This window comes from Corynebacterium stercoris (assembly GCF_024160105.1).
GTDB classification, from domain to species: domain Bacteria; phylum Actinomycetota; class Actinomycetes; order Mycobacteriales; family Mycobacteriaceae; genus Corynebacterium; species Corynebacterium stercoris.
Window position 1 is genome coordinate 1 of sequence record NZ_JAMFTQ010000007.1, and the last position, 57,671, is coordinate 57,671.

50 protein-coding genes, 1 tRNA gene, 1 rRNA gene, 1 other RNA gene and 1 pseudogene (1 of these 54 running past the window's edge) are annotated in these 57,671 nt (G+C 65.7%); 23 read left to right on the forward strand and 31 right to left on the reverse strand.

From position 1 onward, the window contains the following. The 14 genes from M5J20_RS06785 to M5J20_RS06850 all read right to left on the reverse strand — a co-directional run. A 16S ribosomal RNA gene (locus M5J20_RS06785) occupies positions 1-570 on the reverse strand; the annotation flags it as partial. Between the two features lie 577 nt (positions 571-1,147). Continuing rightward, complete coding sequence (locus M5J20_RS06790) at positions 1,148-1,903, reverse strand: iron ABC transporter ATP-binding protein (RefSeq protein WP_253577848.1); 756 nt, start codon at positions 1,901-1,903, stop codon at positions 1,148-1,150. Then, on the reverse strand, positions 1,900-2,904 hold the full coding sequence (locus M5J20_RS06795; protein WP_253577850.1) for an iron chelate uptake ABC transporter family permease subunit: 1,005 nt from the start codon (positions 2,902-2,904) through the stop codon (positions 1,900-1,902). The genes M5J20_RS06790 and M5J20_RS06795 overlap by 4 nt, the downstream gene beginning before the upstream one ends. Next, on the reverse strand, positions 2,897-3,871 hold the full coding sequence (locus M5J20_RS06800) for an ABC transporter permease (RefSeq protein WP_253577852.1): 975 nt from the start codon (positions 3,869-3,871) through the stop codon (positions 2,897-2,899). Before M5J20_RS06800 ends, M5J20_RS06795 begins: the two co-directional genes overlap by 8 nt. A gap of 10 nt (positions 3,872-3,881) precedes the next feature. Beyond that, the gene (locus M5J20_RS06805) at positions 3,882-4,925 is read right to left on the reverse strand and encodes a siderophore ABC transporter substrate-binding protein (RefSeq protein WP_253577854.1); all 1,044 of its coding nucleotides are present in this window, start codon (positions 4,923-4,925) and stop codon (positions 3,882-3,884) included. Positions 4,926-5,020: 95 nt separating this feature from the next. Continuing rightward, complete coding sequence (locus tag M5J20_RS06810) at positions 5,021-5,698, reverse strand: hypothetical protein (RefSeq protein WP_253577856.1); 678 nt, start codon at positions 5,696-5,698, stop codon at positions 5,021-5,023. Positions 5,699-5,783: 85 nt separating this feature from the next. After that, positions 5,784-6,173: a transfer-messenger RNA gene (gene ssrA / locus M5J20_RS06815) on the reverse strand. Between the two features lie 69 nt (positions 6,174-6,242). Beyond that, positions 6,243-6,908, reverse strand: coding sequence for an SDR family oxidoreductase (locus tag M5J20_RS06820; RefSeq protein WP_253577857.1), 666 nt, complete (start codon positions 6,906-6,908; stop codon positions 6,243-6,245). A gap of 15 nt (positions 6,909-6,923) precedes the next feature. Further along, on the reverse strand, positions 6,924-7,418 hold the full coding sequence (smpB, locus tag M5J20_RS06825; RefSeq protein ID WP_253577859.1) for an SsrA-binding protein SmpB: 495 nt from the start codon (positions 7,416-7,418) through the stop codon (positions 6,924-6,926). A gap of 16 nt (positions 7,419-7,434) precedes the next feature. Further along, positions 7,435-8,337, reverse strand: a complete 903-nt coding sequence (gene ftsX, locus M5J20_RS06830; RefSeq protein ID WP_253577862.1) for a permease-like cell division protein FtsX — start codon at positions 8,335-8,337, stop codon at positions 7,435-7,437. A gap of 4 nt (positions 8,338-8,341) precedes the next feature. Then, positions 8,342-9,034: a cell division ATP-binding protein FtsE gene (ftsE, locus tag M5J20_RS06835; protein WP_253577863.1), complete on the reverse strand. Its 693-nt coding sequence runs from the start codon at positions 9,032-9,034 to the stop codon at positions 8,342-8,344. 109 nt (positions 9,035-9,143) lie between these two features. Then, positions 9,144-10,517, reverse strand: coding sequence for an NAD-dependent succinate-semialdehyde dehydrogenase (locus M5J20_RS06840; RefSeq protein WP_253577865.1), 1,374 nt, complete (start codon positions 10,515-10,517; stop codon positions 9,144-9,146). Between the two features lie 71 nt (positions 10,518-10,588). Then, a complete protein-coding gene (locus M5J20_RS06845; protein ID WP_253577867.1) occupies positions 10,589-11,815 on the reverse strand; it encodes an oxygenase MpaB family protein in 1,227 nt (408 codons plus the stop codon). Positions 11,816-11,863: 48 nt separating this feature from the next. Then, positions 11,864-13,243, reverse strand: coding sequence for an oxygenase MpaB family protein (locus tag M5J20_RS06850; RefSeq protein ID WP_253577868.1), 1,380 nt, complete (start codon positions 13,241-13,243; stop codon positions 11,864-11,866). A gap of 261 nt (positions 13,244-13,504) precedes the next feature. Here M5J20_RS06850 and M5J20_RS06855 point away from each other — a divergent pair, with 261 nt between their 5' ends. Continuing rightward, a complete protein-coding gene (locus tag M5J20_RS06855; protein WP_253577870.1) occupies positions 13,505-14,656 on the forward strand; it encodes a PDR/VanB family oxidoreductase in 1,152 nt (383 codons plus the stop codon). Here M5J20_RS06855 and M5J20_RS06860 read toward each other — a convergent pair whose 3' ends face one another. Genes M5J20_RS06860 through M5J20_RS06875 form a run of 4 tightly spaced genes read right to left on the reverse strand, consistent with a single transcriptional unit; the run spans position 14,657 to position 19,081 of the window. Beyond that, a complete protein-coding gene (locus M5J20_RS06860) occupies positions 14,657-15,577 on the reverse strand; it encodes a DMT family transporter (protein ID WP_256478166.1) in 921 nt (306 codons plus the stop codon). It abuts the gene before it with no gap. Beyond that, positions 15,578-16,963, reverse strand: a complete 1,386-nt coding sequence (accC, locus tag M5J20_RS06865; RefSeq protein ID WP_253577874.1) for an acetyl-CoA carboxylase biotin carboxylase subunit — start codon at positions 16,961-16,963, stop codon at positions 15,578-15,580. Between the two features lie 25 nt (positions 16,964-16,988). Then, complete coding sequence (accB, locus tag M5J20_RS06870) at positions 16,989-17,525, reverse strand: acetyl-CoA carboxylase biotin carboxyl carrier protein (protein WP_253577875.1); 537 nt, start codon at positions 17,523-17,525, stop codon at positions 16,989-16,991. After that, positions 17,525-19,081 carry a hydroxymethylglutaryl-CoA lyase-like TIM-barrel protein gene (locus M5J20_RS06875; RefSeq protein ID WP_253577877.1) on the reverse strand — a complete coding sequence of 519 codons (1,557 nt, stop codon included), beginning with the start codon at positions 19,079-19,081 and terminating at the stop codon, positions 17,525-17,527. The genes accB and M5J20_RS06875 overlap by 1 nt, the downstream gene beginning before the upstream one ends. Before the next feature lie 393 nt (positions 19,082-19,474). Here M5J20_RS06875 and M5J20_RS06880 point away from each other — a divergent pair, with 393 nt between their 5' ends. Continuing rightward, positions 19,475-20,779 (forward strand): MFS transporter, encoded by a 1,305-nt coding sequence (locus tag M5J20_RS06880; protein ID WP_253578031.1) that lies wholly within the window; start codon positions 19,475-19,477, stop codon positions 20,777-20,779. A 107-nt stretch (positions 20,780-20,886) separates the two neighbouring features. Here the strand turns inward: M5J20_RS06880 and prfB are convergent, their stop codons facing one another. Next, a complete protein-coding gene (gene prfB, locus M5J20_RS06885) occupies positions 20,887-21,993 on the reverse strand; it encodes a peptide chain release factor 2 (protein WP_253577879.1) in 1,107 nt (368 codons plus the stop codon). Positions 21,994-22,133: 140 nt separating this feature from the next. On the opposite strand from prfB, the gene thiC reads away from it, so the two are divergent. From thiC to hisN, 3 genes are read left to right on the forward strand one after another with little or no spacing between them, the layout of a single operon-like run. Further along, positions 22,134-23,921 (forward strand): phosphomethylpyrimidine synthase ThiC, encoded by a 1,788-nt coding sequence (gene thiC / locus M5J20_RS06890; RefSeq protein WP_253577881.1) that lies wholly within the window; start codon positions 22,134-22,136, stop codon positions 23,919-23,921. Positions 23,922-23,930: 9 nt separating this feature from the next. Then, entirely contained in the window at positions 23,931-24,746 is an 816-nt protein-coding gene (locus M5J20_RS06895) for an inositol monophosphatase family protein (protein ID WP_253577883.1), read from the forward strand. Positions 24,747-24,757: 11 nt separating this feature from the next. Continuing rightward, a complete protein-coding gene (gene hisN, locus M5J20_RS06900; RefSeq protein ID WP_253577885.1) occupies positions 24,758-25,546 on the forward strand; it encodes a histidinol-phosphatase in 789 nt (262 codons plus the stop codon). Between the two features lie 4 nt (positions 25,547-25,550). Here hisN and M5J20_RS06905 read toward each other — a convergent pair whose 3' ends face one another. Further along, a complete protein-coding gene (locus M5J20_RS06905; RefSeq protein ID WP_253577887.1) occupies positions 25,551-26,390 on the reverse strand; it encodes a S1 family peptidase in 840 nt (279 codons plus the stop codon). Between the two features lie 102 nt (positions 26,391-26,492). Between M5J20_RS06905 and M5J20_RS06910 the strand changes: the two genes are divergently transcribed. Beyond that, positions 26,493-26,933: a GNAT family N-acetyltransferase gene (locus M5J20_RS06910; protein ID WP_253577889.1), complete on the forward strand. Its 441-nt coding sequence runs from the start codon at positions 26,493-26,495 to the stop codon at positions 26,931-26,933. 10 nt (positions 26,934-26,943) lie between these two features. On the opposite strand, the gene M5J20_RS06915 is transcribed toward M5J20_RS06910, so the two are convergent. Next, positions 26,944-27,108 (reverse strand): glycerol dehydrogenase, encoded by a 165-nt coding sequence (locus tag M5J20_RS06915; protein ID WP_253577891.1) that lies wholly within the window; start codon positions 27,106-27,108, stop codon positions 26,944-26,946. A 231-nt stretch (positions 27,109-27,339) separates the two neighbouring features. Between M5J20_RS06915 and M5J20_RS06920 the strand changes: the two genes are divergently transcribed. Genes M5J20_RS06920 through M5J20_RS06935 form a run of 4 tightly spaced genes read left to right on the forward strand, consistent with a single transcriptional unit; the run spans position 27,340 to position 30,478 of the window. Then, positions 27,340-28,209 (forward strand): cation diffusion facilitator family transporter, encoded by an 870-nt coding sequence (locus M5J20_RS06920; RefSeq protein ID WP_253578033.1) that lies wholly within the window; start codon positions 27,340-27,342, stop codon positions 28,207-28,209. Positions 28,210-28,246: 37 nt separating this feature from the next. Continuing rightward, entirely contained in the window at positions 28,247-29,536 is a 1,290-nt protein-coding gene (locus tag M5J20_RS06925; RefSeq protein ID WP_253577893.1) for a DUF418 domain-containing protein, read from the forward strand. 11 nt (positions 29,537-29,547) lie between these two features. Next, entirely contained in the window at positions 29,548-29,832 is a 285-nt protein-coding gene (locus M5J20_RS06930) for a DUF7218 family protein (RefSeq protein WP_253577895.1), read from the forward strand. Continuing rightward, complete coding sequence (locus M5J20_RS06935; RefSeq protein ID WP_253577897.1) at positions 29,825-30,478, forward strand: thiamine phosphate synthase; 654 nt, start codon at positions 29,825-29,827, stop codon at positions 30,476-30,478. The genes M5J20_RS06930 and M5J20_RS06935 overlap by 8 nt, the downstream gene beginning before the upstream one ends. Here M5J20_RS06935 and M5J20_RS06940 read toward each other — a convergent pair. Further along, complete coding sequence (locus M5J20_RS06940) at positions 30,433-31,764, reverse strand: HNH endonuclease signature motif containing protein (RefSeq protein WP_253577899.1); 1,332 nt, start codon at positions 31,762-31,764, stop codon at positions 30,433-30,435. The genes M5J20_RS06935 and M5J20_RS06940 overlap by 46 nt on opposite strands. 207 nt (positions 31,765-31,971) lie before the next feature. On the opposite strand from M5J20_RS06940, the gene thiO reads away from it, so the two are divergent. Genes thiO through M5J20_RS06955 form a run of 3 tightly spaced genes read left to right on the forward strand, consistent with a single transcriptional unit; the run spans position 31,972 to position 34,044 of the window. Next, positions 31,972-33,051 carry a glycine oxidase ThiO gene (gene thiO, locus M5J20_RS06945; RefSeq protein ID WP_253577901.1) on the forward strand — a complete coding sequence of 360 codons (1,080 nt, stop codon included), beginning with the start codon at positions 31,972-31,974 and terminating at the stop codon, positions 33,049-33,051. Positions 33,052-33,054: 3 nt separating this feature from the next. Then, positions 33,055-33,258, forward strand: a complete 204-nt coding sequence (gene thiS / locus M5J20_RS06950) for a sulfur carrier protein ThiS (RefSeq protein ID WP_253577903.1) — start codon at positions 33,055-33,057, stop codon at positions 33,256-33,258. A gap of 3 nt (positions 33,259-33,261) precedes the next feature. Beyond that, positions 33,262-34,044, forward strand: a complete 783-nt coding sequence (locus M5J20_RS06955; protein ID WP_253577904.1) for a thiazole synthase — start codon at positions 33,262-33,264, stop codon at positions 34,042-34,044. Between the two features lie 3 nt (positions 34,045-34,047). Here M5J20_RS06955 and M5J20_RS06960 read toward each other — a convergent pair whose 3' ends face one another. Continuing rightward, positions 34,048-35,484, reverse strand: coding sequence for a purine-cytosine permease family protein (locus M5J20_RS06960; protein ID WP_253577906.1), 1,437 nt, complete (start codon positions 35,482-35,484; stop codon positions 34,048-34,050). A gap of 57 nt (positions 35,485-35,541) precedes the next feature. Next, positions 35,542-35,622 (reverse strand): annotated as a pseudogene (locus M5J20_RS11510) (BCCT family transporter); the annotation flags it as partial. A 46-nt stretch (positions 35,623-35,668) separates the two neighbouring features. Here M5J20_RS11510 and M5J20_RS06965 point away from each other — a divergent pair. From M5J20_RS06965 to M5J20_RS06985, 5 genes are all read left to right on the forward strand, one after another. Further along, on the forward strand, positions 35,669-36,802 hold the full coding sequence (locus M5J20_RS06965) for a ThiF family adenylyltransferase (RefSeq protein WP_253577908.1): 1,134 nt from the start codon (positions 35,669-35,671) through the stop codon (positions 36,800-36,802). Between the two features lie 111 nt (positions 36,803-36,913). Beyond that, a complete protein-coding gene (locus M5J20_RS06970; RefSeq protein WP_253577909.1) occupies positions 36,914-38,374 on the forward strand; it encodes an SLC13 family permease in 1,461 nt (486 codons plus the stop codon). Between the two features lie 27 nt (positions 38,375-38,401). Continuing rightward, positions 38,402-40,288 carry a sensor histidine kinase gene (locus M5J20_RS06975; protein WP_253577911.1) on the forward strand — a complete coding sequence of 629 codons (1,887 nt, stop codon included), beginning with the start codon at positions 38,402-38,404 and terminating at the stop codon, positions 40,286-40,288. Then, the gene (locus M5J20_RS06980) at positions 40,285-40,761 is read left to right on the forward strand and encodes a response regulator (protein ID WP_253577913.1); all 477 of its coding nucleotides are present in this window, start codon (positions 40,285-40,287) and stop codon (positions 40,759-40,761) included. The genes M5J20_RS06975 and M5J20_RS06980 overlap by 4 nt, the downstream gene beginning before the upstream one ends. A gap of 74 nt (positions 40,762-40,835) precedes the next feature. Beyond that, positions 40,836-41,114, forward strand: a complete 279-nt coding sequence (locus M5J20_RS06985; RefSeq protein WP_253577915.1) for an alpha/beta hydrolase family protein — start codon at positions 40,836-40,838, stop codon at positions 41,112-41,114. Positions 41,115-41,179: 65 nt separating this feature from the next. Here M5J20_RS06985 and M5J20_RS06990 read toward each other — a convergent pair. Beyond that, positions 41,180-41,256, reverse strand: a tRNA-Met gene (locus M5J20_RS06990). 341 nt (positions 41,257-41,597) lie between these two features. On the opposite strand from M5J20_RS06990, the gene M5J20_RS06995 reads away from it, so the two are divergent. Continuing rightward, complete coding sequence (locus M5J20_RS06995; protein ID WP_253577917.1) at positions 41,598-42,860, forward strand: MFS transporter; 1,263 nt, start codon at positions 41,598-41,600, stop codon at positions 42,858-42,860. A 14-nt stretch (positions 42,861-42,874) separates the two neighbouring features. Here M5J20_RS06995 and M5J20_RS07000 read toward each other — a convergent pair whose 3' ends face one another. Further along, on the reverse strand, positions 42,875-45,796 hold the full coding sequence (locus M5J20_RS07000; RefSeq protein ID WP_437177633.1) for a UPF0182 family protein: 2,922 nt from the start codon (positions 45,794-45,796) through the stop codon (positions 42,875-42,877). A 178-nt stretch (positions 45,797-45,974) separates the two neighbouring features. Here M5J20_RS07000 and M5J20_RS07005 point away from each other — a divergent pair, with 178 nt between their 5' ends. Next, a complete protein-coding gene (locus tag M5J20_RS07005; protein WP_253578037.1) occupies positions 45,975-46,478 on the forward strand; it encodes a PPA1309 family protein in 504 nt (167 codons plus the stop codon). A 42-nt stretch (positions 46,479-46,520) separates the two neighbouring features. Continuing rightward, the gene (locus M5J20_RS07010; protein ID WP_253577919.1) at positions 46,521-47,228 is read left to right on the forward strand and encodes a hypothetical protein; all 708 of its coding nucleotides are present in this window, start codon (positions 46,521-46,523) and stop codon (positions 47,226-47,228) included. A gap of 3 nt (positions 47,229-47,231) precedes the next feature. On the opposite strand, the gene M5J20_RS07015 is transcribed toward M5J20_RS07010, so the two are convergent. Beyond that, positions 47,232-48,311 carry a YlbL family protein gene (locus tag M5J20_RS07015; protein WP_253577920.1) on the reverse strand — a complete coding sequence of 360 codons (1,080 nt, stop codon included), beginning with the start codon at positions 48,309-48,311 and terminating at the stop codon, positions 47,232-47,234. A gap of 32 nt (positions 48,312-48,343) precedes the next feature. Here M5J20_RS07015 and M5J20_RS07020 point away from each other — a divergent pair, with 32 nt between their 5' ends. Both M5J20_RS07020 and M5J20_RS07025 read left to right on the forward strand, forming a co-directional pair. After that, the gene (locus M5J20_RS07020) at positions 48,344-49,759 is read left to right on the forward strand and encodes a zinc-dependent metalloprotease (RefSeq protein ID WP_253577922.1); all 1,416 of its coding nucleotides are present in this window, start codon (positions 48,344-48,346) and stop codon (positions 49,757-49,759) included. Positions 49,760-49,802: 43 nt separating this feature from the next. Next, entirely contained in the window at positions 49,803-50,648 is an 846-nt protein-coding gene (locus M5J20_RS07025; protein ID WP_253577924.1) for a hypothetical protein, read from the forward strand. On the opposite strand, the gene M5J20_RS07030 is transcribed toward M5J20_RS07025, so the two are convergent. The 4 genes in view from M5J20_RS07030 to M5J20_RS07045 are tightly spaced (at most 2 nt apart) and all read right to left on the reverse strand, a layout consistent with a single transcriptional unit that may run on beyond the window. Beyond that, on the reverse strand, positions 50,645-52,699 hold the full coding sequence (locus M5J20_RS07030; RefSeq protein ID WP_253577926.1) for an ATP-dependent DNA helicase UvrD2: 2,055 nt from the start codon (positions 52,697-52,699) through the stop codon (positions 50,645-50,647). The genes M5J20_RS07025 and M5J20_RS07030 overlap by 4 nt on opposite strands. Beyond that, positions 52,699-53,439 carry an NAD(+) diphosphatase gene (locus tag M5J20_RS07035; protein ID WP_253577928.1) on the reverse strand — a complete coding sequence of 247 codons (741 nt, stop codon included), beginning with the start codon at positions 53,437-53,439 and terminating at the stop codon, positions 52,699-52,701. Before M5J20_RS07035 ends, M5J20_RS07030 begins: the two co-directional genes overlap by 1 nt. A 1-nt stretch (position 53,440) precedes the next feature. After that, positions 53,441-54,535, reverse strand: a complete 1,095-nt coding sequence (locus M5J20_RS07040; RefSeq protein ID WP_253578039.1) for a potassium channel family protein — start codon at positions 54,533-54,535, stop codon at positions 53,441-53,443. A 2-nt stretch (positions 54,536-54,537) separates the two neighbouring features. Further along, positions 54,538-57,671, reverse strand: the 3' portion of a protein-coding gene (locus M5J20_RS07045) for an ATP-dependent helicase (RefSeq protein WP_253578041.1). Its footprint extends 184 nt past the window's final position; the window shows 3,134 of its 3,318 coding nt (coding positions 185-3,318); its start codon lies beyond the right edge, outside the window — the gene reads right to left on this strand; its stop codon occupies positions 54,538-54,540.

The window sequence follows — 57,671 nt, forward strand, 5'->3', positions numbered from 1 at the left end:
GACGCGACAAACCACCTACGAGCTCTTTACGCCCAGTAATTCCGGACAACGCTCGCACCCTACGTATTACCGCGGCTGCTGGCACGTAGTTAGCCGGTGCTTCTTCTCCAAGTACCGTCAAAAATTCGTCCTCGGCGAAAGGAGTTTACAACCCGAAGGCCGTCATCCCCCACGCGGCGTCGCTGCATCAGGCTTGCGCCCATTGTGCAATATTCCCCACTGCTGCCTCCCGTAGGAGTCTGGGCCGTATCTCAGTCCCAATGTGGCCGTACACCCTCTCAGGCCGGCTACCCGTCGACGCCTTGGTAGGCCATTACCCCACCAACAAGCTGATAGGCCGCGAGCTCATCCCACACCAAAAAATCTTTCCACCACCGACACTAAACGATGGTCCTATCCGGTATTAGACCCAGTTTCCCAGGCTTATCCCAAAGTGCAGGGCAGATCACCCACGTGTTACTCACCCGTTCGCCACTCGAGTACCCCGCGAGCGGGGCCTTTCCGTTCGACTTGCATGTGTTAAGCACGCCGCCAGCGTTCATCCTGAGCCAGGATCAAACTCTCCACAAAAACGTTTCGTCAAGAAACAGGCCGTGAAAAGCCCAATACCCAACCAAAACAACCAACCACACACCCAACAAGGTGCGTGTACTGGCAAAAAATGTTTTCCAAAAATTACTGCAAACAACCAACCCCACCATCCGACGAGGAAAAACATGGGGCTGGCCAAAAAACTTGCAAAAAATGATGCGAATCAATCATGAACCACACCAACAATGGCATCCCCATCAATGGATTCAGAACACCACCACCGGCACACACCAACCACACCGCAATCAAACACAGCGCAGCCAATGCCACAGGCACACAACCAACCACAAACAAAAAATGCATTGGCACACTATCGAGTTCTCAAACAACACACGCACACCCCGTCGGCCAGTCATTTCGACCCGCCTCCGTAAGTGGCTTGCTTTACGTTACTGTGTCGGTTTTCCGTTGTCAACTTCCGGTTCATATCCCGTCAGCGACCCGTTCACCGGACCGTAACCTCTGCAATTATCTCGTTCCCTCGAGCTGGTCTTACCTTGCTCTCGGCAACGGGTGACTATGTAACCATGCGTCGCCAGAACGTGCAAACTCCCAGCTAGTGATAGGTGGCGATGGGCCCGTGGGGTCCTTCTATCACCTGCACCGGGGTATTGAAGATCTCGGTGAGCAGGTCGTCGCGCATGATCTCCTCCGCGCGGCCGAAGGCCGCGATCTGCCCGTCCTTCGCGGCACAGATGTAGTCTGCGTAGCGAGCTGCGAAGTTGATGTCGTGCAGCACGATGACGATTGTCCTGCCGAATTCGCGGGATGCGTCATGGAGGTGCTGCATCATCTCGACGCTGTGCGCGATGTCGAGGTTGTTCAAAGGTTCGTCGAGAAGCACGTACTCCGTCTCCTGGCAGAGCACCATCGCCACGTACGCGCGCTGGCGCTGCCCGCCGGAAAGCTGATCGAGGAAGCGGCCCTCGAGGGGGCGGAGACCGAGGAAGTCGATGTACTTGGAGATGATCTCCTCGTCTTGCGTCGTCAAGCGGCCGCCCGAATACGGGAACCGGCCGAAGCCCACCAGCTGGCGCACGGTGAGGCGGGTGACAAAGTGGTTCTCCTGGCGCAGGATCGAGATGATCTTGGCCAGGTCCTTGGATTTCGCGCTGGCGATGTCCATGTTGCCGACGGTGACGGTGCCGGAGTCGACCTCGAGGAGGCGGCCGATCATGGTGAGCATAGTCGATTTGCCGGCGCCGTTCGGGCCGACCAGTGCGGTGATGCCGCCGGTCGGGATCTCCAGGTTGACGGGGCCGATCGCGACTTCGCTGGAGTACTCCTTGCGCACGTTGTCGAGTGTGATCACAGCCGGCCCTTTCTCAAGACAACCACCAGGAACGTCAAACCGCCCACCAGCTCGATGATGATGGAGACCACGCCCTGGGCATAGAAGATATGGTTCAGAACAAAGTACGCGCTGGTGAGCACGCAGAAACCGAGCAGCGCCGCCATCGGGAAGATGTAGCGGTGGTCGTAGGTGTCGGTGAACTGGTACGCCAGGGTGGCCACCAGGAAGCCGAGGAACGTCATCGGGCCCACTAGCGCGGTTGACACTGCCATAAGCACCGCCACCAGCACAAGGGTATAAACCGCGTGAAAGCGGAAGTGCACGCCCACGTTCACCGCGGCGTCACGCCCCAGGTTCATGACGTTCAGCCGCATCGAGTTCGCCAGCATCAGCACCACGGCCAGGATCACCAGCGGAATCGCCACCGGGTAGTACGTCGGGTCCGCGTTGTTCACGGAGCCGAAGAGGCGCGCAGTGAGCACGTCGAACTCGCTGGGGGTGAGCATGCGCTGCATGAACGTGGACACGCTGGCCAGCCCGCCGCCGAGCACGATGCCCACCAGCAGCATCGCGTGCAGGTTCGCGGTGTTGTCCGTGAGCAGCCAGGAATACAGCACCAGGCTCAAGCCCACCATCACCGCGATCTGGAACAGAAACATCTCTAAGGTGCGGGCATTGAGCAGGCTGGACGCACCAAAGAAGTACACCGTGGCGGTATGGATGGTCACGTACAGCGCCTCGAAGCCCATGATGGAGGGCGTGAGGATCCGGTTGCTGGTCACGGTTTGGAACGCAACCGTCGCCACTGCCTGGCACACGGCGACGATCGCCATTGCAATGACGGCGTTTTGTCGCCGTTGAACGATGAGCCAGAAACCGCGGCTGCCGAACTCCACCGGGATGTTGTATGCCAGAAGGCCCACCGTGGACAGCGCCGCAATCACCGCGAGCACCCCGATGGTCACCCAATAGCGCTTCTTGCTTTTCGACGATTGAAAAGCACCGACTCCCCTACCCACGCTTCGTCTGCCTCACAATCATCGCGATGAAGACAGCGGCGCCGACCACGCCGAGGATCACCGACACGGGCATCTCGAACGGGGCGATGACGGTCCGGCCGAGAATGTCGCACACCGTCACAATGCCGATGCCGAGCAGGCAGACCCACGGGAGGTTCGAGCGGAGATCGTCGCCGCGCAGCATGCTCACAATGTTCGGCACGATGAGCCCGAGGAACGGGAGGTTGCCGACGACGACGGTGACAACGCCGGCCGCGACCGCAACGAGCGACGTGCCGACCAGCACGATGCGGTTGTAGTTCAGACCGATGCTGGTGGCGATGTCCTCCCCCAGCCCCGCGGCCGTAATGCGGTCCGCGTACAGGAACACGAGCACAACGACGACGAGCACCACCCACAGCACCTCGTACTGGCCCTTGATCACGGACGTGAACGAGCCGGCGAACCAGACACCGAGCGATTGGAGCAGGTCGAACTGCAAGGCGAAAAACATTGACACGGAGCTCACCACGGCGCCCATCATGATGCCGACGATCGGCACGATCAGGCTGGAGCGCAGCGTGACCCGGCGCAAAAACGCGAAGAACACCATCGTGCCCACGAATGCGAAGGTGATGGCCAAAAGCATGCGGGTCATCACCGTGCCGTCGGGAAACAGCACGAATGAGGTGAGCAGGCCGAGCCCCGCCCACTCGGTAGTGCCAGTGGTGGTCGGCTCGACGAATCGGTTCTGGGTGAGCATCTGCATGATCAACCCGCACATCGCCATGGCCGCGCCGGCCAGCACGAGCGCAATCGTGCGCGGGACGCGGGTGGTTTGGAACATGGCCCACCCGTCCTCCGACCCGCGGATGTCGTACTGGCCCGTCGCCAATGATGCGGCGAGCAAGGCTAAAACGAGGACCACCGCCAACCCGAACTTCCAGGTAAGAAGTTTCGGGCGCGTGGCGGTGGTCTGGGGATTCATCAACGACAGGTTACTTGGCCGCCTCGAAGGCATCAGCAAGCTGGTTGAGAATCTCGGTGTAGGTGAGGATGGACTCGTTGGTGTAGGTGTCCTTCGGCGCGACGTAGACGTGGCCGTCCTTGATTGCCGCGACGTTCTGCAGTGCCGCGGAATCGTTGATCACGGACAGGGCCTCCGGGGAACCCTCGGCAGTCTTGGTGCCTGCGTCGCGGTCGAGGACGAGCAGCCAGTTCGGGTTCGAGTCGGCGATGGCCTCAACGGAGATGTCGTCGCCCTTGTGATTTTCGGTCGCACCCTCGACCTCGAGGGCCGGGGTGAGGCCGATGAGGTCGAACAGCGGGCCCCAGGTACGGCCGACGGACGGCGCGACGTAGCCGATCTCGCCGCCGGACACGTTCAGCGCCATGACGGTCCACGCCGGGTCGTATGCGTCGCGGGCGCGCTGGACGGCCTTGGTGAAGTCCTCGACGACCTGCTCAGCTTCCTGCTCCTTGCCGAAGACCTCGCCCAGGGCGAGGGTCTGGCGGATGAGCTCCTTGTCGAAGTCCTCGCCGTCACGCGGCTCGAAGTCGAGCAGCACGGCATCCGGCGCGAGGTTCTGAATCTCCTCGTCGTGGCTCATGAAGCGCTGGCCGGACACGATGACGTCCGGGTCAGCTGCCACGATCGCCTCAAGGTTCGGCTCGCGGTGGTTGCCGATGTCCACGATGGAATCGTCGTCGGAAATGCCCGGAATGGTGTTGGGCACCAGCGCGCGGGCGGCCGCGACCGGTTTGATGCCCCAGTTATCCAGCAGCTCGAAGGAGCGGTTGTCCAAGGCGACGACGCGCTGCGGCGGGACCGGCACGACCTTCTCGCCGTAGTTGTCGGTCACGGTGACCGTGCCGGCAGCGGCTTCCACGGCGGCGGTCTCGGAGGAAGCCTCGGCCACGGCGGTCGTCTCGCTCGTCGGGGTGTTGGAATCCCTTGCCGGCTCCGTGTTGGAGCAGGCGCCGAGCACCAGAGAACCGGCGGCGGCGAGGGCGATGAACGCGGTGCGCGTGAAACGTGCCATGGACGTCACTTCCTTTCGATAAGGACAGGGTTACCTGACGCACTTTAGGCTGCCCAAACGTCGGCAGGCAAACCCCTCCGTCTGCACGCACCCCCCTAGAAAAAGACGATGCTCTCCCGCTCCAGCCAGGCGCCCCTGCCGCTGACCGAGTCCCAACAGGTCACGCCGGTTTCCTCTACCGCGCAGACGAACGGGCCGTGATGGACCACTTCGCCGTACTGGACAATCTCGGCGGGCTGGGCCCCCTGGGGCCACACCTCGTCGTAGTACAGCGGCGGGTCGGTCTGCTCGCGGACGTAGCCGTGCAGCACCTCCGCCACCCACCGCGGGGTCCCCAGCTCACCGATGCCGTACGCCTCGCTGGCGGTCAGCGACCGCACGCCGCAATCAAACATCGGCTCCCCCTCGAGCTGCATCATGCAGCCGATGTTCTCGGAGGGTGCTCGGAATACCGCGTACTGCAGGCCGCCGTCCGTGGTGCTCTTGACGCTGCGGATCGGGCGCGCGTTCGGCGGAATCGGCCCGCCGGCACCTGGGTACGCCAGCGGCGCGCCCGGCACGCCTCGCTCGGGCTCCGCCGCGGCAGACGACGGCTTCGCGGCAGAAGTCTGCACGGTGGTCTCCTCCGCACTGGTGGTTTCCGGCGCGGAGGAGCTCATGGAGGCGGCGGCCTCAGTTGTGGTGAAGGTGGCGGTGTCCGGCAGGGGCTTTTCGCTGCACCCGGCGAGGAGGCCCACGGCGGCGACCACGGCTGCGACGGCTTTGCGTTTCATGGGCAGAACTGTATGGGGCTTACCTGTGCGCACCATCGGAAGAAACGTAAAACCCGCTGGCCAGTACGGCCAGCGGGTTTCACTTCAGTGGAGCTGCCGGGAATTGAACCCGGGTCCTTCACCACCGCGCCAGGGCTTCTCCGTGCGCAGTTCGCGCCTTGCCTCTCATCGGCCCTCCGGATCAGGCAAACATGTCCGGATGACGGGCCCAGTCAGTGAAAAATGTCCCCTCCGAAGCCCCACTGACAGGGCCGGAAGGCAAGTCCCTTAAGTCGACGCCAGGTACCGGGTCAGGGACATCCCCGGCCTGACGGACACGCAGGTCGCTTACTCTATTGCTTAGGCAGCGAGGGCGTAGTCACGCTGAGAGTTCTTCTCTGCGTTTATTGGTTACAGCGACGCTCACGGTGGTCTCCTGCCTGCACCGGCACGCTTCCCCTGGCTGAGTAGATGAAGTCGAAACCAAATCAACCCCATGCACTACGAAGAAACGTAGGTCTGTGAACATTAGCTCACACCCGCCACAACCGCAAGACCCGCGGGCTTATTCCGCGGTGCGCGGGGGCCGCACGCGCAGGAACTCAATGACCGCATCCGGGCCAGCGTCGACGGCGAGGCGCGCCGCGCGAGCCACGTTGGCGGCATCCATCTTCGGGCGGTCATCATCGCCCGCCAGCATGTCGGTGTTGGTTCGGCCCGGGTGCAGCGAGGTCACGCGGACCTTGCCGGCCTCCTCTTCCTGCAGGGAGTCGGTGAAACCCTTCAGGGCGAACTTCGACGCGCAGTAGGCGGTGTTCTCCGCCACGCCGTGGAGCCCGGCACCGGAATTGATCGTGATGATGAGCCCGTTCGAACGTCGTAAAGCAGGGAGCAGTGCCCGGGTGAGGGTGACGGGAGCGAGGACGTTGATGTCCATGGTCTCGCGCCACTGCTCGTCCGTCAGCTCCTCGAAGGGGCCCTTGTACAGCACGCCTGCGGCGAGGACGAGCACGTCGAGCTGTTCGATCTCGGCGGCTGCGCGCTCGAGGGCAGCGGTGTCTCGCAGGTCCACCTCGAAGGGCTCGGCGCTGGGCAGGGCTTGGACGATTTCCGACGCATCCTTCGAGGCGCCGGCGTAAATGTGGTGGTCCTTGCCCAGTTCCTCGGCGATGGCGCGACCGATGCCGCGCGATGCCCCGGTGATCAAAGCGGTTTTCGTGTGGGTAGTCATGCCGCCTAAGCGTACTTAGGCTTTGATGCCCTTGAACTTGCGTCCCAGGTCGCGGGCGATTTCGCGGTCCTCGGTGCGGCGCTTGATGTCCTGGCGGCGGTCGTAATCCTGCTTACCTTGTGCAAGCCCGAGCTCGATCTTCGCGCGCCCGTCTTTCAGGTAGAGCGAGAGCGGCACGAGGGTGCGGTTGCCGTCGCGCAGCTTGCCCTCCAGCGAGTCGATTTCGCGGCGGTGCATGAGCAGCTTGCGGGTGCGGCGCGGGGTGTGGTTGGTCCAATGCCCCATGGAGTACTCGGGGATGTGCAGGTTGCGCAGCCACACCTCACCGTTATCGATGGTGGCGAATGCCTCCGTGAGCGACGCCTTGCCCTCGCGCAAGGACTTGATTTCGGTGCCCACGAGCACGATGCCGGTCTCCCACGTATCCAGGATCGTGTAATCGTGCCGCGCCTTGCGGTTGGTTGCCAAGACGCCGGAGTTGCCGGTTTTCTGTTTCTTCTTCTTGGCCATAAGGCCTGTCAGTGTACTACTTGCGCACGTAGGAACGAAGCGCCACCTGCGCAGCAATGCCGCCGATGACCATCGCACCCAGCCCAACGAGCGGCATTACCGTCCACACCGCGGAATCCGGAATGCGGGCAATGAGCTGGGAGGCGTACAGCTGCGAGAGCATCGGGTCGACCACCCAGCGCTGGGAGCCCCACACCAGCAGCGTGGCCAGCACCGCGCCCATAAGCACGGACACCACCGCTTCAAGCACGAACGGCGCTTGGGTGAACCAGCGCGACGCGCCCACCATGCGCATGATGCCGATCTGCTCGCGGCGGTTGAACGCCGCGAGCTGCACCATGTTCACGATGAGGAACAGCGCGGCCAGCCCCTGCGCCGCGGCGACCAGCCACGTGACGTTGCGGAACGTATCCATCGTGCTCGCTGCGCCACGCACGGTATCCGCCTGGTCAGTGACCACGGCGACTTGCGGGAGGTCCGCGATCGCGTCGATCGGGGTGGTATCCGACGGATCCTTCAACCGCACGTGCAACGCCGCCGGCAACGCGTCCGGGCTGGTCTCGCGCACGAGGTCCGGCTCCGTGTCCTGGAACAACTCGACGAAGCGCTCGTAGGACTGCTCGCGGGAGCGGAAGGTCACCTGTTCCACGCGGTCATCTTTCTGCAGGGTGTCGCGCACCTCGCGGCAGGCATCACTGGAGCAGTCGGTGTCGGTGGCCGAGATTTCCTCGTCCAGCTCCACCATGACCTCGACGCGGTCCAGATAGAGGTCCTTCGTCGCCGCCGTTGTCTGCGTGATCAGGATGCCGGCACCGACCAGCGCAAGCGACAGTGCCGTCGTGATCACCAGCGCGATGGTCATGGTGACGTTGCGCCCGAGGCCCCGCAGGCCTTCCTTGACGATGAATCCCCAGTTCACTGCCCTACCCCCTCACGTTTCCGTACACGCCGTTGCGGTCGTCGCGCACCAGCTTGCCCAGGTCCAGCTCCATCACGCGTTGGCGCATGTCGTTCACCGCGCGCGCATTGTGCGTGGACATCACCACCGTCGTGCCGAGGCGGTTGATGCGCGCCAACAGCGCCGTAATCTCATCCGCCGTGCCCGGGTCGAGGTTGCCGGTCGGCTCATCCGCGAGCATCAGCGGCGGCCTGTTCACGAAAGCACGCGCAATGGCCACGCGCTGCTGCTCGCCGCCGGAGAGCTCGTGGGGCATTCTTTTGCTTTTCGACGCCAGTCCCACCAGCTCGAGCGCATCCGGCACCAATTTGTCGATGCGGGCCTGCTTTTTGCCGATCACCTGCAACGCGAACGCCACGTTGTCGTACACGCTGAGTTTCGGCAGCAGGCGGAAATCCTGGAACACGTAGCCGATGGATTGGCGCAGTGCGTTGATCTGCTTGCCCTTGAGCGCGTTGACGTGGAAGTCGTTGAACCAGATGTCGCCGGAGGTGAGGTTCTCCTCGCGAATCATCAGCTGCAGAAACGTCGACTTGCCCGATCCGGAGGGGCCGATGAGGAAGACGAACTCGCCGTCGGCGATGGTGAAGGAGACATCGTCCAACGCCGGGCGCGTCGAGGTGGGATACACCTTGGTGACGTGGTCGAAGGAAATCACGGGCCACACATTACCTGTTACTGGAGTGGCGCAAGTAAAACCCCGCCGGGCCTCGAATGCCTGGCGGGGTCACTATCCGAACGTCGGCACGCATGCGCCGACGTTCGGATTAGTCGTTGATGTAGCGGTACTGCTTGTTCACGAACTCATCGAGCGCGAACACGGAGAGCTCGCGGCCGAAGCCGGAGCGCTTCACGCCGCCGAACGGCAGCACTGCGGAGAAGTACTGGCCGAGGTTGACGTGGATCATGCCGGTGTCGATCTGGTCCGCGACCTCGGTCGCCTTCTCAACATCCTGGGAGAACACGGCGCCGCCGAGACCCTGGTAGGAGTTGTTCGCCAGATCCACAGCCTCCTCGACGGAGGAAACCTTGTAGATCTCAGCCACCGGGCCGAAGAACTCCTCGTAGTACGGCTCGGAGCCGACCGGCAGGTCAGTGAGCACTGCCGGGGAGAAGTACGCGGTGGTGTCGTCGATCTCGGCGCCGGTGCGCAGGGTTGCGCCAGCGGCGACGGAGCGGTCGATCTGGTCCTTCAGGATCTCCGCCGCGCGGCGGGAGGACATCGGGAAGTACTCGTTCTCGCCCGGGGTGCGCGGGTCACCCTTGGTGTAGCCCTCGGCGATTTCCACCATGGCGTCAACGAACTCGTCGTAAATGTCATCCATGACGATGATGCGCTTGTTGGAGGTGCAGGCCTGGCCGGCGTTGTGGACGCGCTTGTCCCACGCCTCCTGGGCGGAAGCCTTGATGTCGGCGGAGTCCAGGATGATGTACGGGTCGGTGCCGCCGAGCTCGAGCACGCACTTCTTCAGGTTGCGGCCGGCGATCTCCGCCACCTTCGCGCCTGCGCGCTCGGAACCGGTGAGGGAGACACCCTGCACGCGCGGGTCACCGATGATGGTCTCGATCTGGTCGTGGGTGGCGTAGATGTTGATGAACACGCCCTCCGGCAGGCCAGCGTCCTTGAGGATCTGCTCGAAGGCGGCGCCGGACTTCGGGGTGATCTCGGCGTGCTTGAGCAGGATGCAGTTGCCGTTCATGAGGTTCGGACCGGCGAAGCGGGCGATCTGGTAGATCGGGTAGTTCCACGGCATGATGCCGAGGATGGTGCCCAGCGGCAGACGGCGGACAACAGCCTTGCCGCCCGGGACGTCGACGTTCTTCGGCGCGTTGTGCTCCGGAGCGTTGTCTGCGTAGAACTGCATGATGTCGCCGGAGTAGTTCATCTCCCACTCGCCCTCGGGGATCGGCTTGCCCATCTCCTCGGCAGCGATCTGCGCCAGCTCGGTTGCGCGCTCCTTGAGCAGCTGAGCAGCCTTGCCCACGATCTCAGCGCGCTCCTCGATGGACGTGGTGCGCCAGGTCTTGAACGCCTCGGCGGACTTGGCCAGGGTCTCCTCGACCTGCTCGTCGGTGAGGAAGTCGAAGGTCTCGACAACCTCGTTGGTCCACGGGTTCTGCACGCGGTACTGGTTGGACATGTGGTCTGGTTCCTTTCCAGATTTGATTGTGATCTAGGTCTTACTTACGGTACCGGAAGTTGAGCGCCTTGTTAGGCACCCGGGCGGTAGGCGCCGTCGTTCATCTTGATGCCCTCGTCCTGGCCCATGTAGGAGGTCTCCTGAGTCAGGGCATCGAGCAGCATCTGGTGGTTCTGGGCAACTTCCTTCTCCAGCGCCTCCGGGTTCGCGCGGAGCAGGTCGTAGCGCTCCTGCACCATCGGAATGCCCAGCTCGGTGAACGGGCGGGACGCGGCGTGCGGCACGTTGTAGATGTCCGCGACCTCGTCGCCGTGCATGATGCGGGTGGCCGCGTACTGCCAGTCGTCGATGGACTCGTCGGAGAACGGCAGCAGCGCCTTCACGTTCGTGCGGAAGCCGCTGAAGAGCGCCTCCACGAGAGCGTGGGATGCTTCGTTCGGCTCGCCGTCGACGAAGTGGATCGCGTCAATGGTCTCCTGGGACGCGTCGATGTCGGTCTCCGGTTCGAGCAGGTCGCCCGGGATGCCGAGCATCAGGCCGACAACCCTCCAGAGGTAGAACAGGTCCTGCTCCTCCTCCAGCGACATCCGGTAGCCGAGGTTGCGGCAGTAGGTGAAGGCGATGTAGGTGAAGTCGAACCAGGTGCGGAACATGTCGAACTCGCTGATCGGCGCGCCCCACTCGCTGTAATCCAGGCCGAGCTTCGTCTGCACACGACGAACGTGTGCGTGCATCGCGCGGACCATGCCGGTGTGGATGTAGCTCACGTTGCCCGGCTTGAGACCGTCCTTGAGGTAGACGGAGTAGATCCAGTTGGTGGTGTACGCGAGGCGGTGCACTGCACCCTCGGTCAGCTCGCCGGTGTTCACCAGGATGTCGGCGATCGACGGCGCGGAGTAGGTGTGGATCAGCGCGCCTGGCCCGAGCGAGAGGTTCTGCGCCAGGACCGGAATGGACAGTGCTGCGCGCTGGCCGCGCTCGAGGCGCTCCCAGTCCACACCGTCGAGTGCGGCGTTCATGTCGTTGATCAGCGCTGCAACCTCGGGCAGCGTGTTCTCGTCGGCCTCGCCGCGGGCAAGCGCCTCGCGCAGGTTCGGCATAATGTCCTTGGACTTGTTACCGGATGTGTAGAGGGCGTCAGCGACCGGGTCCATGGCCCAGTAGGCCTGAGTGAAGCGCTGCGCGCGCTCCTCACCGAAGCGCTCCACGAACGCCTCGCGGCTGCCGCGCTTGGACGGCCACTCGTCGCGGGTGTAGTGGTCTGCCGCCAACGGGTTCTCGGCGAAGGTCTGCGTCATTGTTCTCTCCTTGTGGTGTGGTTGCGTGCGGTCAAAGATTGGCAAGGATTAGCGCCGGGCTTCCTTGGAGTCGTCGTGCAGGCTGTAGTTCGCTTTAACGTGCGGTTCATGCTCGGCCACGTAGTCCTCGATCTGCTTGAATACGTCGGACCACGGCGGCTTGCCGTCGGCGGCCTTCTTGATCTTGGCGGCCTCAGCCCCCGGCAGCTTGTCGCGCAGGCTCCAGATCGCGGCCTCTGCCTTGGCCTTCGCCAAGAAGGCGAGCTTCCAGTGCAGGTAGGGGGTGCCTTCGAAGCGGGAGCCCTTCACCATGAATTTGGTGTCCTCGTCGCCGATCACCAGGGAAAGCGCCCCGAGCACCTGGCCCGGCATCTGCGGGTCCAGCTTCTCCAGAATGTCCATCAGGGCGGTGGCGACCTGAACGTGGTACGTCGAGGAGTAGCCGCCGTTGGCGTAGATGTAGTCGGTCATCTTGCGCATCTCGTCGCCGGTCTTCGGAATGAGGCGCTCCTCCGCACCCATGAGGTGCAGCACCCACGCCCAGTACATGGCAACGTCATCCCACTCCTCGCCGGAGTGGTAGCGGCCGAAGAACTCGTCGACGCCGATCGGCATGAGGGCGAACCAGCCCTCGCCCGAGACGAGGAAGGACGACCCGATCGGGCGGCCGAATTCGTTGTAGTGCTCCGGGCCCCACAACTTCTCCAGGCCGCGGTTCGCCTGCGCGTGCAGCAGGCGCACGCGCACCGCGGCCTTCAGGCCGTCCGAGTAGCGGTCGAACACGCCCTTCTTGCCCAGGTCGACGAAGAACTTCACCGTCTCCATCACGCGGGTGAAGGCCTCGAGCTCGAACATCTGGGTTTCACCGGTGGCTGCCGACGTGCGGTCCTCCATCGTGGTCGCCCAATATGCGAAGCCGATGGACAGCAACTCCGCGGACGGGGTGACGTTGTAGTACGCCACGCGGCCGCGCTCGGCAGCTTCGAGGTCGATCCACTCCGGAATGTTGTCCACCTCGGCGAAGAATTCGACGAGCTCCGGGGACGGATCCTCAACCGCGTCGATGCCCTGGTTCAGCGCGGTTTCGAAATCAGCGCGGGATTTTTTCGCACCGTCGCGCTTGAACGCCTCCGCGAGCTTGGCACCGGTCTCATCGGTTTGCCACATGTGATCGTCGAGAAGCTTGGTTTGGAAGCTGTTGTACCCCTCCCACTCATCGGCAACCGTGTGCCACCGATCGAAGAGGTTGTGCCGCAGCGTGGACCAACCGGGGTTTTTCGTGCGGCGCTTCGGCGCCGGGCGAAGCGGCATGCCGTCGCGGTAGAAGTAGCGGAAATCCTCGTAGGGATTGTCCGACATCGGGAGAATTTCTGGGTGCACCGGGTTTTGGTGCTGATTCTCCTGGCTTGAGCCGATTGTGGCCGTCATGATCGTCCTTTCATTTGACTCATCTAGCCCGCCAGAATGCGCGTGTAACGACAGCGCGGAGAGGTGTTATCTAGCTATCAAAGGTAGCCTTAATGTGTTTTCCCTCACTTTTGCCGTGGTCTTATAATAAGCATTGCAATTTTGGCCGGCAACCAGTTTCGGTCACTATTTTCCCACCGTGGCAAGCGCCGTTATGGTGCGACGTTTGCGCAGGCTACAGGAGGTTTTGAGGTGCGAACATTCACTAAGGGACGGGGCGGATTGGCGGGGCTTTTCCGCTCCTCCAAGGAGGCCGAAGACCCCAACGCGGAGGACCGAGCCGCGGCGCTTGCGGCCCGAGCGGAAAGGTCCCGCCCGGAGCCCAGCCGCGAGCAGGAGGGAGACACCTCCGCAGCTGAGGAGACGCCGGATCGGCTGACCATGCACGTCGAAGCCGTGGATCACTCTTGGGACGGCATCGCCCTGATCACGTTGCGCACTCCCGACGGCGCTCCTCTCGCCGGTTACGAACCGGGGTGCCACGCGGACTTCTTCATCAAAGGTCCGGACGGCGAGGAGCTGATCCGCCAATACTCGCTGTTCCCCATGACGGAGGCCGCGGCCGACGAGCACACCATCGGGCGCTACGGCGTGGCGGTGAAGCGCGAACCCGATTCGCGCGGCGGCTCCATCGCCCTTCACCAGCTTTCAGCCGGGGACACCCTGGATATCAGCGCGCCGCGGAACAATTTCAGTTTGGCGCCGAGTGCGGAACGCTCGATCCTCGTCGGCGCCGGCGTGGGCATCGCGCCGATCTATTCCCTGGCTCGCGAACTGAAGCGCCAGGACGCCGACTACACGATCCTCTACTTCGCATCGAGTGCGGAGCGGGCCGTGCTCTCCCACCTCATCGAGGAGCACCTGCACGGCCAAACCCGCAGCGTCTTCGCCACCGGCGCCCGCGATGCGCAAGCCGGGTACCTCCAGACGGCCCTCGCAGAATCCGGGGCCGCCCCGGAGGACACCCACCTTTACGTGTGCGGCCCGCAGGGGTTCATGGACAGCATTATCGAGGTCGCCTCGCAGACCCTCCCGAAGCCCAACATTCACTGGGAGGCGTTTCGCGCTTCCGAGGAAACGCTGGCGGGCGATCACCGCGCCGACGGCCCCTTCGAGGTTGTCTTCTGCGGCGAAACGTACGAGATCCCCGAGGGCGAGTCGGTGCTCGATGTGTTCGAGGATGAGGACGTGCCGATCATGTCCCGCTGCCAGGAAGGCACGTGCGGCACCTGCGTGGTGCGGGTGACGGCAGGCACCCCCGACCACCGAGACAGCTTCTTCACCGAGGAACAGCACGAAAACGGCGCATTTGCGACGTGCGTCTCGCGCTCGCTCTCCCCCACGCTCACCATGGAGCGCTGGAAGAACATCTAGTTACAGAAGGCGCACCATGGCGACGCCGCCGAGCACAATCGCAAGCCCGGCGACGCGCCACGGCGTCGGCGCCGCCCGCTTGCCGGTGCCGACACCGAGGGATTCCAGGACCTGCCCGCACACAATGGTGCCGGTCAGAGAACCGATCACCGTCGTGCCCGTGCCGAGGATCGGTGCCAAGGTCGCCCCGCCGAACACGAAAAACGCTCCGAGTACACCCCCGAGCCACATCCACCAGGGCCCGGGCGCCACGCCGGTGGCGAGCGCTCGACGGTCGCCGGGCAAGGCCAGCACAAGCACAAGCAAAACCAGCAGACCGACGGCGAGCGAGATCTGGCCGGCTTGAATCGGGCTGTTGATCACCCGCCCGAGGTGGCCGTTGACCGCAGTCTGCGTCGCCGATCCCATGCCCATGACCACGCCGAACGCCCGCAGGAGCCAGAGCCTCGCCCCGGTTGCCGCCCCGTGCACGGCGGCGGCGCGGTGCACTTCAAGCACCATCGCGATGCCGAGCACGACGATGGCCGCGCCCAGCAACCGCAGCGGCCCCACCGCGACTTCCGGCGAATGGAAGAGCCCGAGCTTATCGACGATCAGTCCCATGATCACCTGGCCGAGGATGGGCAGGATCACGGTTTGCACCGGCCCGAGCTGCGGAAACAGCACGATATTGCCGGCGATGAACATCACGCCCATGAAGCCGCCGAGCCAGATCCACCACGGCTCTGCTGCGAGCGTCGGTAGGCGTGGAACGAGCTCCCCCGTGGCCAGCAGCGCAATGAACGACGAAGCGCCGACCGCCACGACGAAGGAGAGGAACGTCGCGGCGATCGGCGAACCGACGCTTTGGCGGAAGCGCGTGTTGATGGCGGTCTGGACGGGGACGATTGCCCCGACCAGCATCGCCAGCAGGACGAGCATTTATGCGTCCGTCGGGATCTCGCTCATCTGCTCGAGCATCTTGGCCACGTACCCGGTGTTGATGTCGCCGGAGCGGAACTGCTCGCTGTTGAGCAGGTGCGCCTGGAACGGGCCGGTGGTGACAACGCCCTCAACTTGCAGCTCGTCGAGCGCGCGCAGGGTGCGCTCGATGCACTCGTCGCGGGTCTCCGCCCAGCAGATCAGCTTGCCCACCATCGAGTCGTAGAACGGCGGGATGGTGTAGCCGGTTTCGATGTGCGTATCCATGCGGACACCGAACCCGCCCGGCGCGCGGTAGTGGGTGATGGTGCCCGGGCGCGGCGCGAAGTTCTCGTTCGGATCCTCCGCGTTGATGCGGCACTCGATGGCGTGGCCGCGGATCTGGATGTCGTCCTGGGTCAGGCGCAGCTTCTGCCCGGAGGCGATGCGCAGCTGCTCCTTGATCAGGTCGACGCCCGTGATCATCTCGGTCACCGGATGCTCCACCTGGATGCGGGTGTTCATCTCGATGAAGTAGTACTTGCGCTCCACGTTGTCGAAGACGAACTCGATGGTGCCCGCGTTCTTGTAGCCGACCTCCTTGCAGAGGTTCACGGCTGCTTCCTGCAGGCCGGCGCGCAGCTCATCATCGATGGCGGGCGATGGGCCCTCCTCGATGAGCTTCTGGTTGCGGCGCTGGGAGGTGCAGTCGCGCTCGCCGAGTGCTACGGCGTTCTCGCCGTCGGCAAGCACCTGGATCTCGATGTGGCGGATGTCGGTGAGGTAGCGCTCGATGTAAACGGACGAGTCGTTGAACGCGGACTGCGCCTCGTTCATGATCTCGTTGAGATCCTTCTCCAGCGTCTCCTCGCTCTCCACCACGCGCATGCCGCGGCCACCGCCGCCGGCAGCAGCCTTGATGAGCAGCGGGAAGCCGGTCTCCTTGGCCACAGCGAGGGCCTCGTCGAACTCGGTGACCACGCCGTCCGAGCCCGGCACGGTGGGCACGCCCGCGCGCTGAGCGATCTTCTTCGCCTCGATCTTGTCGCCCATCAGGCGGATGTGCTCGGAGGAAGGACCGACGAAGCCGATGCCCTCGTCCTCGACCATCTTCACAAAGTTGGACTTCTCGGAGAGGAAGCCGTAGCCGGGGTGGATGGCGTCGGCCTTGAAGGCCATGGCCGCCGACACAATCAACTCGGGGACGTTGTAGCTCTTTGCAGCGTTGGCCGGGCCGATGCACACGGCCTGGTCCGCTTCCTTCACGCCGAGGGAGTCGCGGTCGCCTTCCGAGTACGCCAGGATCGACTTGATGCCGAGCTCCTTGCAGGCGCGGATGACGCGCAGCGCGATCTCGCCGCGGTTGGCGATAAGGACGCTGCCGAGCAGCTGTTCTTGTTCTGCCATTTGATGCCTACTTCTTGCTTGACGCTTACTCGATCACCATGAGCACCTGGCCGTGCTCGACGGCGTCCTCGTTCTCCACGAGGATTTCGGTGACGGTGCCGGCGACCTTGGCCTCGATGTTGTTCATGAGCTTCATGACCTCGACGATGCAGAGCACCTGGCCGACCTCGACGGTGTCACCGACCTTGACGAACGGGTCAGCGCCCGGCTTCGGCGCGGCGTAGAAGGTGCCCACCATCGGGGACTTGACCTCGGTGCCGTTGCCGGAGGATGCCGGGGCTGCCTTCTCTGCCGGTGCCTCGGCCTCAGCCTCAGCCGCAGCGGGAGCCGGAGCTTCCTCAGCCTTCGGAGCAGCCGGAGCCGGAGCTGCCTCAGCAGCCGGTGCCGGTGCGGCAGGTGCGGCCGGAGCCGGAGCGGCCGCCTGCTGGTTCAGGCCGCCCGGGGTGCGGGACATCGCGAGTTCGATGTCGCCGTACTTGATGTTCAGCTCCTGAATGTCGCCGGACTGGTTGACCCACTCGAGGAGGGACTTGATCTCGTTGATGTTCGGGGTGTTAGACATTACTTCTGCTCTCCTTTGGTGAGGTTGATTTCGAGGTCTTCTGCCTTGAGGCGGAACTGTCCGGTCTCGGCGATGTCGGCCATTTGCTTGACCAGGGCGGTCAGGGAGCCGCCGGCGATGCCTTCGCCCTGGCCGGAGCGGCCCTCGGCGATGTAGCGCTTCATCTCGTCGACGTTGTTGCCGGAGATGGTTGCGCGCAGCAAGATCGTGTCAATGTCGTCGTCCGGGTACTGCTCCTGCAGGGCCGGGAGTGCCGGCTGAAGCTCCGGGCGCTCCTCCTTGATCTCGGAGGAGCCGTTGGCGATGATCTTCTCCAGCACGTCCGGGTCGAGCGGGGCCAGCGGCTCGCCGTAGTAGCCCAGCGCGTACTTCTTGATCTCGTTCGGGACCACGGAGTAACGCTCGCCGGAGATCACGTTCATCACGGCCTGGGTGCCGACGAACTGGGCGAACGGGGTGATCATGATCGGGTAGGCCAGCTCCTCGCGCACGCGCGCGGTTTCGTAGAGCAGGTCCTCGAAGCGGTCCGAGAGGCCGGCGGTTGCCAGCTGGGACTCGAAGTTGGTGAGCATGCCGCCCGGCAGCTGGTGCATGTAGTGCACGCCGTCGTACGCGCGCGGCTTGCCCACCGGCTTGCCCTCGTTGTCGGCGATCTCCTGGATGCGCTTGGAGGCTGCATCAACGCGATCGTCGTCAATGTTGACGGTGTAGCCCAGCGCGCGCAGATCGCGGGCGAGTGCCTGGGTTGCCGGCTGGCCCTGGCCGTTGGCCAGCGGCGCGATCGAGGTGTGGATGGCGTCCACGCCGAGCTCGGCGGCGAAGAGGTAGGTCAGCGGGCTCAGGCCGGTCAGGGAGTGGGTGTGCACCTCGAGGGTGCGGTCGCCGATCACGGAACGGATCGCCGGGATGATCGTCTTCATGCGGTCCGGGGTGAGCAGACCAGGCGCATCCTTGAGCATGATGCGGTCGCAGTCGGTGCGATCCAGCAGCTCCTTGGCCTTGTCAATGTAGAGCTGGTCGGTGTGGACCGGGCTCAGGCAGTAGGACAGGCAGCCGTAGGTCTCGGCGCCGAGTTCTTTCGCCAGGATCAGGGTGTCGGCGATGTTGTCGATGTCGTTCAGGCCGTCGAACGCGCCGATGACGGCGAAGCCGTTCGCGCGGAGGCGCTCAACCCAGGTGTGGATGACATCGTCCGGCAGGAAGTCGAAGGACGCCAGGTTGCGCGAACGCACCATGGCGCGGAACTTGGTGTCCGGCGCGGCCTCGTGCACGAGGCGGACGCGCTCCCACGGGTCTTCCCTGATGTAGCGCACCGGAACATCGAACTCGATCGGGGCGACGAGGTCCACGTGCTCGAAGCCTGCGTTGGTCACGTCGTCGAGCAGATCGAGAATGTGCTCGGTCCTCATACGCGTCGCCCAGATGGACTGGTGCGCATCGCGGAACGTGGTGTCGACGATCTTGATTTCTCGCTCACTATCTGCAGGTCGACCACCCGCAGCAAAGATCTCAGCAAGGGTCTCAGTGCTCAGTTCCTCAGGACTCAGAGCAGCCATAGTTACCTCCTTATACGTGCCGGACGCGGGGTACGGGCGGCGCGTGCAAGCGCCACCGGCTCCGTTGCAGTCACTGTACGCACGAGCCGCGTGCCAACGAAGCGGATTACTTAAAAGCTGTATGCCACTCCCCCGAATTGGGGTGCGCTTCGTGCACGCACGTTCACTATACGCACAACAGGTTAGTCAGGTAAAACAGTTTGCAATCGTCTGACCTGCCCAAACACTTAAAAGGTGACCATTCGCACAAAATGGGTTCAAAGCGATGCTGACTGCACTCCTGGCAGATGTGCTCGCGGTTATAGTTTCCGCACAACAGATTGTCGATATCACCTGAGGGAGGAATCAGTGTCGCAACCAGTGTCTCAGCCGGCGGCAACGAAGCGCCGCGGCATGGGCAGCACCCACATTGAGGCGGAACGCCCCGCCGACCGCAAATCGCTCGGCGCCAGCCTGATCGGCCAGCTGCTGGAGTGGTTCGAATGGAGCTCGTACGCCGTCTTCGCGCCGTTCATCGCCGCAGCATTCTTTGACAAGTCCGACCCGACGTCGGCACTGCTCGCCACCTTCGGCGTCTTCGCCATCGGCTTCCTCGTGCGCCCGCTGGGCGGCATCGTCTTCGGCCGCATCGCGGACCGGGTTGGCCGCAAGAACGTCCTGATGATCACGATCATCATCATGGCGCTGTCCGCAGTGGTGATCGGCATCATGCCCACTTATGAGCAGATCGGCATCTGGGCATCCGTTGTCCTGCTGTTGGTGCGAATCATCCAAGGTTTCGCACACGGCGGTGAATCCGCGACCGCGAACTCCTACATCCCGGAGATTGCTCCGCCGGCGCACCGCGGTAAGTGGGGCTCGATGGTCTACATGTCCATCTTCGGCGGCTCCGTGATCGCCTACACCCTCGGTGGCATCATTTCGCTGCTGCTGACCGACGAGCAGATCGGCGCCTGGGGATGGCGTATCCCCTTCTGGCTGGGTGCCGTGGCAGCGCTTATCGCCCTCTACCTGCGCCGCCACATGAAGGAATCTGAGCACTTCGAAGAGCTCCAGGGAGGTGGCAACTCGGACTACAACCACCTCTCCGAAGAGCGACCGACGACCCCGAAGCACTCGAACTGGCTGAACATCCTCTTGATCATCGGCTTGGTCTCCGGCGTGACCTCGTCCCACTACACCTGGACGTCCTACGCTTCCACCTACGCCATCACCCAGCAGGGCATGTCCACCCAGGGTGCCTACTGGGCCTCCGTGTTCGCGCAAACCTGCGGCCTGATCGCCCTGCCGCTGTGGGGTGCTCTCTCCGACCGCATCGGCCGCAAGCCGGTGATGTACATCTTTGCCATTTCCGTTGGATTACTGCAGATCCCGCTCATGGGCTTCATCGACTCCCGGCCGTGGACCATGCTTGTCTCTGCGACACTCGCAGTTGTGGCGGTGGCTGCCGGTGGCGCGCTGCTCGCCCCGGTGATGGCTGAGGTCTTCCCGACCTCCCAGCGCACCAGCTCGATCGGGTTTGCGTATTCCCTGTCGGTGGCTGTGTTCGGCGGCACCGCCCCGTACATCTTCCAGTGGTTCACAACCCACAACCTGTCCCACATCTCCGGCATCTACGTGGTCGTACTTTGCGTCCTCACCCTCATCAGCACCATGCTGCTGCCGGAGACGAAGGGCATCGACCTCCGCGACGCATAGTCTCGCAAACCGCCCCAACACCGCAGGCTCCCGCACGTTGTGGGAGCCTTTTTCTATGCGCGTACAACGCCTCGCCCAATCTGAGCGGACGCGTTTGCGGGTCTGATTTAGTTTTCGCTCTCCTGCTGCTGCGCCATGCGCCAGCGGATGCCGGCTTCGAGGAAGCCGTCGATGTCGCCGTCGAGCACCTTCTGCGGGTCACCCACCTCGTACTCGGTGCGCAGGTCCTTGACCATCTGGTAGGGGTGCAGCACATAAGAACGCATCTGGTTGCCCCAGCTGGCGTTGCCGCCGGCGCCGAGCGCATCCATCTCCGCCTTCTCCTCCTGGCGCTTTTTCTCCAGCAGGCGCGACTGCAGCACGTTCAGCGCCGAGGCCTTGTTTTGAATCTGGGACTTTTCGTTCTGGCAGGTCACCACGATGCCCGTCGGCAAGTGGGTGATGCGCACCGCGGAGTCCGTCGTGTTCACGGACTGGCCGCCGGGGCCGGAGGAACGGTAGACATCCACGCGGATGTCGCTGTCCGGGATGTCGATGTGGTCGGTCTGCTCCACCACCGGCAGCACCTCCACCTCAGCGAAGGATGTCTGGCGGCGGCCCTGGTTGTCGAAGGGCGAGATGCGCACGAGGCGGTGCGCGCCCTGCTCCACCGAGAGCTGGCCGTACATGTACTCTCCGTGCACCACGAATGTCGCGGACTTGATGCCAGCTTCCTCGGCATAGGAGATGTCGTACACATCCACCTTGAAATCGTTCTTCTCCGCCCAGCGGACGTACATGCGCATGAGCATCTCCGCCCAGTCGGCCGCATCGACGCCGCCGGCGCCAGAGCGGATGTTCACCACCGCCTCGCGCTGGTCGTACTCGCCGGAGAGCATCGTCTGCACCTCAAGCGACTCGATCTGGGAGGCGATGTCGCGCAGCTCCTCGTCGGCCATGGCGGGGTCGCCGGCTTCCTCGGCGAGCTCGTACATCACCGGCAGATCGTCGAGGCGCTCGCGTAACGACGTCACTTTTTTCAAGCGTGCTTGCACATTGGATAGCTCCGAGGTGACCTGCTGCGCGTGAGCCGGGTCGTCCCACAAGCTGGGGTCCCCGGCCTGATCTTCGAGCTCCCGCACCCGGGTCGCCATCGCATCCAGATCCAGCACCTGCTCAATGGTGGTGAGGGTGGTGTCGAGGTCCTTGATGCGCGCCTGGGTGTCCGATTGCATAACCGTTAACCTTAGTAGAGCTACACTTGGTAGTACCCAAACACGGGCGCCCGCGGCAGCGGGCTGAGATCGCGCTGGGGCCGCGCGAGCACCGTCCGAACCTGTCTGGTTAGCACCAGCGAAGGAAGTGAAGGAGCGGCATGGCCGACCTGTACAAGGAAGAAATCCACCCGAAGCACAGCTACGCACCGATTATCCAGGACGGCCTCGAAGTTCCCGAGACCGCGATCCAGCTGGATGATTCCCCCACCGGCCCGAACGCCCCGTTCAAGGTGTACCGCACCCGCGGCCCGTGGGCTGAGCCGGAAGAGGGTCTGCCGGACCTGCGCGGCGAGTGGATCGCTTCGCGCGGCGACGTCGAGACCTACGAGGGCCGCGAGCGCAACCTGGGCGATGACGGCACCCGCGCGGTGAAGCGAGGCGCGGCCAGCGAAGAGTGGCGCGGCGCCTCCCGCCCGGTGCTGCGCGCGAAGGAAGGCAAGCGCGTCACCCAGATGCACTACGCGCGCCAGGGCATCATCACCGACGAGATGCGCTTCGTGGCGCTGCGAGAGCACTGCGATCCGGAGTTCGTGCGAGAGCAGGTCGCGTCCGGCCGCGCAATCATCCCGAACAACATCAACCACCCGGAGAGCGAGCCGATGATCATCGGCAACGCGTTCCTGACCAAGATCAACGCCAACATCGGCAACTCTGCGGTGACCTCCTCCATCCGCGAGGAGGTAGACAAGCTGCGCTGGGCCACCCGCTGGGGCGCGGACACCGTCATGGACCTGTCCACCGGCAACGACATCCACACCACCCGCGAGTGGATTCTGCGCAACTCCCCGGTGCCGATCGGCACCGTGCCGATTTACCAGGCGCTTGAGAAGGTCAACGGCATCGCCGAGGACCTCACCTGGGAGATCTTCCGCGACACCGTCATCGAGCAGTGCGAGCAGGGCGTGGACTACATGACGATCCACGCCGGCGTGCGCCTGCCGTATATCCCGCTGACCTCCAAGCGCGTGACCGGCATCGTGTCCCGCGGCGGCTCCATCATGGCCGGCTGGTGCCTGGCGCACCACAAGGAGTCCTTCCTCTACGAGAACTTTGACGAGCTGTGCGAGATCTTCGCCAAGTACGATGTCGCGTTCTCCCTGGGTGACGGCCTGCGCCCGGGCTCCGTGGCGGATGCCAACGACGCTGCCCAGTTCGCCGAGCTGAAGACCATCGGCGAGCTGTGCAAGCGCGCGTGGGAGTACGACGTGCAGGTGATGATCGAGGGTCCGGGCCACGTACCGCTGAACATGATCCAGATCAACAACGAGAAGGAAGAGGAATGGTGCGGCGGCGCGCCGTTCTACACCCTCGGCCCCCTGGTCACCGACATCGCTCCCGGCTACGACCACATCACGTCTGCCATTGGCGCGGCGCACATCGCCATGGGCGGCACCGCGATGCTCTGCTACGTCACCCCGAAGGAGCACCTCGGCCTGCCGAACCGCGACGACGTGAAGACCGGCGTGATTACCTACAAGGTGGCCGCGCACGCCGCTGACGTGGCCAAGGGCCACCCGGGCGCGCGCGAGTGGGACGACGCGATGAGCAAGGCCCGCTTCGAGTTTCGCTGGCACGACCAGTTCGCGCTCTCCCTCGACCCGGAAACGGCGGAGTCCTTCCACGACGAGACGCTGCCCGCGGAGCCGGCGAAGACGGCGCACTTCTGCTCGATGTGCGGCCCGAAGTTCTGCTCCATGCGCATCAGCCAGGACATCCGGGACGAATTCGGCGACGCCATCGATGAGGCGCTCGACGATGAGAACCGGAAGCTGATCGCCGACCTGGGCATCCCGACCTTTGCCAAGGGCGAGGATTTCCGCCGTGGCGAGCGCAAGATGGCGGAGGAGTTCCGCGAGCTCGGCTCGAACGTTTACGTTCAGGAATAATCAGGTACTGTGACTTCCACAGCACCCACCACAGCCGAGTTCATCGCCAACCACCGCTCCTCCACCGACGCCGAGCTGGCGGCGGCGCTCGTGCGCCACGCCGGCCAGCTCGCGTTGCGCGTGCGCGCGGAGGGCTTGAGCACGGACCAGAAGACCTCCGTCTCCGATGTGGTGACGGAGGCCGACCACGCCGCCGAGGCTTTCGTCGCAGAAGCACTCGGGGCCTTGCGTGCCGACGACGGGGTGCTCGGCGAGGAAGGCGCATCCCGCGCCTCGACAACCGGCCGCACCTGGGTGATTGACCCGGTGGACGGCACGTACAACTTCTCGCAGGGCTCCGACTACTTCTGCTCCGCGATCGCACTTGCTGAGGGCGACCCGGCGGAGGGCAACGCGCTCATCGGCGCGGTGCACCGCCCCGCCACCGACACCACCTGGCTTGCCGCGGAGGGGAAAGCGACCCGGGACGGTGTGGAGCTTAAGGGTTTGGAAGAGGCGTCGTTAGGCGATAAAGCCCTGGTAACGTACCTGCACCCCACCTTCATGGGGGACGAGGACATCCTCGGCGCGTGGCGCAATGCCGTGCGCGATGCGGCGACAATCCGCATGTGGGGCGCGGGCTCGGTGGATCTCGCGGGCGTGGCCAGCGGGCTGATGGGCGGCTGGCTGCAGCACACCGTTGCCGATTGGGACTGGCTGCCGGGCAAGGCCCTCGTGGAGGCCGTGGGCGGCCGCGCGATCAAAGTGGACGCGGGCGGCGTCACGTGGTGCGTGGCCGGCAACGCGCGGCTTGTGGGTGAGGTCGAGGCGAAGCTGCTGGGTTAAGCTTTGGGGCCATGACGAGCCCGAATTACTCCGACGACCTCGCGCTTGCGCTGGAGCTCGCGGACCTGGCAGATTCCATCACCCTCGAGCGTTTCGAGGCAGCTGACCTCAGCGTGGAGGCGAAGCCGGACATGACGCCGGTATCCGACGCGGATTTGGCCGTGGAGGAGGCGCTGCGCGCGAAGCTGGCGGAGGCCCGCCCGGCGGATGCGGTGCTGGGCGAGGAATTCGGCGGCGAGGCGGTCTTCGAGGGCCGCCAGTGGGTCATCGACCCGATCGACGGCACCAAGAATTTCGTGCGCGGCGTGCCAGTGTGGGCGACGCTGATCGCGCTGCTGGTGGACGGCGAGCCCGTCGTCGGCGTGGTTGCCGCTCCAGCGCTTGCGCGCCGCTGGTACGCGTCGGCGGGCGCGGGCGCGTGGCGCACCTTCGCCGGCGGCGGCCTGAAGCGGCTCGCGGTCTCCGGGGTCGCGGCGCTTGACGACGCTTCCTTGTCCATGTCCTCGCTCGAGGGCTGGCGGGCGCGCGAGCTGCGCGACAACTTCATCGGCCTGACAGAAAAGACCTGGCGCCTGCGCGGCTACGGCGACTTCTTCAGCTACTGCCTGGTGGCGGAGGGCGCGGTGGACATTGCAGCGGAACCAGAGGTGTCGTTGTGGGACCTCGCTCCCCTCGCGATCCTGGTGGCTGAGGCGGGCGGCCGGTTCACCTCGCTCGCGGGCGAGGACGGTCCGCACGGCGGCGACGCGATTGCCACCAACGGCCTGCTGCACGACGCAGCGCTGGCCCAGCTCACCTAGCCGCTTACGGGAGGCGGAAGCCGCCTTCGATGCGGGGGAAGACGGCGTCGGCACGCGCGGCACCCGTCGGGGCGTGGATCGGGCCCTGCAGCGGGGAGTGGCAGGCCAGCGCGAACGGCGGCGGGAGCATGCCGCCGTTGACGAAGCCGACCAGCCTGTCGCCGACGAAGAGCGGCCCGCCGGAGTCGCCCTGCATGGCGCAGACCTGGTTGATGTTCATGACGTCCCAGTCGTACCAGGTCAAGCCGCACGTGGTGCCCGAGGCGACGCCCTTCTTGCACACGGGCTGGCCGGGTCTGATCGGCGCGGAACCGAGGTGGTTGATGGTCACGCCGTCGTAGGAACGGGTGACCTCGGTGTTCGGGGCGAGGCGGATGAGCGCGTAATCCAGGTTGTGGTCGACGGCGACCACGGTGCCGGTGTGCCCGAGGCCCTCAGCGTCGGCGGACGTGACCGGGTCGCCGACGTTGGCGCAGTGGCCGGCGGTGACGGCGACCTTGTTGCCGGCGTCGTCGAAACCCGCGACGGCGACGGTGCAGAACAGCGCGTTGTCGCCTTCGCCGACGTAGATTGGGGTGCCTGGACCGTAGAGGGCGTTGCCGCGCGCCTCGGCCTGGCGGGCCTCCTCCGGGATGCGGGGGGCATCGTGCAGCGAACCGGGCACACGGTGCAGGACGCGGTCCACGAAGGGCTTGCCCGCCAGGGTCTTGGAAATGATGTCGTGGCGCCACACGTAGTTGCCCGGAACCTCGCCGGCCATGGCGTGTGCCGCGGGAGCTCCCGCGAAAGCACTGCTCAACGTGATTGCGGCGGCCGCAGCGGCGGCCAGACGACGACGGAACATCCCAATCCCTTCAAACCTCAGTAGTTCACTGGAGTTACACCAGTAACATCCGTCTACCTTGCCACGTTTCGAGGCCCGCCGCCAGACGCTTAGGATGTCGGCGTGGCAACCATTGATTTCCGCACCTTAGACACCCTCAGCGGCCGCGAGGCGTACCAGCTTTTCAGGCTCCGAGTGGACGTGTTCGTAGCTGAGCAGTCTTGCCCATTCGCTGAGCTCGACGACGTTGACGCAGCCGAAGACACGTTTCACGTGCTGGCGTGGGACGAGGAGGGGCGTCTCGCCGGCTGCGCGCGGGTGTTCCCCGACGAGGAAGGGTCCCGCTTCGGGCGCTTTGTCGTCGCCCCGTCCGCGCGCGGAAGCGGGCTCGGCCCGGAGATTGTGCGGGCGTGCATCGAATACACCCGGCGGTGGCCTGGTGACCTCGTGCTTGACGCGCAGGCCGGCCTCGTCGGCTACTACTCGCAGTTCGGATTCGCCGCGGAGGGCGAAGAATTCCTCGACACGGGGATTCCGCATCGGCGGATGAGGTTGCGTCGTTAAGCACGAGCCCCTAGCGGGGGCGGAAGAGCGCGCCTGCGGCGGAGGAGGTTACTGCGGAGCCAACCAGCACCAACACGGTGTAGAGAATGCCGGAAACACCCAGCATCTGCAGCAGCCAACCGAAAAACAGGGCGCCCACAACGGCGCCGCCAATAGCTACGAGCCAACGTTCCATGGGCCCCAACGTAGCAGGGTGCTATACTCCGGCCCTGTTGAAGGGGAGTAGCTCCCGAATCGGCGTGCTCGACATACTGGCCCTGCCACGGGGCCCGGGGCGCCGGCTCACCAGCGCGGTACACGGTGAGCGAGCGAGACCTTCGGTCCGAGTAACAACCGGTTCCGAAAGGGGTCTCACGCCGTGGAATCACCATCGCGCGCCGAAGAACAGCGCCTGCTCGAACGCTTCATGTGGCTCTCCATCGCGACTGCCGTGGTCACCATCCTCTTGAAGATCACCGCGGCGTGGGTGACCGGCTCCGTCGGCTTCTTTTCCGACGCGCTGGAATCCGTGATCAACCTCGTCGCCGCGTGCGTCGGCCTGTGGGCGCTGAAACTCTCCGCCAAACCCGCCGACGACAACCACAACTTCGGCCACGCCAAGGCGGAGTACTTCTCCGCGCAGGTGGAAGGTTCGCTGATCCTCGTGGCCGCGGCGGCGATTATCTACACCGCCGTCTCCCGCATCATCGACCCGCAGCCGCTGGAGCAGCTCGGTGTGGGCATGATCTTCTCCGTGGTGGCCACCGTGCTCAACCTCGTTGTGGGCATGCTGCTGGTGCGCGCGGGCCGCACCCACCGCTCCAGCACGCTCGAGGCTGACGGCAAGCATTTGCTTACCGACGTCTGGACCACCGTCGGCGTCATCGTCGGCATGGCACTGGTGTGGCTCACCGGGTGGGAGATCCTTGACCCTGTCGTGGCGCTGCTCGTGGGCGCGAACATTCTGTTCACCGGCTGGCGGCTGCTGCGCGGCGCGATGGCGGGGCTGCTCTCTGAGGCGCTGCCGCTCAATGAGATCGCGATTGTTCAGCAGTTCCTCGACGAGTTCGCCGGGCAGCACGGGGTGACGTTCACGTCCCTGCGCACCACCAGCTTCGGCCGCGACCGCCTCATCAACGTGGTGATGCAGGTGCCGGGTGACTGGACCGTGAGCCACTCGCACGATTTCGCCGACGATGTGGAAGCGGGCCTTGCAGCCGCCCTCGGCGGCGCGGAAACCATCGTGCACATCGAGCCGCTGGGCGTGGAAACCACAACCGGCCCGATGTGGGTGTAAATGCCGATTGGCTGAGGGCGGAGTAGCCTCTGTTGGCGTGAATCGCCAGACGCAATCCCAGCCTCGCCTGATTGTCCCCGACCTCGCCCGCGGCCTCGCGCTCGCGGGCATCGCCATGGCCAACGCGGTCCAGGCGTGGTTGCTCAACGGCTACGACGAGGCTGGCGGGCCGGGCTCCACCCTGGGTGGTGTCCGCGAGGGCAACGTCGCCGACCAGTTCGCCGCCGTGTTCTCGGCGATGTTCGTGCACGTGCGCGGCTTGCCGATGTTCTCCACCCTCCTCGGCTTCGGTATCGGGCTCATCGCGGCCAGCCTGTACCGCAAGGGCTACCCGGCGAAGGATGCGCGCCGCGTGCTGCTGCGCCGCTACGGCATCCTCGCCCTCTTCGGCCTCGCGCACATGTTCTTGCTCTTCATGGGCGACATCATGGCCGTCTACGGCGTGACCGGCATGGTGGTGGCGCTGCTCTTCACTTGCTCAACGAAGACGCTGCGCATCATCGCGTACCTTTCCCTGATCGCGAGCGCGCTCTTCGGCGTCATCGGTGCGGTTGGCCTGTACTTCTTCGAAGCCGCGGCGCTGCCGGTAGAAATGATGACCCTCACCACCGACATCACCAGCGTCGGCGACTACTTCCGCACCAACGCCACAGACGGCCTATTCATGCTGGCGAGCGTCCCGTTCGCCGTGCTGCAACTCGGCGGCCTGGTGCTCATCGGCTACGTCTGGGCGCGCGAAGGCTACTTGGTTAACGTCGACCAGCACCGCCGCATCCTGTGGACCTGGGTTGGCGTCGGCACCGCGATCGTATTGCTCATCGGCCTGCCGTGGGGGCTGAGCGGCATCGGTGTGCTCGACCCGCAGCTGGAGCTGTCCCTCTCCCTGCTCAACTCGAGCTTGGGCACGTTCACCGGCCCCGCCATTCTCGCTGGCCTTGCGCTTGTCACCAACAACATCCAAAAGGGTATGAACGAGCAGGTTGCCGAGACCGGCCGCTCCACCGCTCCGGCCTGGGCCTACCCGTTCGTGGCGCTGGGCAAGCGCTCCATGTCCGGCTACCTCGCGCAGTCGTTCCTGTTCATCCTCCTGGTCATGCCGTTCACGTTGGGGTGGGGGCTTCAAGCGTCGGTAAGCGGGAAGCTCCTGGTCGGCCTCGCGGTGTGGGTGATCACGCTCGCCCTGGCCGTGGTGCTGGAAGGCACGGGCACGCCGGGGCCGTTCGAGCAGGTGCACCGCCGCCTTTCCTACGGCCCGACGAAGCGACTCGAGCCCTACTCCCCCGCCGCGCTGCCGGTGGCGCCGGAGCTGGAGCAGCAGTCGCAGTAGTATCGGCGGGCATGGCTGAGGACAAGCACCCCGAGAACACCCCCGGCGGCCCGAGCGTCAAGGACGGCGAGCTGTACGAGAAGCTGCGCGAGGAGGGCAACTCCAAGTCCAAGGCGGCGGCGATCGCCAACGCCGCGGCGCGCGACGGACGCTCCGAGGTAGGCAAGCGCGGCGGCGAGTCCGCCTCCTACGAGGACTGGACGAAGGACGAGCTCTATGAGCGCGCTCAGGAGCTGGAGATTGAGGGCCGCTCCACCATGACCAAGGACGAGCTGATCGAGGCGCTGCGTGACTAAGCCGCCTGACCTGCGCTGCTACTTCGTCACCGGCCAGAGCGACGATCTTGCCCAGCGCTGCGCCGAGGCGGCCGCTGGCGGGGCGGGCATCATCCAGGTCCGCTCCAAGCCCATCTCCGCGCGCGATCTCTACGCGCTGGCGGAGGCCGTCGCGACTGCCGTGCACGCCGTGCGCCCCGAGGTGCCCGTGCTTATCGACGATCGCTTGGACGTCGCCCTGGCACTGCGCGACGCCGGTGTCGACATCGCCGGCGTGCACCTGGGCCAGGACGACCTGGACGTGCGCGCGGCGCGCCGCCTGCTCGGCCCGGACGCGGTGATCGGCCTGACCACGGGCACGCTCGAACTGGTGGAGGCGGCGAACGCGGACGCGGACGTGCTGGATTACGTCGGCTGCGGCCCATTCCGCGCCACGCCGACGAAGGATTCTGGCCGGGCGCTAATCGGGCTCGAGGGTTACCCGGAGCTTGCGGCGGCCTCGAAGGTGCCGATGGTGGCGATCGGAGACGTGACCGCCGACGACGCCTACGACCTCGCCCGCACCGGCGTGGACGGCGTGGCGATTGTGCGCGGCATTATGCACGCCGCGGACCCGCGGGCCTACTGCCAGCGCGTCGTAGCGGAGTTCGACCGCGGTGTGCGCTGAGCTGCCGCCAGCTCCTCGTCGACCAAGGCCTCGTACTCGGCGAGGGTCACCGCGCTGTCGTCGCGACGCGGAAGTGAGTAATTGTGCGAGACGTAGCGGGTGCCGTCGCGGTATATGAAGTGCAGATCGGACCCATCCTTCTCGATGCGGATGTAGCCGTCGGTGACCAGTGAGTGGCAGGCGCTGCAGAGCGGGAGCAGGTTGCCGACATCGGTCATGCCGCCGTTGGCCCACTCATCGATGTGGTGCATTTCCAAGAAGCGCGAGTGCCTGCAGCCGGGCGCTGCGCACTGCATCCCCCACATCACAACAAGCGCGTTGACCTGGCTCGGCGTTGCCAGACGGAACTGGCGCCCGGTCTTGATAATCAGGCCCTCCGCGTCCACGATGTTGTACCGCAACGCCGCGTTCGCCGCCACGTTCGCGATGGCTGACGACGGCACCCCGAGATTATTGGGAAGATACGCGCGGCCATCCTCCGTCATCACGATGTTGACGTGCGCCGCGGGCACCTGGAGGGGGCTCACCGGATGCGCGCGAACCATGTGCACCATTCCCATCAGGGAGGAAAGAAGGGCGCGACCTATCGGCAGCCCAAACCCCGAGGCCGTCTGCCTCGCCGGCCGCGCATCGGTGGCATTCGATTGATCACTGGCTACCTCTTCGATCGCAGCATCGATCTCTTCTTCGGTCAGTTGCCCGCCCTCACCCGGTGTGAGCTGGTCCAAGCCATAAAACGCGATCTCACCCAGCTTGAGCGCGGCCATGAGCGCCGCGCCGTCGATTGGATTGAGGCGCCCCCAGAACTTGACGTCGCCGTTGTCGGCGATCCCCAGGCGCAAGTAGCGTTCAGGCTCCTCCTCCCCGGCCCCACCGCCGCCGTACCTCTGCAATGCAATTTCAAGCTCGCTGTACCCCAGATCGAGCGCGAGCTGCACAAGCTCCGCCTCATTGTCCTCCGTGATGTACTTCAGCAGTAAACGCACCACTGAGTAACTCAACCGCCCCTCCATGAATTCCGCCTCTAGCAGCGGGTACATCCCGAGCCGCATAGCCACGTGCACGTACTCGTACGCGGAAGACTCAGACATTCCTAAACGGCGCTGCAATACTTGCGCAGTAGTGCGGGCCCCAGCGAACTGCGCTAGACCCAACTCCTCAAAGGAACGTATAAGCGCAAGCATTTCAGCCTTGCTTTTGGTTATGCGGACATGCTTGTCGACGATGCTTTCAAGCAACTCGGCGGCAAGCAGATCACCGGGGTTTGTGGTGGTCACAGTGGTCATTGCGGAGATCCTTTCGGAGTGTTTTAACGGTTTGGACCCACCTTAAAACCCGTGTCCTACAACCCGTTCTTAAAGTTCGCCCATATGTTCGATTACGGGCAAATCCCCTCCGCATTGCGGAGTAGTGGGCCCACACCAACTGATCCCTCCGCATTGCGGAGTAGTGGGCCCACACCAACCGTCTTGTTGCGGGGTTAGGCTTAGGCCGTGAAGATTTCCATCATCGGGGCCGGCATCATCGGCCTGTCCACGGCGCTGACGCTCGCGGATCGCGGCCACCAGGTCACCGTCCACGACCCAGCCCCGGGAAGCGGGGCTTCCCACCACGCGGGCGGCATGCTCGCGCCGACTGCGGAGGTCGTGTACAAGCAGGACCCGCTCTTCCCCCTCATGCTGGCCGCAGCCGAGTGGTACCCGCAGCTCATCGAGCTGACCCAGCGCTACAGCGACGTGGCCACCGGCTACCGCACCGACGGCACGCTGGTGGTGGCTCGCGACCGCGCCGACAACACCCACCTTGAAGAACTGACCGCCTACCAGCACCTGCACGGCATGGAGGTGGAGCGCCTGACCACCCGCCGCGCCCGCCAGCTGGAGCCGGCGCTCTCCCCCGCGCTCGCCGGGGCCGTGGAGATCACCGGCGACCATCAGCTTCAGCCCCGCCGTTTCACGCAGGCGCTTCTCGACGCCTGTGAGAAAGCGTCGGTAAGCATCGAGCCCTACGCCGTGCACGACGTCGACGAGGTGGACGCGGATCAGGTGGTGATCGCGGCCGGGCTCGGCGCGGCGGGCATTACCGGCTGGTACGAGGGCGAGCGCAACCCGCTGGACCTGCGCCCGGTGTACGGCGACATCCTGCACGTGCGGGTGCCGGAGCACCAGTATCCGCTGCTCACGCGCGTGGTCCGCGGGTTTGTGGAGGACCGCCCCGTGTACCTGATCCCGCGCGAGGATAAAACCCTGACCATCGGTGCGACGACGCGCGAGGACGGACGCGACCAGCCGCAGATTCAAGGCGTGTACCAGCTGCTGCGCGACGCGATCGAGCTCTGCCCGGCCTTGGAGGAATGCGATCTCATCGAGGCCACTGCGGGGGCGCGGCCGGGTTCCCCGGACGATCTGCCGTACCTCGGCCGCGTGAACGAGCGTGTCGTGGTGTCCACCGGGTACTTCCGGCACGGCATCCTGCTGGCCGGTATGGCAGCGCGCTGCGGGGCGGATCTGGTGGAACAGATTGACCCGCCGATATCGTTGGAAGCATGTGACCCCATGAGGCACAGGAGGTAAGCAGTGCGTATCACGGTGAATGATGACGTTCGCGACACCAGCGCGGCGAACGTTGAAGAGCTCGTCCGAGAGGTCCTCGGCGAGGTTCCGGCGGCCGGCACCGCGGTGGCGGTGGACGGCGATGTGGTGCCGCGTTCCGCGTGGGCGAGCACCGAGCTCGCAGAGGGCGCGATCGTGGACATCCTGACCGCGGTGCAGGGAGGCTAGGCCATGCTGGACATTGCGGGCAAGCAGTTCGGGTCCCACCTCATCATGGGCACCGGCGGCGCCAGCTCCATGGACATGCTGGAGCGCGCCCTCGTGGCGTCGGGGACCGAGCTGACCACGGTGGCGATGCGCCGCTACGCCGGCACCCCTGCCAGCGGCGAGTCGGTGTTTGACCTGCTCACGCGTCTGGACATCGCGCCGCTGCCGAACACGGCCGGGTGCCGCACCGCTCGCGACGCGGTGATTACCGCGAAACTCGCGCGCGAGGCGTTGGGCACGGACTGGGTGAAGCTCGAGGTCATCGCCGACGATCGCACGCTGCTTCCCGACGTCGTCGAAACCGTCGAGGCCTGCGAGATGCTTATCACCGAGGGCTTCACCGTGCTCGCCTACACCTCGGATGATCCCGTGGCCGCGAAGCGCCTCGAGGACCTCGGCGCAGCAGCCGTCATGCCGCTGGGCTCCCCCATCGGCACCGGCCTTGGCATTCTCAACCCGCACAACATCGAGCTCATCTGCTCCCGCGCCGAGGTACCCGTGCTTATCGACGCCGGTGTTGGCACCGCCTCCGACGCAGCGTTGGCCATGGAGCTCGGCTGCTCCGGCGTGCTGCTGGCCAGCGCGGTGAACCGCTGCCAGGACCCGGAGGCGATGGCCGTGGCGATGAAGCACGCCGTCGAGGCCGGCCGCTTGGCGCGCTCGGCAGGCCGCATTCCGAAGCGCGAGCACGCGGTGGCGTCGTCCAGCTTCGAGGGATTGGCCAGCTGGGCCGACCAGGTGCTGTAAACCCTAGGCACCGGCCTCCTGGCGGCGGATGGTGCCGCGGCGGGCGAACCAGGCGGCGATGAAGCTGAGCACGAGGGCCACGAGGACACCGAGGTTCGCGTCAGCCCAGTGCTCGCCCACGAGCGGAAGCAGGTAGCCCTGCCAGTTGTTCCACGCCGCCTCCTCGGCGAAAGCGTTGACGACCAAGCCCCAGCCGATCACCGACGAAACGGCCATGATCGCGATGGCAACCCAATCGACGTTGCCGTATCTCCCGGAAGCGTCGTAAAGCGAAGGCTCGTCGTAGTCCTGGGTGCGGGAGTAGATGTCCGCGATGAGGATGCCGGCCCAGCTCGCGAGCGGGACACCGAGGGTGATTAGGAAGGATTGGAACGGCCCGAGGAAGGACTGGGCGAAAAAGACGACGTAGATGGTGCCGAGGGTGAGGATAACGCCGTCGATGGCGGCGGCCGCGGGGCGCGGGATGTTGATGCCGAGTGTGATGAGCGTCAGGCCCGAGGAATAGATGCCCAGTACCGCGCCCGAGACAAGCGCAAGGACTGCGGTGATCAGGAACGGCACGAGAATCCAGGTGGGCAAGACGACGGCGAGGGCGCCGATTGGGTCGCCAGCGATCGCGTCCGCGAGCTGCGGGTCCGAACCGGCCAGAAGGAGGCCGAACGTGACCAGCAGAACCGGCGCGATCGCGCCACCGAGGGTATTCCAGAAGATGATCTTGCCGTCCGGGGTGTCGCGGCGCTGATAGCGGGACCAGTCGGCGGCGATGTTGATCCATCCGAGGCCGAATCCTGTCATCACCATCACCAGCGCACCGACTACGGAGCCGACGGAGCCGGCCGGGACCGACTGCACGGTCGCCCAATCAATCTGCGGGATGGTGAGCAGGACGTAGATGACGGTGACTGCGCCAGTCAGCCAGGTGAGCACCGACTGGAGCTTCATGATCGTGTGGTAGCCCAGCACCGACGCGGTGACGATCAGCGCCGCCACGATGACGGTAGCGATCACACTCGTGACCACGCCCGGGTTGCCGCCCAGCTGGCGAATCACGGTCGTGGTGGCCAGCACCGCCATGATGGAGAGGAACGTTTCCCAGCCGATCGACGTCAGCCACGAGACAACGCCCGGCACTTTCTGCCCGTTCACACCGAACGCCGCGCGGGAGAGCACCATCGTGGGAGCGGAGCCCCGCTTGCCGGCCACTGCGATCAGGCCACAAAGGAAGAACGAGAAGGTAATGCCGACGGCAGCGACGGCCGCGGCCTGCCAGAACGAGATGCCGAACCAGAGGATGAACGAGCCGTAGGAAATACCGAACACGCTGACGTTCGCGGCGAACCACGGCCAAAAGAGATCCGAAGGTTTCGCGGTGCGTTCGGTCTCCGGAACGATGTCGATGCCCAGCGTTTCAACCACCGGGACTTTTTGATCACTAGCCATGGGGAAACTCTACGGTAGGGTGTTCCAACTCCCATGCTGATGCACCGATTAGAATTCGGCCCTCGCGCTAGAGATGCGGGCGAAGAACATGCCCACGAACGGCGACCAACAGATGGTCCACGCCCAGTAGAACGCGGTTTTCCAATCTTTCGCTGATCAGTGCCGGAAAACTAGGATAGCGAACATGTCAGCTTCACTCCCCCGCGAGGAACTCGCCCGCACCGCGCGCCAGATGAATCTTCCCGGTTTCGGCCTCCCGGAGCAAGAGGCATTGCACAACGCGCACGTGCTGGTGATTGGCGCGGGCGGGCTCGGCTGCCCGGTAATGCAGGCGCTTGCAGCTACGGGTGTCGGTGAAATCACCGTGGTCGACGACGACGTGGTGTCCTTAAGCAACATCCACCGCCAGATCCTCTTCGGCGCGGTCGACGTGGGCCGCAAGAAGGTGGAGGTCGCCGCGGAACGCCTCCGCGAGCTCCAACCCGGCATCACGGTGCACGCCGTCGACGCGCGCCTCGACGAGTCGAACATCGTGGCGGCGCTGAAGGGCATCGACGTGCTTATCGACGGCAGCGACACCTTCACCACCAAGTTCCTCGCCGCCGATGCTGCAGAGATCACCGGCACTCCCCTGGTGTGGGGCTCGGTGCTGCGCTACCGCGGCGATGTGGCCCTCTGGTGGTCTGGCCCCGGCGCGCCCGCCGACGGCGTGGGCATGCGCGACCTCTACCCCGCCCAGCCCGACCCCGATTCGGTGCCGGACTGCGCCACGGCAGGCGTGCTCGGCGTGACGACGAGCGTTGTCGGCGGCCTCATGGCCACCGAGACCGTCAAGTTCCTGACCGGCGTAGGCGAGGCGAAGGTCGGGCGCCTCCACATGTACGACGCACTGACCGCGTCGGTGCGGCACTTCAATGTTGCGAGGGATCCCGGCCGCGAGCTGGTCACCGAGCTGGGTGTCTACGCCCAGGCGTGCGCCGTGCCTATCGACGATGGAGGGGACGCGCCTGGCGCTGCACTCATCAGCATGCTCGAGCGCGGCGCCGCCGTCTCGCTCGATGTGCGTGAGCCCCACGAGAAGGCGCTCACCGACATCGCTGTGCCCGGCCCGAACCTGCCGATGAGCGAGCTCGACGCGCCAGGCCGCGTAGACGAGGTACTCGATGTGCTCCCCGCCGGTGACGTCGTGGTCTACTGTGCCGGTGGCGTGCGCTCCGCGAAGTTCGTGGACCGCTTCCGCGATACAGCCCGCGAGCGCGGACTCACCCTGCACTCCCTTCCCGGCGGCGCCCAGCGGTGGGGAGCCCAGCTGGCATAGCAAAAGCGGCGCTCCGTGAAGAGCGCCGCTTTGGATCACCTGCGTGCGGACGCCGTAGAGAACTCCTTCCAAACCAAGTAATCCCTGGTTGTAGCAAGTAGAATTCGACAGATGGTGGAGACAAAACGCCGCTCGAAACAACGCCCGCCGGCGCTCGCGAGCAAAGGCCCCCAGCTCAGCAAAAAGCAGCTGGTGGGCCTGCTCTTGGGCGTGGCTTGCTTCCTCATCCCCTTCTTCATCCAGATCCCGGACCTGCCCACCCCCGGGCATCGGATGCTGTCAATCTTCCTACTCGCCATCGTCTTCTGGGTGCTCGAGCCCGTGCCGCTCACGGCCACGGCGGTGTTGGTCATCCTGCTGGAGGTCCTCTTACTCTCCGACGGCGCGCTAGTCGACCCCACCGGTGGAGATCCAGCACTAGCAGACCAGCTGCTTCCTGCATCCGCGTATTTCTCTGCGCTGGCCCACCCGGTCATCATCCTCTTCCTCGGCGGGTTCATGATCGCGCACGGGGCGGAGAAGTTCGGGCTCGACCGCAACCTCGCAGCGGTCATGTTGCGCCCCTTCCCGGACAAGGCGCGTCTGACCGTGCTGGGGCTCATGCTGATTACCGCCGTGCTCAGCATGTTCATGTCGAACACGGCCACCACAGCGACGATGTTCGCGGTCATCATCCCGATTCTCAAGACGCTGCCCGCGGGCAAAGCGCGCGCCGGCGTGGCGCTGTCGATCCCGCTCGCTGCCAACGTGGGTGGCATCGGCACCCCGGTGGGCACACCCCCGAACGCGATCGCGATCGGTGCGCTCGCCGAGCACGGCATCCGTGTGTCTTTCGTCGATTGGATGCTCATAGCGGTGCCTTTCATGCTGGTTGTCCTCGCCTTTGCCTGGGTATTTCTCTGTCTCGTTTTCATCCCCGCTGAAACCCGCATCTCCATCGAGATGCGCTCGAAGTGGAACACCGCCACCGACGCGAAACTCTTCTACGCCGTGGCAGGTCTGACCATCCTGTTGTGGATGAGCGAGCCGCTCCACGGCATCTCCTCCAACACCGTCGGCTTCATCCCCGTCGTGGCACTGTTGTGCCTGCAGGTGATGAGGGGCAAGGACGTCCAGGCACTTGACTGGCCGGTGCTGTGGCTCGTCTCCGGTGGTATCGCACTCGGCACGGGCGTGGGTGCGAGCGGCCTGGACGAGTGGCTCGTCGGTTCGGTCAGCTGGGAGGTCATGGGTGCGCTGGCGATCCTCGCCGTGCTGAGCCTAATCGGCTTCGGCATGGCGAACGTCATCTCGCACTCTGCGGCCGCCAACCTGCTGGTCCCACTGGCGGTCTCGCTGGCGCTCTCCCTCGACGGCATCGACCCGCTCGTGGTTGCCGCGGTGGTGGCGATCGCCTGCTCGCTGGGCATGTCGCTGCCAATCTCCACTCCGCCGAACGCGATTGCGTACGCCACCAAGGAGATCTCCATTCCGCAGATGGCGATAGTCGGACTCGTGGTCGGTACCGTGGCCACGCTGCTGTTGATCTTTGCTCTGCCTTCCGTTTGGCAGCTGATGGGGCTGGTGAGCTAGGTGCTGCCCCGTTCCACCCTCTCTATCGTGGGAAAGTCCCAGGCCACCCGCGACGTGCAGCAGGTGGTCAACGAGGCACTGGGCGCCACGCATGACATCCTCGCCGCCGATAATGTCGAGCACCTACGCTCGCTTCTCGACGGCAACCCGCTCGCGCTTGTCACCGTCACCGTCCACGAGGACGGCTTGGCGCCCGACCACCCGTTGCTGGAGCTGATCTCCGAGCCCGGTTTCGAGTACACCCGCGTCATGGTGCTGACCACCGCGCCAGAGATCGCGGGCCTGGATGCACTTACGGACATGGGGCGGCTCGACATGCTCGTGTTCGCCCCGGCGATCAAGGCAGAAGCACTCCTGCACAACATCCAGCAGCAGCTCAACCGCTACTGGTACATGCGCGCCAAGCGCGACCCCTCTATCGCTGGCACCTTCGCCCTGCCAGAGGTCACCGAACTGGACGTAGGGCTGACCGACCAGGAGATCATCAGCCGCATCATCCAGGCCGCCGACATGCACCTGGGCTACCAGCCGCGCCTGATTTTCCCGCCGGGGGTCTACCTGACCAAGGAGGGCCACTACGTCGAGGAGGTCATCTTCGCCCTTTCCGGCCAGGTGCTTTTACAGCGCTTTACCGACGCCGGCGATATCGTCATGCACCACGCCTCCACCGGCCACGTCATCGGGCTACTCGCCCTGGCGAGCAACCGGGTCGGCTTCTTTACCGCGCGTACCACCACCGAGGTCGTCGCAGTCCAGCTGCCCACCGAGCAGGTGGACTACCTCATCCGCCAGGAGCCGGAGCTTGCGCGCCTGTTCAATATCCTCTTCGTGCGCTCCTACGACCGCCGCCTGCGCCGCGCCGAGGACATCCAGATCGAGCAGCACGAACTCACCGCGCAACTCGACGACGAGCGCGCACGCTTGACGACGGCACTGCACAACCTGGAAGCAGCGCGCCGCGAGCTGATGAGCCAGGCGCGCTTCGCCTCCCTCGGCGAACTCGCCGCTGGCGTTGCCCACGAGCTGAACAACCCGATGGCGGCGATCGAGCGCACCGCAGCGCACCTCGCCGAAGACGTCGAAGGCCTGATCGCGTCCAGCCCCAACCGCAGGTGGCGAGACGCGACCAGCCACGCGCTGGAGGCGGCGCGCAGCTCGCACGCGGTAAGCACAAAGGAGGCACGCGCGCTGCGGCGCGAACTGACCGAGGTCACCGGCGATCGGGCACTCGCCCAGCGCTGGGTACTCGCCGGCTTGCACGACGTAGAGTTTGCCAAGCAGGTGCGCGCGAATCGAAAGCTGGAGTACGAGACGGTGGAGCACGCGGCGTCGATAGGCACTGCCCTGCGCAACCTCTCCACCGCATCGACCCGCATTACGCAGCTGGTGGCCTCGCTACGCGCATACGCGCGGCCCGACGGCGACCCGGTCACCGACGTGGACCTGCACCAAAGTATCGAGGACACGCTGCAGCTGATCGTCCACAAACTGCGCGGTGTGGAGGTCAAACGGGATTTTGCCGAACTGCCGCACGTGACGTGTACGCCCGGGCAGATCGCGCAGGTGTGGACGAACCTGATCTCCAACGCCGCCGAGGCGATCGAGGAGTCCGGCAAAGGCTCCACCATCACCATCCGCACGAGTGCCCCGAAGCCCGGGTGGGTGCGCGTGGAGGTCATTGACGACGGCCCCGGCATCCCGCTCGAGCGCATCGACAAGCTCTTCGAGCCCCGCTTCACCACGAAAAATGGGGAGGTCCGCTTCGGCATGGGTATCGGCCTGAGCATCTGCCGCAGCATCGTCAGCGCACATCACGGCACGATCGAACTGACCTCTTCAACAAATGGCACCTGCGCCACCGTTGGCCTGCCAATTGACGGCCCGCGCACACACGACGAAGGAGACACACCATGAACCTTGCCATCCTGATCCTCGAGGACGAGGCGGAAGTCCGCGCCGCCGTTGAGCGCGACTTGCTGCCCTTTGCTGAACACATCCGCGTGGAGGTCGCCTCCGACGTGGAGGAAGCCTGGGAGGTGATCGACGAGCTCACCGAAGACGGCGACGTGCTCGCCCTCGCACTCTGCGACCACCGCATGCCCGGCACCACCGGCGTGGAGTTCCTAGTCCAGATGATGGACGACGACCGCACCGCCGCCACCCGCAAAGTCCTGGTCACCGGCCAGGCGCAGCTGCACGACACGGTACGCGCGGTCAACGAGGCCAACCTGGACCACTACATTGCCAAGCCCTGGGACGTCGACGAGCTACACCAGGTGGTGCGCGCCATGCTCACCGACTACGTCGAGGACATGGACATCGATCCCCTGCCCTACCTCGACGTCCTCGACGCGACGCGCGCAATGGACCTCGTCCGCCGTCGCTAGAGGCGCGGGATCTGCGTCATGCGTACCCGCACCGATGAGTGGTTCCATTCTGAGTCCATCCCCTTGCTGCCGCCGTGTACCGGCCAGACGGCGAAGACCCAACCCCCGCAGTGGTCATGGGGCATGGCTTCGGCACACCCCGGGCAGTAGCCCTCTACACCTACGCGGAGGCATTCGCCAGTGCGGGCTACACCGTGGTGGTCTTTGATTACCGATACTTCGGCCGCGGAGAGTTCGCCGTCGCGGACAACGTTGCCGCTTTCGGCAATGAACGTCTCGACGGTTTCGCCGGATTCGGTACGGATATCGCCGAACAGGTCGCACAGCGTCGGAGCCTGCCCCCCGGAAAGTAGACACATGCGGCTTAACCCACGAAGAAGAACCCCACCAGCCTGTTGGCTGATGGGGTCCTGGGAGTTGGTAGCGGGGGCAGGATTCGAACCTACGACCTCTGGGTTATGAGCCCAGCGAGCTACCGAGCTGCTCCACCCCGCGTCGGGTGATATGTGATTTTCACCTGCTGCCGTTCCCGGCAACGTGCATTACTATACGTCGGCCCTTCCCGCACGCCAAATCCCCAGTTGAGGCGTAAATAACAGGCGTCGGAAAGCGGTGGGTGCACCTACAAGAAAGTTTTGCCACCAAACTACTTCTTTTTTAGCGAGCGTTATGTAACACTGTTGCGCGGATCAGATTTTGTGATCTGCAACTCACATTCCGACGCGCGTTCTACGCATCACACCCAAGGAGGTGTCATGGCGACTTCGGTCTCCGCCCCTGCGACCCCAAAGGGTCCGGTATTTACCCCGAAGGCACGTATTGTCCTTTGGCTTTGCATGCTTGCTGTTTATCTCGAGGGCTATGACCTCGCCATCATGGGTGTGGCCATCCCCGTGCTGAAGACGGATCCGAATTTCATGGCCACTACGGAGCAGGTCACGACGATCGCGACGCTCGGCATGGTCGGCATGATGGTTGGCGCCATGCTCGTCGGCCCCGGCGCGGACAGCCTGGGCCGCAAGGGCACCCTCATGGTCTCCACCATGATCTTCTCCATCTGCACCTTCTTCGGCGGCATGTCCCCCACCCTGTTCATCTTCGGCCTGCTGAAGGTCATTGCGGGTGTCGGCCTGGGCGCCGGTATCCCGAGCGCGATCGTCCTGGCTACCGAATTCGCAACGCCGCACCGCCGCAGCCTGGCCAACGGCCTGGTCTTCTTCGGCTACACCCTCGGCGCGCTCACCGTGGCGCTGCTCGGCGTGTTCATGCTCTCCTCCTTCGGCTGGCGCGCGCTGTTCTACATCGGCGGCATCCCGGGCTTCATCCTCGTCTTCCTCATGTGGAAGTGGCTGCCGGAATCCCCGGACCTGCTCCGCGCGAAGGGCCGCTTCACCGAAGCCCAGAACATCGTAGACAAGTACGGCCTGAGCTGGGTTGATGTCCACGCACCGCTCGTCGAGGTACACAAAGCACCAATGGTGGACCTGTTCCACCCGCGCTGGGCCCGCAACACCATCGCCGTCTACGGCGCCGCGTTCTCCGGTCTGCTCATCATCTACGCGCTGAACACCTGGCTGCCCATGATGATGCGCGAAGCCGGCTTCAACCTCGGCTCCTCCGCCTTCTTCCTGGTGGTCCTGAACATCGGTACCGCATTCGGCCTCTTCACCTCCAGCTACCTAGCGGACCGCTTCAACCCGCGCGTGATCGCCATCATCTGGTTCACGTTCTCGGCGATCTTCCTGTCGCTGATGCGCTTCAACGTGCCGGGTCTGATCTTCGTCATCGTCGCCATCGCGGGATTCTTCGCCATGAACGCCCAGGTGATCATCTACGCACTCTGCGCCACCACCTTCCCGGTGCGCCTGCGCGCAACCGCCATGGGCTCCATGGCCTCCATCGGCCGCCTCGGCGCCATCGCCGGCCCGCTGTTCGGCGGCATCCTGATCAGCCGCGGGCTGGTCATGCCGTGGGGCTTCTACGGCTTCGGCATTGTCGCCCTCTTCGGCGCCCTGTGCACCATCCTCACGTACAGCCCGAAGCAGGCCAGCGACGCCGCTGCCTCCGACATCGCGGCAACTGAGCAGCAGAAGGCGTAACCGCCACTCGGCGCTTACTGCAGGCCCTGGTAGTCGGCGACTGCCTTGTCCAGTGCGTCAAGGGCTCGGCCGTACTCCTCGAAGGAGCCGCCGCGGGCGCTCTCCAGGTTGCGCAGCGCGGTGTCGATGTTGCGCAGCGCCTCGTCCTGGTTCGCGGCGCCCGGGGTGCCGGCGTCGGCACGCTCCTCCGTCTCGTTCTCGCCCGGCGCGGTCGGGGACGCCATGTCGGCCTCGGTGCGGGTATCAGGTGCGCCCTCGTCCACCACGTCAATGTCCTGGGCAGCAGCCGGGTTGATGCCCACCTGGGACAGCGCCTGGGAAATGGTCGGGGCGTAGCCCACCTGGCCGCGGTAGAACACCAGCACGCGCAGCAGCTTCGGGAAGGCCGATTCCTGGTCCTTGCGCTGCGAGTAGATCGGCTCGACGTAGAGAATCTCGCCGCCGCCCACCGGCAGGGTGAGCAGGTTGCCGTTCTTCAGGTCGTTGGTGCCCTCCCACAGGGTGCGGTCGCGGGCCACCTGGTCGGAGGACATCAGGGCGTCCTGGGCCTGCTTCGGGCCCTGGGTCTGGGTGTTCGTCGGCAAGACGCGCACCGTGATGCGGCCGTAGGACTCCGGGTCGGAGGACACGGACATGTGCGCGGAGAGGAACTCGCGGTTCAGGCCGCGGAACGGGGTGATCAGCTGGAAGGACGCGTCGCCGGTCTCAGGGTCGGAAGCGACGATGTAGTACGGCGGCTGGGACAGCTGCTGGTTGTCTTCCTTCGCGGTCGGGTCGTTCGGCACGGACCAGAAGGCGTCGTTGTTGAAGAATACGCCCGGGTCATCCACGTGGTAGCGGGCAAGCAGCGCACGCTGCACCTTGAACAGGTCCTCCGGGTAGCGCAGGTGACCGCGCAGGTCGTCAGAGATCTCGGCCTCCGGCTTCACCGTGTCCGGGAACGCGCCCATCCACGCCTTGAGCACCGGGTCGGACTCGTCGAAGGCGTACAGCTCCACGGTGCCGTCGTAGGCGTCCACGGTGGCCTTCACGGAGTTGCGGATGTAGCCCAGGTCGTTGTTCACCAGGCGCTGGGTGGTGCCATCTGGGTTGAGGGCGTCCTGGGTTGCGTCGGTTAGCGCCGTGCGCGTGGAGTACGGCAGGCGCGACAGGGTGGTGTAACCGTCGACGATCCACTTCACGCGGCCGTCGATGACAGCCGGGTAGGTCTTGGAATCCGTCGTCAGCCACGGCGCGACCTTCTCCACGCGCTGGCGCGGGTCGCGGTCGTAGAGGATCTTGGACTCGCCGCCAACGCGGTCGGAGAGCACCAGGTTGAGCTCCTGGTACTTGATCGCGTACGCGATGCGGTTGATCCAGTTGCCCACGTTCACGCCGCCTTCACCGGTGTAGGTGTAGGTGGACGTGTCGGTGTCGTACTCGACCGGGCCCTGGCCGTTGTCACCGACAATGGCGTAATCCAAGTTGTCACTCGCGGAGGCGATCACCGGGCCGTAGTAAATGCGCGGCTCGTCGACGCGGATACCCAGCTCCTCAGCCTCGTCATTCTCGCGGGCGATGGCGTTGGTCTGCAGGTCGGAGACGGTGAAGATCGGCAGGCCGCCGCGGGTGGAGCCGGCGTCCTGCGCGGCGGCGTCCACGGTGTTCGCCTGGGCAGCGATGAAGCCGTTGCCGTGGGTATACACGGTGTGGCGGTTGATCCAGTCGCGCTGGTTCTCACTCAGGGAGTTCGGGTTCAGCTCGCGGGCCGCGACGACGAAGTCGCGCATCTCCCCGTCCACCTCGTAGCGGTCCATGGCCAGCTGGGCCGGGAAGCCGTAGAAGTTGCGCAGCTGCTGGTTCTGGGTGAACGTCGGCGCGATGATGTCCGGGTCCAGGAGGCGGATGTTAGAGATCGTCGCGGCGTCGTCGGCCACCTCGTTGTTGGAGATGCTGGAGCGGCCCCAGTTGTCCTCGTAGGTGACCTTATCGTCCGTCAGCCCGTAGGCGTAGCGGGTGGCCTCGATGTTGCGGCCGATGTACTCGAACTCCTTGGCCTGGCGGTTCGGCTTGACCGAGAACTGCTCCAGCAGCGCCGGCCAGACGTTGCCCACCACCAGGGAGGAGACGAGCATGAGCACGGTGGCCAGCACCGGGATGCGGAAGTCCTTGTACACCACGGACGCGAAGAACGCCGCCGCGACAAGCACCGCGATCACGGTGAGGATGATCTTGGCCGGCAGCATCGCGTTAATCGAGGTGTAGGACGCGCCGGTGAAAATGTCGTTGCGGGAGTAGAGCAGCTGGTAACGCTCAAGCCAGTAGCTGGCGGCCTTCACCAGCATCCACAGGCCGGCGGTGACGGCGAGCTGGATGCGGGCGGACTTGGCAATGCGCCCGCGCGCGCCGGTCACATTGTTGCCGATGGCGATGCCGCCCAGCAGGTAATGCCCGATCAGGCCGATCAGGAATGCAGCGATGAGCAGCATGGAGAGCATGTCCACCACCGCGGAGATCGCGGGCAGACTGAAGGCGAAGAAGCCGAGGTCGCGGCCGAACTCAGCGTCGTCAATGCCGAAGTTCCCGCCGTTCAACCAGAGCATGAACGTGCGCCACAAGCCCTGCCCGGTGAGGCCGGAGAACAGGCCGACCACAACCGGAACCCACACCATGAGGGAACGCACGCCCTTCTCCACCACCTCGCGCTGGCGGCTGTTGTCGGAGAAGGGATCGAACTGGGCCTTCGGCCGGCCCCGCCACGCGGCTTGCGCGGCCGCGAACGCGACACCGCCGCCGATCAGCGCGAAGACCACGAAGAGCACGACGCGGGTGAGGATGACGGTGTTGAACACGCTGCGGTAGTTCAGCTCGCCGAACCAGAGGAAGTCGGTGTACAGCCCGACCAGCATCGGCAGCAGGAACAGGACGAGGCCGATGATGCCGATGGTGACCCACAGCCCCGTATTTGGTTTCTTTGCACTCGGACGTGGCTGTGTAATGCGGGTGGCCAATCCAACTCCTTAGCGTTTGGGAAACTGCCCGTTTCGGCACGTACTAGGCTTCTAGCTTAAATACTTCAACGGTCGAGACAGCGAGAGGGTTCCCGTGCTCAAGCAACAGGCTTTGAATAAGGCCATGATGGAGGCCGTCGAGTTCGTGCACGCCGAGGGGTGGGAGGCGCCGCCGACGCTCTTCGCGCTCGTGCCCACGGAACTGCTCGTGGACGAGCTGGATGAGCTCGACAGGCTCGACGAGTCCCCCGCCGCCTCCCCGCTCACGCTGGTGGTGCAGGAGTTGCCGGAGCACATCCAGGCCGGCTCCGACGAGCTGGCGGACTACGTCGCCCGCGTCGCATGGCCCGCGCAGGTGGAGGGTGTCGTTCTCGCCCAGGAGATCATTTTCCGCGACACTTCGGATGAGGGTGCTGCCCCGCGCCCGGCCCGCCTGTTTTCCGGGGCCCTGCGTGACGACGATTGCGAGCAGACCCTCTTGCAGCTGCGCCTCAACGACGAGGAGCTGGAGGAGCGGGGCTTGTTCGCCCAGGACGAGATTGAGCTGCGCGGCGGCCCGAACGTCGCCCCAAACGTCATTGCTGCGCTGCGCTACAGCTTGTCGTTGGACCCCGAAGAACTGATTTAAGATATAGGCCTGATTGTCTGGCCCCAGCTAAGGAGCATCCCGGTGGCACATCCTTCCCGCATCCTGTCAGTCGTTGCGGCGCTGGCGCTGCTTCCCGCCCTGGCCGCGTGCGGGGACGAGGCGCAGACCACGCCCACGCCGGCGAGCGAGACCGTAGCGTCGACGACGGAGGCGACGACCACGGAGGCTGCGACGACCGAGCAGGCAACCTCAACCACGGCTGAAACGGCAACCACTGCGTCTTCGTCGCCGACGGGGACAACGAAGGCGTCGGCAAGCAAGAGCGCCGAGCCGAGCGAGGCCGCGCTGGTCGCGGAGGTTGCGGAGCGTTTTTCGACGCTTGCTCCGAAGGAGCTCTTCGACAAGCTGCAGGGCTGCACCGCGAGCGGTCTCGAGGGGTCGTTCGACTGTTCCGGTCCCGAGATCGGCCAGTTCCAATTCTTCGATTCGGAATCGAAGGCCGCCTCGACAACGCAGCTGCTCACGGAGCTGCGTTCCTCGCGCGTGGTGGAGGATAAAGGCGATCGAGTGGTGGGCTGGTCCGTGCTGGGCACGTCCGCGATCATCACCGTGGTGGACAACCGCGCCGGCCAGGTGATGCAGCAGCTCATTTCCACCGACCAGGAGGATCCGCGCAAGCGCATCTACGAGCTCGGCCTGGCGGAGCAGGTGGATGTGGTGTCCACCCCGGGTGCGCCTGCGCCGGATTCCGCGGGCGAGGCGACGACCGAGCCGAAGCCGGCGGGCTAGCCGCTACTTCGCGGGGCAGGTCGCCACTTCGCGGCCTGCGGCGAAATCATCCATCGCCTTCACGGCGTCGTCCAGCGTGGCGACGGCGGCGACCACCATCTCCCCGCTGTCCACCCGGCGCGCGTCGTTGCAGTTGCCCTCGGGTGCGAGGAAGAGCTCGACGCCCTTGTCGCGCGCGCCGGCGATCTTGTGGTCGATGCCGCCGATGGGGCCGACCTCGCCGGATTCGTCGATCGTGCCCGTGCCCGCGATGACGCGGCCCCCCGTGAGCTCGCCGGGCGAGAGCTTGTCGATAACGGCGAGCGCGAAGATCATGCCTGCGCTCGGACCGCCGACGTCGTTGAGGTTGTAGGTGACGCTCACGCCGTCGGCAGGCGCGGAGCTCATGAGAATGCCCAAAAGCGGGCGGGCGTCATCCTGCTCGTCCGCGCCGAGGGTGACGCTGAGCTCGTGCTCCTCCCCGCCCCTGCGCACGGTGAGGCCCACCCCGTCGCCCGGCGCGTGGGAGCGCACTGTCTCCTGCACCTCACCGGGTTTGGTGACGTCGCGCCCGGCGATGCTGAGGATCTCGTCGCCCGCCTCGAGTACGCCTGAAGCGGCGGAACCTTCGACCACGTCGTGCACCACCACGACCGTCGGGCGGCCGAGGTAGCGCATTGCGGCGACGGTGGCGGAGGCCTCGGAGGACACGAACGCTTGCTGGTTGTACTCCTTGATTTCGTCCTCGGAGAGATCCTTGGGGAAGACCTGGTTGATGGGCACCAGCGTGTCGCCGCTGCCGAGCCAGCGCCCGATTGCCTGCGGCAGCGTCATGTTCGTGCGCACCGAGACGGTGGTCATGTTGAGCACACCGGACGTGTCGTCGGTTTCCGCGCCGTCGATAGCCACGACCGGCTCCCCGCCCACCTCACCGAGCGTGTCGAACATCGGGCCCGGGCCCTGCGCCGCGTACGGCACCGCCAGCGAGATGTCGGTGCCCGGGATGTGGTCGAGAGACAGCGCCGCTGTCAGCAGCGCAACGGGGATTGCGCCCCACACCACAGTGGACCAGCGCCTGCTCCGCGCCCGCTCAGGTTCAGTCACGGCTACGAAGCATATAGGTAGTGTGGGCGTGTATGAGCAACGGATTCGGATTCTCCTTCCCCAACGACGACCGGGACGACGACCGCGACCGTGACCGGCGCGACGAGCCGCAGAACCCCTTCGCCGCGTTCGGGTTCGGCGGTGCCGGCCCCCAGGGCGGCGACGGCGGCCTGGGAGACATGCTGAACCAATTCGGCCAGATGCTGTCCGGCATGGGCGCGTCCATGAACTCGCAGGCCAGCGGGGACGCGGTGAACTTCGATATGGCGCTGCGCATGGCGCGCCAGCGCGTTGCCGGCAGCCGGGCGACCTCCGCGGGCGATGCGAAGGCCGTCGAGGAATCGGTGAAGCTGGCGGACCTCTGGCTGGACGAGACCACAACCCTGCCCGCCTCCAGTGCGAAGGCGACCGCGTGGAACGCGGAGGATTGGCTGAGCAACACCATGCCGATGTGGAAGCGCCTGGTGAACCCGGTCGCGGAGCATATGAACCGCGCGCAGCTGGACACCATGCCGGCCGAGGCCCGCGAGATGATGGGCCCGATGTCCGGCATGATGCGCCAGATGAACTCCATGCAGTTCGGCATGAAGCTGGGCCACGCGCTCGGCGATCTCGCGCAGCAGGCGCTCACCGGCACCGACTTCGGCCTGCCCGTGGCGCCGCGCGGCACGACGGCGATTCTGCCGGCCAACGTGACCGAGATCGCCAAGGGCCTCGACGTGCCGGGCCAGGAAGTAATCGTGTACACCGCTGCGCGCGAGGCTGCGCGCCAGCGCCTCTTCCAGCACGTGCCGTGGCTGGTGGAGCGCCTCGTCTCCGCCGTGGAGGAATACGCTGCGGGCCTGGAGATTGACACCTCCCACATCGAGGAGGTCGCCCGCAACCTGAACCTCGAGTCCGGCGACCCGCAGCAGATCCAGGAGGCGCTGCAGCAGCTGCAGGGCGAGGACCTTTCCCCGCGCGTCGGTTCGCGCAACGCGGGCGCCACCTCCCGCCTGGAGACGTTGCTCGCCCTCGTCGAGGGCTGGGTCGATGTCACTGTCGGCGCTGCGCTCGACGGCCGCATCCCGTCCGCGCCGCAGCTCGCCGAGGCGTGGGCGCGCCGCCGCGCCACCGGCGGCTCCGCGGAGCAGGCGTTCGCGAACGTCGTCGGCATTGAGCTCGGCGCGCCGAAGGTGCGGGAGGCGGCGGAGCTGTGGCGCCGCATCGAGAACGCGGTGGGTATTAAGCGCCGCGACGAGGTCTGGGACCACCCGGACTTCCTGCCGACGGCGGAGCACCTGGACAACCCGGCCGCATTCATTGACACGCTCCTCGACGACACGGCAGACAGCGACCTGGATGCCGAGTTTGCCAAGCTGGAGCAGGAACTGCGCGACAACCCGGAGCTCAAGCGCGAGGACGGCGACGGCACCGACGACGGCCGCGAGGACGGCACAGAGCTCTAACTCGCGCTAGTATCAGTCGCGTCGCCATCGGGGGGTGGTTCACGTGACGCAGATCAATGGGCACACGCGTGTCCGGCTGGCCAACGGGGTCAGCGTGTTCCAGCGCGGGCCGAACATGCTGCAGTTCGGGCTCGACGCCACGCGCACCGGCATCATCGAGACGCCGTGCGTGGAGGCGCTGCGCCCGCTTCTCGACGATTGCGCCAGGCCCCGCCAGCTCCGCCACGTCCGCCAACAGCTCCTCGGCCACTTGGACGAGGAGGCGGCCCGCAGCTTGCTCGACGATCTGCTGTCGTACCGCATCCTCGTCGCCGACTCCCCCACCCAGGTGCTAATGATCGGCACCTCCGAGCTCGCGATGAAACTCGCCGACCTGCTCAGCGATTCCGGCGTGCTCGTGCGCGCCCCGCTGCGCCGCGAACGCGAGTACACGTTCCTGACCTCCACCGACGAATGGGCGCCGCTAGTCATCGTCGATCAATTCCCCCGCGCCGCCGCCCTGGGGCAGGTGATCAAGCAACGGCCCGGGAGGGTGCTGCCGGTGGCGCTGGTGGATTCCCGCGTGCTCATCGGCCCGCTGCGGGTACGGGTGACCAACCCGTGCATCAATTGCGCCCAACTGCACCACAGCGACAGGGATGCCGGGTGGATGACAGCGGTGCACCAGCTGCCGTCGGGACCCGTGCGCCCCGACCCCGTGGTGGTGGCAGCCGGTGCCGCGGCGGCCGCGACGGTGGTGCGCCGCCTCGCCGGGGTGCCGGACCCGCCCGGGGTCTCCGCCCCGCACCTCGCGCCCGGCCATGTGCGCGCCGTCGACCCCTTCGGGCCCCGCATGCTCACGGATTCCGAGCTTGCGGTGCATCCGCGTTGCGACGTGTGCTTCTCCTAAGCCTCGCGGTACTCGGCGATCACCGCGAGGACTGCGTCGCCGTAGTGCTCCACCTTGACTGGGCCGACCCCGGACACATCGAGAAGCGACGGGATGTCGTGCGGCATCGCCTCCGCGATAGCGAGCAGCGTCGCGTCAGAAAACACCAGGTAAGCAGGCTGGTTCGCTGCCCGCGAGACGTCGAGGCGCCAGCGCTTGAGCGCTGAGAACAGCTCCTCGTTGTAGTTCGGCTCGCAGTCCGCGTGCCGGCCCAGGGACTTCTCGGCGGGTGTGTCCAGGGGGTCCCCGCACACCCGGCAGCGGCGGTTGCGCTTGAGCCGCTGCGGGGATTGCTCCACCTCGAGTTCCGGCACCAAGCCGTCCAGGAAGCGAGACCGCGAGCGGGATTTGTGCCCGCCCTCCTGGCGCGCGAACGACCACGACAGGTGCAGGTGCTCGCGGGCGCGCGTCACGCCCACGTAGAACAGGCGGCGTTCCTCCTCCACCTCGTCCTCGCCGGCGTTGATCGCGTGCGAGATCGGCAGCGTCTTCTCCACGAGGCCGACCAAGAACACTGCGTCCCATTCAAGGCCCTTCGCGGCGTGCAGGCTGGCCAGAGTCACACCGTCGACGGCGGGCGGCTGCTTCGATTCAGCGCGCTGGCGCAAGGAGCGCAGCACGTCGGCGAGCGTCTCCGCTTCCCGAGTGCGCACGATTTCCTCGATGAGGTCCACCAGCGCGTTGAGCCCCTGCCAGCGCTCGCGGGCCTGCGCACCCTCCGGCTCGGTGGCGGTGAGCCCCAGCGGGGCGAACGCGGCGCGGGCGACTGCCACGGGGTCGCCCGGCAGATCGCTGCGCTGCGCCGCGCGGGCGAGCTGCCCGATTGCTTCGCGCACCTCGCCTCGGTGGAAGAAACCCTCCCCTCCGCGTACTTGGTAGAGAATGCCGGCGTCGGCAAGCGCGGCTTCGAACGCCGCGGACTGCGCGTTAATGCGGTACAGCACCGCGATCTCGCGGGCCGGAACACCGTCGTCGAAAAGCCGGCGGATCTGCGCGGCGACTTCGCGCGCCTCGGTCGGCTCGTCGTCGTAGGCGTTAAAGACCGGTGCGGGCCCGGGCTCGCGCATGCCGACCAGCTCGAGGCGGCTACCCGCTGCGCGACCCTTCGCCTTACCGATCACGGTGTTCGCGAGTTCTGTGATCTGCGGTGTGGAGCGGTAGTCGCGCTGCAGCTTGACGACGGTCGCGTGCTCGTACGTCCGCGAGAAATTCAGCAGGTAATCGGGAGTTGCGCCGGTGAAGGAGTAAATCGTCTGGTTGGCATCGCCCACCACCGTCAGGTCGTCGCGGGTGCCCAGCCAGCCTTCCAGCACCCGCTGTTGCAGCGGTGTCACGTCCTGGTACTCGTCCACGACGAATGTCTGGTACTGCGCGCGGAACTCTTCCGCTACCGCGGGCGCATTCTCCAGTGCCGCTGCGACATGCAGGAGCAGATCGTCAAAATCCAGCAGCATGCCGTCTGGGCTGGACTTGGATTCCTCGTAGCGGCGGTACACGTCGGCGACCTTCTGGGGATCGGCTGGCGGGGTGCGCGGGATGTCCGCGATGCGCGCCACGTAATCCTCGTGGCTAATCACGTTCGCCTTCGCCCACTCGATCTCGCTGAGCAGGTCGCGCACCATGTCTTTGCCGGAATCCAGGCCAGCGGCGCGGGTGGCGCGGCCGACGAGCGGGAATTTGTTGTCCAGAAGCTGCCACGGCAGGTCGCCAGCGATCTGGGGCCAGAAGTACGCGAGCTGGCGGCGCGCCGCCGCGTGGAACGTGCGCGCCTGCACGCCGCCGATGCCCATGTGGCGCAGACGGTCGCGCATCTCCCCCGCCGCGCGCTGCGTGAACGTCACGGCCAGCACCTTGTTCGGCGCGACCATGCCTTGGTCAATGAGGTGGGCGATGCGGTAGGTGATCGTGCGGGTTTTGCCCGTGCCGGCACCGGCGAGGATGCACACCGGTCCGCGCGGCGCGGTCGCGGCGACGCGCTGATCCGGGTCCAGCTGGGAAAGATCGATAGCCATCAGTTGCCCCCTGCCAAGTCGCCACGTGCCCAGCGCGCAATCAGGTCCCGAGCGATGGTGCCCTCCCGGGCCAGCGTGAGGCCCGCGAGGTCCTCGCGGCTGGCCCAAATTATGCGGGTGAGCTCGCCGTCCGTTGCCGACTGCGGCTCAACGTCGCTGGTGCGGGCTGTGAACCCCAGCATGAGCGCACCGGAAAGCGCCCACGGCTGGGAGCACACGTAGCGCACGTCGTGAATCCGTCGCCCGGTTTCCTCCATCACTTCCCGCGCAAAAGCCGCCTCCGCGGTCTCGCCGACATCGACATAGCCTGCAATGCAGGTGAAGTAGCCGGGGCGGCGCGCGTTCTCGCCGAGCAGGATCGCGGAGCCGTCGGCGTTTTGCACCACGCCGATGACGCTCGGGTCGATGCGGGGAAAGATCGGGCGCCCCGACGCCCCATGGGCTTGGGCACCCGCGTCATCCCAGGTCAGCGGCGACCCGTCGGCGGGATCGAAGCGCTCGCGTTCCCGCGCCCGCAACAGCGCGACCGCGCGGGCCACCTGCGGGTGGCCAGCGTGGGAGCGGGCGTCTCCCGTGTACTCCACCAGTTCCGCGGCGCGCACGCGCTCGAGCCGGGCGGCGACGGTGCCGTCAGGGAGGGTGATGCGGGTAGTGGTTGGGTGGGGGCAAACGTCGAAAAGCTTCGGCTCCCCGGCGGGGGTTAGGGGGAACGCGTTGTCTGCGTCGATGAGCAGGAACATGCTACTCCGTCTGCTTCGCGGCGTCGGGGGCGTCACTGGGCGCGGTCATGCGCACGTACAGCAGGCGGTCACCCGGCTCGACGGTCTCCGCTTCCGGCTCATCAATGCGGTAGAGCTCGCCGGAGCGCACCACACCCAGCACAATGTCGGCGAGGTGGCGGGGGTTGGCGCCGACCTCGTCGTCGGCGATCGGGCGCTCGGAGACGGCGAAGCCCTCGTCGGGGCTGAGGAGATCCTCCATCATCTCCACCACAGGCGGGGTGACGGTGGCCAGGCCGAGGAGGCGGCCGGTGGTTTCGGCGGAGACCACCACCGAATCGGCGCCGGACTGCATGAGGAGATGCTGGTTTTCGCTCTCACGGACGCTGGCAACGATCATCGCGCCCGGCGCGAGCTCGCGGACGGAGAGGGTGACCAGCACCGCGGTGTCGTCCGAGGACGGCGCGACCACCACGGCGCGGGCGCGGTTCACGCCGGCGATGCGCAGGACGTCGGATTTTGTGCCGTTACCTTGGACGGTGACTAAGCCGCGGTTCTCCGCGTGGGAGAGCACCGCTGGGTCGGCGTCCACCACGACAATGCTCGACGGGGCGGCGCCGCCGGCGAGCAGCGCGTCAATAGCTGAGCGGCCCTTCGTGCCGTAGCCGATCACGATGGTGTGGTTGCGCACCGTTTGCCTCCATTGCTGGATCTGAAGCGTCTTGCGGGAATCCTCCGTGAGCACCGACAGGGTGGTACCGACGAGGAGCATCAGGAAGGCCACACGGGCCGGGGTGATGATGAAGATGTTGACAAGGCGCGCACCCTGCGTGACCGGGGTGATGTCGCCGTAGCCGGTGGTGGACAGGGACACGGCCGAGTAATACAGCGCATCCACGAAGGTCAGCGGTTCCGAGTAGGCTTCGCGGTCCACGAACACCACGATGGCCACCAGCAGCACGAGTAACGCCGCGTAGCCGAAGCGGCGGGCGATGAGCGCCCAGGGCGTGATGTGCTCCGCCGAGGGGATCGTGATGACTTCGGTCAGGGTGTGGACGGGGACATCGAAGACCTCCTCGTTGCGGAACCTGCTGCTAAACGGGATGGTGAACGGCAGCTTCACGCCCCACTCCCTTCGCTCGCGCCATCCGGCGCCGGTCCTGCATCAACGGGGGACACTGTACCCCACTCGTCGACCCTGGCACCCAACGTTTCCAGCGCAACGAGGCGCTCCAGCTCAGCGCCCTCCGGCACGTCGGTAGGCGCGTAATCCTCACCGGTGCGCACGTAGAAGAACACGGCTCGCACGTCCCTGCCGTCGCCCGCGATACGGCGCCAGGCCTCCCGGTACACGGCGAGCTGCAGCTTCGCCGATTCCATCTCGGCGCGGTTCGGGCGCTGCCCGGTCTTCCAGTCCACGACGGTCCAGCCGTCCGTGTCCTCGAAGATGGCGTCGATGCGCCCGCGCACCACCGACTCCCCCAGCGCCAGTTCAAAGGGCCGCTCGACGAATGCCGGGGTGCGGCTCGCCCAGTGGCTCGCCTCGAAATTGGCCTTGAGCTGCTCGAGGATGGCACGATCCACCTCGGCCTCGTCGTGGCCGGGCAGCTCGTTCTCATCCAGCAGCGGCCGCGCGCCGTAGAAGCCCTCGAGCCATTCGTGGAACGCTGTGCCGCGCTTCGCGTACGCGTTGGGCTTGAACGGCACCGGGCGGCGGGCGCGGCGCGCAAATTGGGCGGGGTCCGCGCGCATCGCCACCACGTCGGAGGCCGTGAGCTCGCCCGGCACCACAACCGGAACATCCGGGTTCTGGGCTGCCTCGTGCTCTTCGATGAGGGCTGACACGTCGCGCTCCCACAGCGCGTACAGCTCGCCCCCGCTGAACGCGGGAAGCTCGGCGCGCGCCGCATCGACGGCGGCAGCGGCGGCCAGTTCCGCGTCAGCAGGCGCGAGGTGCGGCCAGGTCCCGGTGCGGGTGCTTGCCGACGCCTCCGAGGACACCTCATCGTCGCCGGCGGACCAGGTGACCACGCAGGATTCGTCGGCACGCGCGAGCATGGCCTCGAAGTGCTCGTAGGGCGCGGTTTCCGAGCTGGAGGTGGCGTTGGTGCGCGCGGCGGTGACCAGGAGTTTGCGTTCGGCGCGGGTGACGGCGACGTAAAAGAGGCGCGCGGATTCCTCCGCCTGCGCCTCGCGCATGATCCCCCGCCACGCGTTGCCGGCCTTGAGGAAGTCGGAGCGCGTCTCCACCTCGGCGAAGTCCGGGTAGACGTCCGGGTCGCCGAAGGTCTCGTCCTGCAGCAGGTTCAGGAAGGTGAGGAAGGTTTCCGCTTTCGCACCATAGGTGGAGGCGTCGGCGTGCAGCACCGCGACGGTGTCCCATTCCAGGCCCTTCGCCTTGTGGGCAGTGAGGATCTGCACCCTGTCGTGCTTCACCGCGACCGCGCCCGGCGCGAGGCCGTCTTCGCGCTCGCGGGCGAGCTCGAAATAATCGAGCAGGCCGTCGAGGCTGGCGCCAGGGTAAGCGGCAACGGCGTCGAGCAGTTTGTCCAGGTGGACCGCGCGGGCGGCACTCGGCCGGGCCAGTACCTCGGTGCGGATGCCGAAGACCGCGATAATGTCCGCGAACAGATCTGTGAGTTTCTTGCCCAGGCTGTGCGTGCGCAGCCAGCGCAGTTTCGCGGCCAGATCTTTGAGGCGGCGCAGGCCCTCCGGGGAGTAGCGTTCCGGCTCGCCGAGGTCAGCCACCGCGTCGGCGAGGCCCGCGACCGGTTCGGTGTGCTCGGTGAGGTTGTGGGCGCGCGCCACCATCTCATCCAGCGCGATCTGCAACGCTTCTGCCGGATCGCTAGCTTCGCTGGGTTCGGTGTCGCGCTCGCCGTGGCCGCGCAGGTTGACTGCGCGGGCGGCGAGCGCGCTGAGGTCTTTAAGCCCGAGCCCGACTGCCGGGCCGCCGAGCACGCGCAGCGCCGCGGCAGAATCGCCCGGGCGCACGAGCATGGTGGCGATGGCGACAGTGTCCGCCACCTCCGGCACGTCGAGCAGGCCGCCGACACCGACGATCTCGTAGGGCACGCCGCGCTCCTCGAGCGCCTCCGCGACCTCGGCGCTATGCCGGTTCTTGCGAACCAGCACCGCCGCGGTGAAGGGGGCTTGGCGGCGCTGCGCGTCCTGGAACTGGGCGGCGAGCTCGTCGGCGACGAACGCCACTTCTTCGTCGTTGGTGTCGAAGTAGCCGAGCGTCACATCACCCGCGCCCGCATCGGGCCGAGATACGAGCGCCGCCACCGCGCGGTCTGCTCCGGTGCCCAGGATCGCGTCCGACACCCCGTTGGCCAGCTGCAGCACCTCGGGCGGGTTGCGCCACGACGTGGTGAGCTGCTTCTTCGGCGCCTCCTCCCCGCCCGCCACAGGAAAATCGGTGACAAACGCGGCGAGGTTCGCCGCCGTCGCCCCGCGCCAGCCGTAGATGGCCTGCATCGGGTCGCCCACCGCCGTGACCGTGAGATCCGGGTCCTTGCCCTCGCCGAAGAGAGAGCGCAGCAGCACACGCTGGGCGTGGGAGGTGTCCTGGTACTCATCCAGCATGACGACGCGGAAGCGGCGGCGCTGCTGCTCTCCGACCACCGCGTGGTCGCGGGCGAGACCCGCTGCAACAGACATCTGCTCGTTGAACGTGACCACGCCGCGGCGGCGCAGTTCATCCTGCAGTTCTTTGACCAGCGGCAGGTAGGCGATGCGCTCCGCCTGCTTGGCGCGCCAGTTGGCCAGATCCTGCGGGTATTCGCCCCGGGAGCGCGGGCCCTTCGGCAGCGACTCGGTCTCCTTCAGGAAAATGTCCGCTTGTTCGGCGATGCGCTCGGGCAAGGCGAGCTCATTGCCCATCGACGTAACCAGACCGAGCAGGTTGCCCACCACGGTGTTCAGCGCCGGGTTCTTGCCGCCGTCCGCGATCAGCGTGCCCGTGTAATCCGAAACCACATCAGTGGCAATGGCGTGCAGCTCCGCGTCCGTGATCAGGCGCGCATCCGGCTCCACTGGGACCAAGAGGCCGTACTCGCGGATCAGGTCGCCGGAATAGGAGTCGTACGTGGACACCGTCGGCGCGATCACCGTCAGCGCATCGGCGAGTTCGCCGGAGGGGTCCAGGCGGCGCACCAAAGCGTCGTCGGCAGCCAGCTGCTCCAGCCGGTCGCGGATCCGTTTGCCCAGCTCTTGCGCGGCTTTACGCGTGAACGTAAGCCCCAGGATCT

Excerpts from the sequence above, each read along its gene's own strand:
- M5J20_RS06970 (WP_253577909.1), top strand. The coding sequence starts at position 36,914 with ATGGTGGAGACAAAACGCCGCTCGAAACAACGCCCGCCGGCGCTCGCG.
- M5J20_RS06960 (WP_253577906.1), bottom strand. The coding sequence starts at position 35,484 with ATGGCTAGTGATCAAAAAGTCCCGGTGGTTGAAACGCTGGGCATCGAC.
- prfB (WP_253577879.1), bottom strand. The coding sequence starts at position 21,993 with ATGCAATCGGACACCCAGGCGCGCATCAAGGACCTCGACACCACCCTC.
- M5J20_RS06805 (WP_253577854.1), bottom strand. The coding sequence starts at position 4,925 with ATGGCACGTTTCACGCGCACCGCGTTCATCGCCCTCGCCGCCGCCGGT.
- thiC (WP_253577881.1), top strand. The coding sequence starts at position 22,134 with ATGGCCGACCTGTACAAGGAAGAAATCCACCCGAAGCACAGCTACGCA.
- M5J20_RS06965 (WP_253577908.1), top strand. The coding sequence starts at position 35,669 with ATGTCAGCTTCACTCCCCCGCGAGGAACTCGCCCGCACCGCGCGCCAG.
- accB (WP_253577875.1), bottom strand. The coding sequence starts at position 17,525 with ATGTCTAACACCCCGAACATCAACGAGATCAAGTCCCTCCTCGAGTGG.
- M5J20_RS07035 (WP_253577928.1), bottom strand. The coding sequence starts at position 53,439 with ATGTTCCTGCTCATCGACGCAGACAACGCGTTCCCCCTAACCCCCGCC.
- M5J20_RS06930 (WP_253577895.1), top strand. The coding sequence starts at position 29,548 with ATGGCTGAGGACAAGCACCCCGAGAACACCCCCGGCGGCCCGAGCGTC.
- hisN (WP_253577885.1), top strand. The coding sequence starts at position 24,758 with ATGACGAGCCCGAATTACTCCGACGACCTCGCGCTTGCGCTGGAGCTC.
- M5J20_RS06800 (WP_253577852.1), bottom strand. The coding sequence starts at position 3,871 with ATGAATCCCCAGACCACCGCCACGCGCCCGAAACTTCTTACCTGGAAG.
- M5J20_RS06860 (WP_256478166.1), bottom strand. The coding sequence starts at position 15,577 with ATGCTCGTCCTGCTGGCGATGCTGGTCGGGGCAATCGTCCCCGTCCAG.
- smpB (WP_253577859.1), bottom strand. The coding sequence starts at position 7,418 with ATGGCCAAGAAGAAGAAACAGAAAACCGGCAACTCCGGCGTCTTGGCA.
- M5J20_RS06915 (WP_253577891.1), bottom strand. The coding sequence starts at position 27,108 with ATGGAACGTTGGCTCGTAGCTATTGGCGGCGCCGTTGTGGGCGCCCTG.
- M5J20_RS06980 (WP_253577913.1), top strand. The coding sequence starts at position 40,285 with ATGAACCTTGCCATCCTGATCCTCGAGGACGAGGCGGAAGTCCGCGCC.
- M5J20_RS07005 (WP_253578037.1), top strand. The coding sequence starts at position 45,975 with ATGATGGAGGCCGTCGAGTTCGTGCACGCCGAGGGGTGGGAGGCGCCG.
- M5J20_RS06920 (WP_253578033.1), top strand. The coding sequence starts at position 27,340 with ATGTGGCTCTCCATCGCGACTGCCGTGGTCACCATCCTCTTGAAGATC.
- M5J20_RS06850 (WP_253577868.1), bottom strand. The coding sequence starts at position 13,243 with ATGACGGCCACAATCGGCTCAAGCCAGGAGAATCAGCACCAAAACCCG.
- M5J20_RS06840 (WP_253577865.1), bottom strand. The coding sequence starts at position 10,517 with ATGTCCAACCAGTACCGCGTGCAGAACCCGTGGACCAACGAGGTTGTC.
- M5J20_RS07020 (WP_253577922.1), top strand. The coding sequence starts at position 48,344 with ATGAGCAACGGATTCGGATTCTCCTTCCCCAACGACGACCGGGACGAC.
- M5J20_RS06880 (WP_253578031.1), top strand. The coding sequence starts at position 19,475 with ATGGGCAGCACCCACATTGAGGCGGAACGCCCCGCCGACCGCAAATCG.
- M5J20_RS06810 (WP_253577856.1), bottom strand. The coding sequence starts at position 5,698 with ATGAAACGCAAAGCCGTCGCAGCCGTGGTCGCCGCCGTGGGCCTCCTC.
- M5J20_RS06940 (WP_253577899.1), bottom strand. The coding sequence starts at position 31,764 with ATGACCACTGTGACCACCACAAACCCCGGTGATCTGCTTGCCGCCGAG.
- M5J20_RS06995 (WP_253577917.1), top strand. The coding sequence starts at position 41,598 with ATGCTTGCTGTTTATCTCGAGGGCTATGACCTCGCCATCATGGGTGTG.
- M5J20_RS06875 (WP_253577877.1), bottom strand. The coding sequence starts at position 19,081 with ATGGCTGCTCTGAGTCCTGAGGAACTGAGCACTGAGACCCTTGCTGAG.
- M5J20_RS06820 (WP_253577857.1), bottom strand. The coding sequence starts at position 6,908 with ATGACTACCCACACGAAAACCGCTTTGATCACCGGGGCATCGCGCGGC.
- M5J20_RS06905 (WP_253577887.1), bottom strand. The coding sequence starts at position 26,390 with ATGTTCCGTCGTCGTCTGGCCGCCGCTGCGGCCGCCGCAATCACGTTG.
- accC (WP_253577874.1), bottom strand. The coding sequence starts at position 16,963 with ATGGCAGAACAAGAACAGCTGCTCGGCAGCGTCCTTATCGCCAACCGC.
- M5J20_RS06955 (WP_253577904.1), top strand. The coding sequence starts at position 33,262 with ATGCTGGACATTGCGGGCAAGCAGTTCGGGTCCCACCTCATCATGGGC.
- M5J20_RS07030 (WP_253577926.1), bottom strand. The coding sequence starts at position 52,699 with ATGGCTATCGATCTTTCCCAGCTGGACCCGGATCAGCGCGTCGCCGCG.
- M5J20_RS06845 (WP_253577867.1), bottom strand. The coding sequence starts at position 11,815 with ATGACGCAGACCTTCGCCGAGAACCCGTTGGCGGCAGACCACTACACC.